Raw genomic sequence first — 56,219 nt, forward strand, 5'->3', positions numbered from 1 at the left:
CTTTGCCGCCTTTCAGCCAGCGAGCTGAATATCATGATGAAAAGAGATCGGGAATGCAGATGAGTATACATAATCAGGTTCGCCGCAGTTTGCAGGCGATTGAACAATCCATGCGCGATTTGGCCTTGTGGCAGGCCGCGCCGCCCGAGCCTGAGGCTTTCTCCAGCACCGAGCCGTTCTGCATCGACAGCATGTCGGCCGAGGCTTGGCTGCAGTGGGTGTTTCTGCCGCGCATGTATGCGCTGTTGGACGCCGAAGCGCCGCTGCCGACGCGTTTTGCCATCACGCCTTACTTCGAGGAGGCGTTGAAGGAGCGTGAGCCGAGCAGTCTGCCGCTGTTGGTGCTGCTGCAGCAGTTGGATTTGATGTTGAATAAAGAGCCGTAATTCGCCGGCGGCGCGCAGATTTTTGCCGCCCGGCAGTGTAGAGTACTCGCGCGGATGCCGGGCAGGAGAGCCGACGGCGTCTTTCGGCTCGGTTAAACCGCGGCGGTTGACCGGGGGCTGCATTAGGATGATGAGGTGCTGCAATAATGGATTTATTAAGGTTTATCCTTCGTTTGCCTTTTACCCTGGTTAAGGGCGTTTGTCGCCTGTTGGGTGGGGTCTTGTCGCTGTTGGGGCGGTTGCTGAGACCGCTGGTCGGCAACCTCAGCTGGCGCGCGCCGGCCTGGTGGGCTGCGCTGCCGCGCGGTTTTCTGCGGCTGGAAAGCGGCGTGGATAAACATCCGAAAGCGATCGGTCTGGGCCTGCTGCTGCTGGCAGGCGCCGCGGGCGGCGCGTTTTACGGTTGGCACTGGTGGCAAAATCGGCCTCAGCCGATCGAACCGGCGCCGATGGTGGTTCAGGAGATCAGCGCATCGCTGGCTAACCCCGCGCCGATAGATTACACCGCCGCCCGGCAAGCGCCACAAACGGTGAGTCTGGCCTTCAGCGGCTCGGTCGCGTCGATCGCCGCAGTGGGCAAAACCGTGAGCGCCGGCATCACCCTCAAACCGACGGCGGAAGGACAGTGGGCGTGGAACAATGAATCGACGCTGGTGTTCACGCCGAAAAAGCCGCTGCCGATGGGCGCGAAATATGACGTGACCCTCGAGCCCGCCGCCTTGCTGGCGCCGCAGGTCAAACTCGCCAAAACCCACTATGCCTTCACCGTGCCTGCGTTCGACTACCGTCTGGGGCAGGCCGAGTACTACCGCGATCCGCAGAATGCGCAGAAACGCAGCGCGATTTTCAATCTGCAGTTCAACGCGCCGGTCGACGTCGCCAGCTTTGAAAAACAGATTTCGCTGGGATTGAAAGAAGGCAACGCCACTTCCGAGAAGAAGCTGAATTTCTCTCTGGTCTATGACGAGAAAAAACTGAACGCCTGGGTGCATTCCGAGCCGCTGCAGGCGCTGGATCAGGGCGGCGCGGTACATCTGACCGTCGGCAAGGGCGTTAAATCGACGGCGGCCGGCAACGCGGTCGAAGAGGCGAAAAGCAACTGGGTCAAGGTTCCCACCCTGTACAGCCTGGCGCTGAGCGACGCCAGCGCCCAGGTGGTGGACACCGACGGCGGCAAAGGGCAGCGTGCGCTGGTGGTTGGTTTCAGCGATGCGGTGAAGGATAAAGAGCTGGCGCGGGCCGCGAAAGCCTGGCTGCTGCCGCAGCACGATCCGAGCGATGCTGAGGCCGCCAATGATGCTGAAGACTTTTACCCATGGACGGTAGACAGCGTCGGCAAGAACGTGCTGGCGCAGGCGACGCCGCTGCCGTTGACGCTTAACGAGGCGGAAGAGGCCTATCAGCCGCAGTTCAGCTTCCGTTTTGACGCCCCGGCGCACCGCTTTATGCTGCTCGAGATCGATAACCAGCTGGTCTCCGCCGGCGGTTACAAAATGCCGAAGAAGGTTTATCGGGTGGTCGAAGTCCCGGAGTTCCCGAAATCGCTGCAGTTCATGTCGCAGGGCTCGCTGCTGTCGGTCAACGGCGACAAGCAGATCAGCGTGGCGGCGCGCAACGTGGCGGGCCTGCGGCTGGACATCAAGCGGGTGATCCCGAGCCAGTTGCAGCACATTGTCTCCTTCAAAAGCCGGGAATACTCGTCCACGGAATTCAACCGGCTCAACGATGAGTATTTCACCGAGCATTTCAAATACCAGACGTCACTCAACAACGAGCGGCCGGGGGAAGTGAACTATCAGGGCATCGATCTTTCCCGCTATCTCTCCACCAACGCCAGTTCCCATCGCGGGGTGTTTCTGTTGACGCTGTCGGAATGGCAGCCGAATCGCAAACCGGCGGCGGAAGAGGCGGGTGCCGAGCAGGAGCAGGAACAGGACGAGAGCGCAGGGGAAGAACAGCCCGACGTAGGCGATTCGCGTTTTGTGGTGGTGACCGATCTGGGCATCGTCGCCAAGAGCTCGCAGGATAAGACGCGCGACGTCTTCGTGCAGTCGATCCAAAGCGGTGCGCCGGTCAGCGGCGCCAACGTATCGGTGGTGGCCAAAAACGGCGTGACGCTGCTCAGCCAAACCACCGGCGCCGACGGCCACGTGCGTTTCCCGGCGCTGGATGTGTACACCAACGAGCGCCAGCCGGTGATGTTCCTGGTGGAGAAAGAAGGGGATGTCTCCTTCCTGCCGACCGGCAGCTATAACGATCGCGGGCTGGATTTCTCGCGCTTCGACGTTGCCGGTGAACAAACGCCGACCGATCCGCGCACGCTCAGCAGCTACCTGTTCTCCGACCGCGGCGTGTATCGGCCGGGAGACACCTTCAATATCGGCCTGATCACTCGCGCCGCTGACTGGCGCGTTGGCCTCGCCGGCGTGCCGGTGCGCGCCGAAATTCGCGATCCGCGCGACAAGCTGATGTCCACCGTGCCGCTGACGCTGGGCGCCAGCGGTTTCAACGAACTGAGCTATACCACCGATGAAAACTCGCCCACCGGCGAGTGGAACGTTTATCTGTATCTGATCGGCAAAAACAACGACACCTCCACGCTGCTCGGCCATACCGCAGTCAATGTGAAGGAGTTCGAGCCGGATCAACTGAAAGTGAAGCTGGCGTTGACGCCGGACCGCCAGCAAGGCTGGGTCAAACCGTCTGAGCTGAAGGCCAGCATCGATGTGCAGAACCTGTTCGGCACCCCGGCGCAAGATCGCCGTGTGACCACCAGGCTGACGCTGCGACCAATGTATCCGAGCTTCGATCGCTTCCCGGATTATGCGTTCTACGAAAACCGGCAAAACAGCGACGGGTTCGAAACCGAGCTGGAAGATCGCACCACCGATGAGCACGGCACGGCCGAAATCCCGCTCGATCTGAAATCCTACGCCGACGCCACCTATCAGCTGCAGCTGCTGTCGGAGGCGTTCGTCGCCGGCGGCGGGCGCTCGGTGGCGGCTACCGCCCGCACGCTGGTTTCGCCTTACGATTACCTGATTGGGGTGAAGGCCGACGGCGATCTGGGCTATATCAATCGCGACGCGGAGCGGCATCTGAACGTGATCGCCATCGATCCGGCCTTGAAACAGATCGCCATGCCGAACCTGAAGCAGGTGCTGATCGAACAGAAATACATTTCGGTGCTGACCAAACAGGATTCGGGCGTTTACAAATACCAGTCGAAGATGAAGGAAGTGCAGCTCTCGGAACAGCCGCTGGCGCTGGGCGATCAGGGCGCGGATCTGCGGCTGGCGACCGATAAGCCGGGCGACTTCGTGCTGGTGATCGAAGATGCCCAGGGCAAGACGCTCAACCGCGTCGCCTACAGCGTGGCCGGCAACGCCAACCTGAGCCGTTCGCTGGATCGCAACGCCGAACTGAAGCTGAAACTCAACCAGGCGGAATACCAGCCCGGCGAAGAGATCGAGGTGGCGATTAACGCGCCCTATACCGGCAGCGGCTTGATCACCATCGAGAAGGACAAGGTTTACGCCTGGCAGTGGTTCCACACCGACACCACCAGCTCGGTGCAGACGATCCGCGTGCCGGCCGGCATGGAGGGCAACGGCTACATCAACGTGCAGTTCGTGCGCGACATCAACTCCAGCGAGATCTTCATGAGCCCGCTGAGCTACGGCGTGATGCCGTTCAAGATCAGCACCAAGGCGCGCCAAAACAGCCTCGAGGTGACGGCGCCGCAGGTCATCAAGCCGGGTGAAAACCTGACGATGACGGTCAAGACCGATGCGCCGCAGCAGGTGGCGCTGTTCGCCGTCGATGAGGGCATTCTGCAGGTGGCGCGTTATCGCCTGAAGGATCCGCTGGAGTTCTTCTTCAGCAAGCGCGAACTGAACGTGAGCAGCTCGCAGATCCTCGATCTGATCCTGCCGGAATTCAGCAAGCTGATGGCGCTGACCGCGGCACCGGGCGGCGATGCGGGCGAAGGGCTGGATCTCAACCTCAACCCGTTCAAGCGCAAGCGCGATAAGCCGGTGGCCTATTGGTCCGGCATAAGCGAAGTCAGCGGCGAGAAGCAGTTCGTCTACCCGGTGCCGGATTACTTCAACGGCAAGATCCGCGTCATGGCGATTTCGGTGACGCCGGAGAAAATCGGTAAGGCGCAAACCGCCGCTACGGTGCGCGACAGCTTCATCATGACGCCGAACGTACCGGCGATGGTGGCGCCGGGCGATGAGTTCGACGTCAGCGTGGGCGTCAGCAACAACCTCGAAGGGCTGAACGGCCAGTCGGCAGCCATCAACGTCCTGCTGACGCCGCCGCCGCAATTGGAGGTGGTGGGCAACGCGACGCAAAGCCTGACGCTGGCGGAAAAACGCGAGGGCGTGATTGCCTTCCGTCTGCGCGCCAAAGCCGTTTTGGGCGATGCGCCGCTGGTGTTCGACGCCCGTTACGGCGACCAGGCCAGCCGTCGTACCGTCAGCACCTCGGTGCGGCCGGCGGCGCCGTACCGTGCTCAATCGGTGATGGGGCGCATGAGCGGCGGCAGCCAGAACGTCGATGGCCTGCGCCAGATGTTCGACGCCTTCGCGCAGCGCCGGGCGGCGGTGTCGAATTCGCCGCTGGTGCTGACCAGCGGGTTGGCGCAATACCTGGCGGATTATCCGTATTACTGTTCCGAGCAGATCGTCAGCCGTTCCATTCCGCTGATGTTGCAGAGCCGCCATCCAGAGATGAAAAGCAGCCTGAGCCAGGCGGAAGTCAGTAAGCAGCTGCGCAACCTGCTGGGCGTGCTGCGCGCCCGTCAGAACGACAGCGGGGCGATCGGCGCCTGGCGTTCGTCGCCGGATGCCGATCCTTTCGTCACGCCTTATGTGGTGCAATATCTGCTCGAAGCCAAAGCGGCGGGTTACGCCCTGCCGGAAGGCATGCTGGACGAAGCCAACGGCGCGCTGCGCGAGCTGGCGGCCAGCGGTTTCGACGATCTGTATCTGCTGCGCCTGCGCAGTTGGGCGGTCTACCTGCTGACGCTGCAGGGCGAAGTGACCACCAACTCGCTGGCGGCGGTGCAGGATACGCTGCAAAAACGCTATGGCGAAGGGTGGAAAACCGATCTGAGCGCGCTGTATTTGGCTTCTTCCTATCGCTTGTTGAAGATGGACGACGAAGCCGCCGCGCTGTTGCAACCCAGCTGGCAGCAACTGAGCAAAGCCTATGACAGCGCCTGGTGGACGCAGAACTATTTCGATCCGCTGGTGCAGGATGCGACGCGGCTGTATTTGATTACCCGTCACTTCCCTGAGAAGGTGGCGTCGATTCCGCCGCAGGTGCTGGAGAATATGGTCAAGGCACTGAAAGAAGAGCGTTACACCACCTACTCCTCTGCAATGAGCATCCTGGCGCTGGAAAGCTACTCGGCCCAGGTGGCGGCGCAATCCGCCAATGCGGACGCGTTAGGCATCGTGCAGGTGGGCAAAAGCGGCGGCGACCCGCAGCGCATCAGTGAACTGCAGGGGCTGTTCGTTCAGGGGCAGTTCAACGCCGATGCCACCGCCGTGCGCTTCACCAACGGCGGCAGCGCGCCGGCCTGGTATGTGGTGACGCAGGCCGGTTACGATCTGAACGCGCCGCAAAAAGCGCTGTCGCGCGGGATTGAGATCGTCCGCGAGTACACCGACGAACAGGGCAAACCGGTGACGCAGGTGACGCTGGGGCAGAAGATCAACGTCCATCTGAAGGTGCGCGCCAACTCGAAAGAGGGGCAGAGCAACCTGGCGATTGTCGATCTGCTGCCGGGCGGGTTCGAAGTGGTGCAGCAGACGCCGCCGGAACCGGCCGATGCCGGTGAGGAGAGCGACGATCGCGGCGGCTGGCAGTCGCCGCTGGCCGCCACCGGCTCCACCTGGGCGCCGGATTACAGCGATATCCGTGAAGATCGGGTGATTATCTACGGCAGCGCCGGCACCGAGGTGCAGGAGTTCGTCTATCAGATCAAGGCCACCAATACCGGCAGCTTTATTATTCCACCGGCCTACGGCGAAGCCATGTATGACCGAGAAGTGCAGGCCATGTCGGCCGGCGGCGGCAAGCTGGTGGTGGTGCCGGCGGGCAACGACTAGGCCGTATCCGGCGCCAGGCCAGCGTCTGGCGCCGGAATGCTGAGAACGTATGAAGATCCTGACCGGGCGCGTGCTGCAAAACGGCTTGATGGCGGTGTTTTTACTGGCGCTGCTGTTGACCGCAATTCGGCTGTGGCCGCATCCGCCCCTGTGGCAGGGGCTGCCGCAGTCTTCCGTTTATTACGACAGGCACGGGGCGCTGCTGCGCATTACGCTGGCCAACGACGATCGCTACCGGCTGTGGACCCCGCTGGAGCAAGTGTCGCCGCTGGCGGTGCGCGGGTTGCTGCTGCACGAAGATCGTTGGTTCTACTATAACCCCGGCTTTAACCCTGTCAGCCTGATGCGCGGTTTCTGGCGCAGCTATGTCGCCGGCGGCAAAATGCAGGGCGGTTCGACCATCAGCATGCAGCTGGCGCGGATGCGCTGGCATCTCAATACCCGTACGCCGGGCGGCAAGCTGCTGCAGGTGCTGCGTGCGGTGCAGCTGGAACTGAGCTACTCCAAGCGCGATATCCTGGAAGCCTATTTGAATTACGCGCCCTACGGTCGCAACATTGAAAGCATCGGCGCCGCCAGCCTGATCTATTTCGCCAAGCCGCCGCGGGAGTTGACTCTGCCGGAGGCGCTGACGCTGGCGGTCTTGCCGCAGTCACCCAGCTACCGTCTGGAGCCGAAAACCGGCGTGCTCGGCGCGGCGTTGACGCAGGCGCGCAATCGTCTGTTCCAGCGTTGGCAGCGGGTTTACTCCACCGACGCCAGCCAGCAAACGCTGTTCCGCCTGCCGTTGGCGCTGCGGCAGCCTGAACAAGTGCCTTATATCGCACCGCACTTTATCGAACAGCTGCGCCTGCAGACGCAGCAACTGGTGCAGCGCGATACCCGCGTAGACACGACGCTGGACGCCGGGCTGCAGCGGCTGGTCGAACGGCAGGTCAACGCTTTTATCGCCCGCAACCGCAGCCGCGGCATCCAAAACGCAGCGGTGCTGCTGGTGGACAGCCGCGATATGGGGGTGCGCGCGCTGGTGGGCTCGGCGGACTATTACAATCGTCCGATCCAGGGGCAGGTGAACGGCACCAACGCCAAGCGTTCGCCGGGATCGACGCTGAAGCCGTTCATCTACGCGCTGGGCATGGAGCAGGGCGTGCTGCATCCAATGACCATTCTGAAAGACGTGCCTTCGTCGTTCGGCGCTTATGCGCCGGAAAATTTCGACCGGCGTTTTCTCGGCCCGGTGACCGCCACCGACGCGCTGAATTTCAGCCGTAACATCCCGGCGGTCTATGTCGCCTCACAGCTGCGTCAGCCGACCTTTTATCAGTTTTTGCGCCTGACCGGCGTCGCCAATATGGCCAATGAGAGCCACTACGGACTGTCGCTGGTGCTGGGCGGCGGCGAGGTGACGGCGCAGGAGCTGGCGAAGCTGTACGCGTTGCTGGCGAACCGCGGCGAGCTGCGGCCGCTGCGATTGCGGCTGAACGAGGGTGAACCGAGGCCGGTGCGGCTGTTGAGCGAGGAGGCCAGTTTCATCACGCTGGATATGCTGCGCCAGCACCGGCGGCCGGGTGATACGCTGGCGCAGCGTTCTTCGTCGTTGCCGGTGTACTGGAAGACCGGCACTTCATGGGGCTTTCGCGACGCCTGGAGCGTCGGGATTTTCGGCCCTTACGTGCTGGTGGTGTGGGAAGGCAACTTCGATGGGCGCGGCAACAATGCGTTGGTCGGCGCCGAGGCGGCCGCGCCGCTGTTTTTCAATATCATCGACAGCGTCAACGCCAGCTATCCCGCCCTGCGGGAACCGAAACATCCGTTCCCCCAACGGCTGCGGCGGGTAGACATCTGTCTCGCCAGCGGCGATCTGCCGACGCCGTGGTGCCAGCAAAAGGGCAAGACCTGGTTCATTCCCGGCAAGTCGCCGATCAAGGTAGACAGCGTCTACCGGCCGGTGGTGCTGGATATTCACAGCGGCGAGGTTGTTTGCCCGCCGTATGACGCGGCGCAGACCCGCACCGAAATTTTTGAATTCTGGCCTTCCGATTTGGCCAACGTGTTCGCCCAGGCCGGGCTGCCGAAGCGGGCGCCGCCGGTCAATCGCTGTAAGGACAACGGCATCGCCGTCGGCGGCAACGCGCCGCGCATCACCTCGCCGTTGAAAAACACCACTTATACCCTGCGCCAGTCGCAGCAGGGACGGGACAACATCGCCTTCAATGCGGTGACGGACGCCGACAGCAAGACGGTGTACTGGTTCGTCGACGATATCTATCTCGGCAGCAGCGCCAGCAAAAAACCGATCGACTGGCGGCCGATCAATAACGGGCGCTACCGCATTCGGGCGGTGGACGATCGCGGCCGCGCCGATACGCGCCTGGTGACCATCGAATGGGTGAACTAGCGTTGCGTCTCATGCCTGTTATACTCGCGCCCGAAACGGCTATTGACCTGGGAATGCGATGTGATTGAGATTTTGTATCAGGATGAACACCTGGTGGCGGTGAACAAACCGTCGGGCTGGTTGGTGCACCGCAGTTGGCTGGACCGTCATGAAACTCGCTTTATGATGCAGACGGTGCGCGATCAGCTCGGGAAGCACGTCTTTACCGTGCACCGTCTCGATCGTCCGACGTCCGGCGTGCTGCTGATGGCGCTCTCCAGCGAGGTGGCGCACCTGCTGTCGCAGCAGTTCGAGCAGCATCAGGTGCAGAAAACCTACCATGCGGTGGTGCGCGGTTACGTGCAGGAGGGGGCGACCCTCGACTACCCGCTGACGGCGGAGCTGGATAAAATCGCCGATAAACATGCCGATGCCGACAAGGGGCCGCAGCCGGCCGTGACGCACTACCGGCCGTTGGCGCAGGTAGAGATGCCGGTGGCCGTCGGCCGCTACGACAGCGCGCGTTACAGTCTGGTGGAACTGCAGCCGGAAACCGGCCGCAAACATCAGCTGCGGCGCCATATGGCGCACCTGCGCCACCCGATCATCGGCGACAGCAAGCACGGCGATCTGCGGCAGAATCGCGGGATGGCGCAGCATTTCGGTTGCCCGCGCCTGATGCTGCACGCCAGCCATCTGCAGCTGACGCACCCGGTGACCGGCGAGCCGCTGCAGGTAACGGCGCGCTGGGACGAGGCCTGGCAAGGGGTGATGGCGCAGTTCGGCTGGGCAGGGGTATTCCCTGAACTTGCCGGGGTTGAGTTTAACGCGGCTAACGGTCAGGATAGCTGACAATTTTTAAAGGTAATGAAGGGAGTAGGAGCCATGGCTCAGGTTGGTATCTTCGTGGGAACGGTCTACGGCAATTCGCTGCTGGTGGCGGAAGAGGCGCAAAACATCCTCAGCGAGCAGGGCCATGAGGTCAAACTGTTCGAAGAGGGCACGCTGGAGGCCTGGCAGTTTTATCGTCAGCACTACGCGCTGGTGATCACCTCCACCACCGGGCAGGGCGATCTGCCGGACAGCATCGCGCCGCTGTTCCACGCTATCCGCGATCAGGTTGGCTATCAGCCGGAGCTGCGCTATGGGCTGATCGCCCTCGGCGACAGCAGCTATGACCACTTCTGCGGCGCCGGGCGCACGTTCGATGCGCTGCTGCAGGAACAGGGCGCCACCCGCGTTGGCGAAGTGCTGGAAATCGATGCGATGGAACAGCCGGAGCCGGAAGTGGCCGCCTGCCCGTGGGTCGAGCAGTGGGGCACGCTGCTACAGTCATAACGTAAAAAGGCGCCGCAAAAGGGCGCCTTAACGATGATGCGGGTCAACCGATCCGCATTATTTGCCGCGGGTGAGTTTTTCCAGATCGGCTTCGATCTCGGCAATCTTGTGCGACACCACGCCTTCGAGATGGCGCAGGTCGTCGAGGATTTTACGCTTCAGATCCACTTCCACCTGATCGCGCTGGCACAGCTGATCCAGCTCGTCGATCACGTAACGCAGGTTCGGGTTAATCTCGTGAATTTCCTTGTAGCCCTGGCCGGCGTTGTCCGCCACCACGGTTTTACGCTGGCGCGGATACTTGAACTTCACGCTCTTGGCGAAGAACTCGCCCTTGTCCTTGCGGAAATAGATCTTGAGGATGTCGTTGTTGGCCTCTTGACGCAGGCTATAGCGATCGACGTCTTCCGGTTGATTGATGCCCAAACTCTTCAAGTTATCGTACATACTGCGCCCTCTTTAGATGTGATCGTTATATTCCACGACTGCGATTATGGCGGAAAGCGAGATCTGCGACTGTGACTGCCAGCGAAACGCAGACAAAAAAATAGCGGGTGAATCACCCGCTATTTCAATTTAGTCGATAGTACGCAATAACTCATTAATGCCGACTTTACCGCGCGTTTTGGCGTCGACTTTCTTGACGATCACCGCGCAGTACAGGCTGTAAGAACCGTCTTTCGACGGCAGGTTGCCGGAAACCACCACCGAGCCCGCCGGCACGCGGCCGTAATGGATTTCGCCGGTCTCGCGGTCATAGATGCGGGTGCTCTGGCCGAGGTAGACGCCCATCGAAATCACCGAGCCTTCTTCCACGATCACGCCTTCCACCACTTCGGAACGCGCGCCGATGAAGCAGTTGTCTTCGATGATGGTCGGATTGGCCTGTAGTGGCTCGAGCACGCCGCCGATGCCGACGCCGCCGGACAGGTGAACGTTTTTGCCGATCTGCGCGCAAGAACCGACGGTGGCCCAGGTGTCGACCATGGTGCCTTCGTCGACGTAGGCGCCGATGTTAACGTAAGACGGCATCAGCACGGTGTTGCGAGCGATGAACGCGCCCTGGCGCACGGTGGCCGGCGGCACGACGCGGAAGCCTTCCTTCTGGAAGCGCGCTTCGTCGTAGTCGGCGAATTTCATCGGCACTTTGTCGTAGTAGCGGGTTTCCGCGCCGTCCATCACCTTGTTGTCGTTGATGCGGAAAGAGAGCAGCACGGCTTTCTTCAGCCACTGGTGGGTGACCCATTGACCGTCGATCTTCTCGGCGACGCGCAGGGCGCCGCTGTCCAGCAGGCCGATCACCTGGTTTACCGCTTCGCGCGTTACGGTGTCTACGTTCGCCGGGGTGATGTCCGCACGGCGTTCGAAGGCGCTTTCAATAACGTTCTGTAATTGCTGCATGCTGTTCTCTTTCCTGATGTTGTCGGTAAAAAGTTACTTGTATCACATTTTATCGTTTGGGGTGAGGGCCTCTGTCAACCGTTGCTCCAACTTTCTGCGCGTTTCTTGGTCGAGCGCGCGCCGCTCGCCGTCGGCCAGGATAAACAAATCCTCGACCCGCTCGCCGATGGTGGAAATGCGCGCGCCGTGCAGCGACAGCCCCAGATCGGCGAACACTTCGCCCACCCGCGCCAGCAGGCCGGGTTGGTCGAGCGCGGTCAGCTCCAGGTAGCTGCGGCGATCGGTGTGGGTCGGCAGGAAGGTGACCTCGGTCGGCACGCTGAAGTGGCGCAGCTTGGAAGAGGGGCGGCGCACGCGCGGCGGCTGGTACTCACGCTGGGTGATGGCCTGCAGCAGCGCCTGGCGGATCGCCGCGTGGCGATCCTGCGCCAGCGGGCTGCCGTCCGGCTCCAGCACGATAAAGGTGTCCATCGCCATACCGTCGCGGTTGGTGAAGATCTGGGCGTCGTGCACGCTCAGGTTGCGGCGATCCATCTCCCCGGCGACGGCGGCGAACAGATAAGGACGATCCGGGCTCCAGATGAAGATCTCGGTGCCGCCGCGCGTCGCCTGGCGGCTGACCAGCACCAGCGGCTGGGTGGAATCGTGGGCCAGCAGATGGCGGGCGTGCCAGGCCAGCTGATTCGGCGAGTGGCGCAGGAAATAGTCGGCGCGGCAGCGGCTCCAGATGCGGTGCAGCGCCTCTTCGTCGATGTTGTCCATGCGCAGCAGCGCCAGCGCCTGCAGCCGGTGGTGACGCACGCGTTCGCGCAGATCCGGGCTGTTTTGCATGCCGCGGCGCAGCTGTTTCTCGGTGGCGAAATACAGCTCGCGCAACAGGCTCTGCTTCCAGCTGTTCCACAGGGTTTCGTTGGTGGCGCAGATATCCGCCACCGTCAGGCATACCAGGTAGCGCAGGCGAGTTTCGCTCTGCACTTCGCTGCTGAACTGCTGGATCACTGTCGGATCCTGGATATCGCGGCGCTGCGCGGTGACCGACATCAGCAGGTGGCAGCGCACCAGCCAGGCCACCAGTTGGGTTTCTCGCGAATTGAGGCCGTGCAGCTCGGCGAACTCCACCACGTCCTCCGCGCCGAGGATCGAGTGATCGCCGCCGCGCCCTTTGGCGATATCGTGGAACAAGGCCGCCAGCAGCAGCAGTTCCGGGTGCGGCAGGCGCGGATACAGCTCCACGCACAGCGGATGGCGAGGCCGGGTTTGCGGATCGGCGAAGCTCTCCAGCTTCTGCAGCACCCGGATAGTGTGTTCGTCGACGGTATAGGCGTGGAACAGATCGAACTGCATCTGCCCGACGATCTTGCCCCACTGCGGCATGTAGGCCCACAGCACGCTGTGACGGTGCATCGGCACCAGCGCGCGCGACACCGCGCCGGGATGGCGCAGGATGGCCATGAACAGATCGCGCGCTTCCGGGATGGTGCACAGCGGCTGTTTCAGGTGGCGGCGCGCGTGGCGCAGCTGGCGCACGGTGGTGGAGTAAATGCCTTTGATCTCGCGGTTGCGCACCATCAGGTAGAACATGCGCATGATGGCTTGCGGCTCGCGGATGAACAGCGTTTCGTCACGCAGATCGATCAGATCGCCGCGCAGTTGGAAATCGTCGTTCAGCGGACGCGGTTTTTCGGTGGCGTCCAGCGCCAGGATGGCTTCGTCGAACAGCTGCAGCAGCATGTGGTTCAGCTCGCTGACGCGCCGCGTCATGCGGTAGAAGTCTTTCATCATGCGCTCGACCGGCTCGTTGCCTTCGCCTTCATAGCGCAGCAGCTGCGCGACGCTGAGCTGGCGATCGAACAGCAGACGGTTGTCGTAACGCGGCAGCACCAGGTGCAGCGCAAAGCGGATGCGCCACAGGAAGCTCTGGCATTCGTTCAGCTCGTTGCGTTCGGCCTGGGTGAGAAAGCCGAAGCCGACCATTTCGTCCAGCGAGGTGGCGCCGAAGTGGCGGCGCGCCACCCACAGCAGCGTGTGGATGTCGCGCAGGCCGCCGGGGCTGCTTTTGATATCCGGCTCCAGGTTATAGCTGGTGCCGTGGTAGCGCTGATGACGTTCTTGCTGCTCGTTGATCTTGGCGTGGAAAAACTGCGGCGAAGGCCAAAAGCCGTCGCTGAAGATATGTTTTTGCATCTGCAGGAACAGCGCGACGTCGCCGCAGATCATGCGCGATTCGATCAGGTTGGTGGCCACGGTCAGATCCGCCAGCCCTTCCAGCAGACACTCTTCCAGGGTGCGCACGCTGTGGCCCACTTCCAGCTTGAGATCCCACAGCAGGGTGATGAATTCGCCGACCCGCTGCGACTGTTGCTCCGTCAGCCGGCGCTGGCTGAGCACCAGCACGTCGATATCCGACAGCGGATGCAGCTCGCCGCGGCCGTAGCCGCCGACCGCCACCAGCGCGGTTTCCGGGATATCTTCAAAGCCGTAGAACGTCCACAGCCGGCGCAGCAGGCGATCGATGAAGTCGCTGCGCGCCGCCACCAGGCTTTCTGCGCTGGAGCCGGCGTCGAACGCCGCCGCCAGCCACAGCTGAAACTGTTCCAGCCGCTGTTTCAGCACCGGGCAGGTGAGCTCGTCGTCGCCGTAGGCGCTGGGGGAGGCGGGCGGCATCGGCACGGCCGGGGCCGCCTGTTGAAGAAGATTGTCAGACATAGTGCGCAGCCCATAAAAAAGGCCGGCATAAGCCGGCCTGGTGATATTCTGCACGCGGCGTTCGCCGCGGTGCTTACATCTCGTGCGTAATGATGTTGGGGATGGTGTCATCCTTGCGCAACGTCATTATCTCGCAGCCGTTATCAGTCACCACAATAGTATGCTCATACTGCGCCGACAAGCTGCGATCTTTGGTTTTTACCGTCCAGCCGTCTTTCATGGTGCGGATGCGGTAGTCGCCGGCGTTGACCATCGGTTCGATGGTGAAGGCCATGCCCGGCTGCAGCACCACGCCGCCGTCGTCCGCGTCATAGTGCAGCACCTGCGGCTCTTCGTGGAACACTTCGCCGATGCCGTGGCCGCAGTACTCGCGCACCACGGAGAACTTCTCGGCTTCGACGAATTGCTGGATAGCCTTGCCCAGGGTGCGCAGACGGATGCCCGGTTTGACCATCTTCAGCGCCAGATACAGGCTTTCCTGAGTGACGCGGCACAGGCGCTCGCCCAGAATGGTCGGTTTGCCGACGATGAACATCTTCGAGGTGTCGCCGTGGAAACCGTCTTTAATCACGGTCACGTCGATGTTGACGATGTCGCCGTCTTTCAGCGTTTTGTCGTCGCTCGGGATGCCGTGGCACACCACTTCGTTCACCGAAATGCACACGGATTTCGGGAAGCCGTGATAGCCGAGGCAGGCGGAAATGGCCTGCTGCTCGTTGGTGATGTACTCGTGACAGATACGGTCCAGCTCGCCGGTGGTCACGCCAGGTTTGACGTGCGGCTCGATGATCTCCAGCACTTCGGCGGCCAGGCGGCCGGCCACGCGCATTTTTTGGATGTCATCAGGTGTTTTAATTGAGATTGCCATGAAATTCGTCCGCAGGTGTCGTTATCGTCGACAATAAGAAGCAGTGACTTATGGTATCAGCCCGGCCGGGGGCTGCCAAATTTCATTTCCTGACGCCCGGCGAAACGCAACAAAAGTTGGTGTCGGCGGCGGGTTTATGGTATAAAGCGCGCCGGCGATCCGTGTCTTGGTTCTTGTGACCTGGCGGGAATGAGCCGAAAATACTTTAACTGCACTCATTTTGTGTAAATAACACACACGTATCGGCACATCCGCCGGGGTGCCCTGAGGTGACTTGTCGCCGCCAGGGTCGGCGTTATGGGATACGTGGAGGCATAACCCCAATTAATCTATAGAGGTTTAATCATGGCAACTGTTTCCATGCGCGACATGCTCAAGGCTGGTGTTCACTTTGGTCACCAGACCCGTTACTGGAACCCGAAAATGAAGCCTTTCATCTTCGGCGCTCGTAACAAGGTTCACATCATCAACCTGGAGCAGACTGTACCAATGTTCAACGCCGCTCTGGCTGAACTGAGCAAGATCTCTTCCCGTAAAGGCAAGATCCTGTTCGTTGGTACCAAACGCGCAGCAAGCGAAGCGGTAAAAGACGCTGCGAACAGCTGTGACCAGTTCTTCGTGAACCACCGCTGGTTGGGTGGCATGCTGACTAACTGGAAAACCGTTCGTCAGTCCATCAAGCGTTTGAAAGATCTGGAAATCCAGTCTCAAGACGGCACCCTGGACAAGCTGACCAAGAAAGAAGCGCTGATGCGCACTCGTGAACTGGCCAAGCTGGAAAACTCCCTGGGCGGTATCAAAGATATGGGCGGTCTGCCAGACGCACTGTTCGTTATCGATGCCGATCACGAGCACATCGCGATCAAAGAAGCCAACAACCTGGGTATCCCGGTATTCTCTATCGTTGATACCAACTCCAACCCAGACGGCGTTGACTTCATCATCCCTGGTAACGACGACGCAATCCGTGCAGTAAACCTGTACCTGACTGCTGTTGCTGCCGCTGTGCGTGAAGGTCGTTCTCAAGATCTGGCCGTTCAGGCGGAAGAAGGCTTCGTAGAAGCTGAATAATAAGGCAAGCTCGTCACTGAGCCCTTATTAACCAGGTATTGACATATGTTGGTTAGGGGGGCCTGTAAAGGCCCCCTTTGCTTATCTGAATGAGAACTGTCTCCACGCGAGATAACCGAGGAAAAATAAATGGCTGATATTACCGCTGCCCTGGTAAAAGAACTGCGCGAGCGTACCGGCGCTGGCATGATGGATTGCAAGAAGGCGCTGGTTGAATCCAACGGCGACATCGAACTGGCAATCGAAAACATGCGTAAGTCCGGTGCGATCAAAGCCGCTAAAAAAGCAGGCAACGTAGCTGCTGACGGCGTGATCAAAACCAAGATCGAAGGCAACTACGGCATCATTCTGGAAGTTAACTGCCAGACTGACTTCGTTGCGAAAGACGCCGGTTTCCAGGCGTTCGCCGACAAAGTGCTGGATGCCGCTATGGCCGGCAAAATCACTGACGTTGACGTGCTGAAAGCACAGTTCGAAGAAGAGCGCGTAGCGCTGGTGGCAAAAATCGGCGAAAACATCAACATTCGTCGCGTTGCTTCCCTGGAAGGCGACGTGCTGGGCAGCTACCTGCACGGCGCGCGCATCGGCGTTCTGGTTGCGGCTAAAGGCGCTGACGAAGAGCTGGTTAAGCAAATCGCAATGCACATTGCGGCGAGCAAGCCAGAGTTCGTGAAGCCAGAAGACGTGTCTGCTGAAGTGGTAGAAAAAGAGTACCAGGTTCAGCTGGACATCGCCATGCAGTCCGGCAAGCCGAAAGAAATCGCAGAGAAAATGGTTGAAGGCCGCATGAAGAAATTCACCGGCGAAGTTTCTCTGACCGGTCAGCCTTTCGTTATGGATCCGAGCAAATCCGTTGCTCAGGTGCTGAAAGAGCACAACGCTGACGTGACCAACTTCATTCGCTTCGAAGTGGGCGAAGGCATCGAGAAAGTCGAAACCGACTTCGCTGCTGAAGTTGCCGCGATGAGCAAACAGTCTTAATGACTGTCGATGGAACCGCCGTCTGGCGGTTCCATACTACCCAGCCAGAATTACACCGGTGGCAGGCCCTGCAGCGTGATGCTCACCTCAGGCGCGTTTCATCGGCTGAAATCCCCAATACTAATACTGCTTCTTAGGACAGAACACCATGGCAACCAATGCAAAACCCGTATATCAGCGTATTCTGCTTAAACTGAGTGGCGAAGCCCTGCAAGGTGCAGAAGGTTTTGGTATCGACGCCAGCGTTTTGGATCGCATGGCTCAGGAAGTGAAAGAGCTGGTCGAACTGGGAATTCAGGTCGGTGTAGTTATTGGCGGCGGGAACTTGTTCCGCGGCGCGGGGCTGGCGCAAGCCGGCATGAACCGCGTAGTGGGCGACCACATGGGAATGCTGGCTACCGTGATGAACGGCCTGGCTATGCGTGATGCACTGCACCGTGCCTATGTGAACGCCCGCCTGATGTCGGCGATCCCGCTGAACGGCGTATGTGATAATTACAGCTGGGCAGAGGCTATCAGCCTGCTGCGCAACAACCGCGTGGTGATCTTCTCCGCCGGTACCGGCAACCCGTTCTTTACCACCGATTCCGCCGCTTGCCTGCGCGGCATCGAGATCGAAGCGGACGTGGTGCTGAAAGCCACCAAAGTGGATGGCGTATACTCCGCCGATCCGGTGAAAAACCCGGATGCGACGCTGTATGAACAATTAACCTATCAGGACGTGCTGGAGCGCGAGCTGAAAGTGATGGATCTGGCGGCATTTACGCTGGCCCGCGATCACGGTCTGCCGATCCGCGTGTTCAACATGAACAAGCCTGGTGCGCTGCGCCGCGTGGTGATGGGTGAGAACGAAGGTACGTTGATCAGCAAATAAGGCTGTTCACACCTCTTTTTCGGAGCGCGTGACGCCAGGCGCCGCGCGCTCTTCGAGTACGATTACGGGCTATACTTGAGTATCGCCTGCCAAGTAACCAGCTTCCAAGGGTTTGCAACGTGACTAATGAAATCAGAAAAGATGCTGATTCACGCATGGAAAAAAGCGTAGAAGCATTCAAAAACCAAATCAGCAAGATCCGTACCGGCCGCGCTTCTCCAAGCATTCTGGATGGCATCATGGTGGAATACTACGGCGCCGCTACGCCGCTGCGTCAGCTGGCCAACGTGACCGTGGAAGACTCCCGCACGCTGAAAATCAACGTATTCGACCGCAGCCTGAGCCAGGCCGTTGAGAAAGCGATCATGAGCTCTGATCTGGGCCTCAACCCGTCTTCCGCCGGTTCTGACATTCGCGTTCCGCTGCCTCCGCTGACTGAAGAACGTCGTAAGGATCTGATCAAGATCGTGCGCGGCGAAGCCGAGCAGGGCCGCGTAGCGGTGCGTAACGTGCGTCGCGACGCCAACGACAAGGTCAAGGCGCTGCTGAAAGATAAAGAGATCAGCGAAGACGAAGAGCGTCGTTCACAAGACGAGATTCAGAAAATGACCGACGCTTACATCAAGCTGGTCGACGCCGCGCTGGCGGAGAAAGAAAAAGAGCTGATGGAATTCTAATCAGCATCGCGCAGAAAAAAAGCGTCGCCTGGGCGGCGCTTTGTTTTTTGTGGCGCAGATCCCGTTTCATCGTACTGAAAGATCATGGACAAGCGGTGTCCAAGGTTCCACACTGGAGCACCTCCGATCTCATCAGACAGTTATTCAGAGTGAACTCATGAAGCAACTGACCATTCTTGGCTCGACCGGCTCGGTAGGGACCAGCACCCTGGCCGTGGTCAGGGCGAATCTCGACCGTTTTGCGATCAAAGCGCTGGTTGCCGGCCGCAACGTTGCGGTCATGGCGCAGCAATGCATGGAATTTCGGCCCGCGTTTGCCGCGATGGCGGATGAAAGCGCCGCGCGCGAGCTGCGCGCTATCCTGGCGGAGAACGGTGTCGCTACCGAAGTGTTGGCTGGGGAACAAGCGGCCTGTGAATTGGCCGCTTTGGATGACGTCGATCAAGTGACGGCGGCCATCGTCGGCGCCGCGGGGCTGTTGCCGACGCTGGCGGCGATCCGCGCGGGCAAGCAGGTGCTGCTGGCCAACAAAGAGTCGCTGGTCACCTGCGGCCGTCTGTTTATGGACGCGGTGCGGCAAAGCCAGGCGCAACTGCTGCCGCTCGACAGCGAGCACAACGCGATTTTTCAGAGTTTGCCTGAGAGCATTCAGCGCCAGTTGGGATACTCTTCACTGGACAGTCATGGTGTTTCGCGCATCGTGCTTACCGGTTCCGGCGGCCCGTTCCGCACCACGCCGTTGGAACAGTTCGCCGCGATGACGCCGGATCAAGCCTGCGCCCACCCAAACTGGTCGATGGGCCGCAAGATCTCGGTGGATTCCGCCACCATGATGAACAAAGGTCTGGAATACATTGAGGCCCGCTGGCTGTTTAACGCCTCGGCCGAGCAAATGGAAGTGATCCTGCACCCGCAGTCGGTGATTCACTCGATGGTGCGCTATGCAGACGGCAGTGTGCTGGCGCAGTTGGGGACGCCGGATATGCGCACGCCAATCGCTCACGCGATGGCGTATCCGCAGCGCGTGAATTCCGGTGTGGAAGCGCTGGACTTCTGCCGTATCGGTTCGCTGACCTTCGCCGAACCGGAGCGTGAGCGTTATCCTTGCCTGTATTTGGCGATCGAAGCGTTCGATGCCGGCCAGGCGGCCACCACCGCGCTGAACGCGGCCAACGAAATCGCCGTGGCGGCATTTTTGCAGCAGCAGATTCGCTTTACCGATATCGCGGCGGTCAATCGCCAGGTGGTGGAACGTCTCGCGCTGCAGGAACCGACGAGCATCGAAGCGGTCTTAGACATTGACCGTCAGGCCCGCGCCGCCGCTGAGGAGCGGGTTCGCGCGTTGTGCGGCCGATCACGGTGATTATCCGATTTTGCTCGTAATTCGCGTGCGCCGCAGCGGGGCCGTTTGTTCATGCCCCGCTGAGGTGGTATAGTCTGCGCCACCTGTCAGCGGTTATACCGTTGAATTATGGCCCGATTGGCGCCTTGTGCGTCAATGGCGGCCCGGCTGCGCCGGGTATCGCAAGGGCAGGCTGAAAGCCGTGTCGGGCACACGGCTTTTTTTGCGCGTAAGGGCCTGATGTTCCGGAAAGGCAGTTATATTTCTATTGAGGAAATAAGTACGAGTTATGTCGTCCGCAAACCAACAAGAGGCTAATCCATCTTCCCCGGGGCCGCGCCATGTCGCCATTATCATGGACGGTAACGGACGCTGGGCCAAACGTCAGGGCAAGTTACGTGTCTTCGGTCATAAAGCGGGGGTGAAATCGGTTCGCCGCGCGGTCAGCTTTGCCGCCAGCCACCATTTAGATGCGCTCACGCTTTATGCCTTCAGCAGCGAAAACTGGAACCGTCCGGTGCAGGAAGTCTCTGCCCTGATGGAGCTTTTTGTCCGCGCTTTGGATAGTGAAGTAAAAAGCCTGCATAAACATAACGTCAGGCTGCGAGTGATCGGCGATATCAGCCGATTCAGCGCGCGTTTGCAGGAGCGGATCCGCCGCTCTGAAGCTCTGACGGAAAATAACGATGGCCTGACGCTCAATATCGCTGCCAACTACGGCGGCCGTTGGGATATCATTCAGGGAGTAAGGGAACTGGCCGAACAGGTACGGGTAGGCGAGTTGCACCCGGATCAGATCAGCGAGGAATTATTGAACGAGCGGGTTTGCATGAGCGACCTGGCGCCGGTGGATCTGGTTATCCGCACCGGTGGCGAGCATCGCATCAGTAATTTCCTGCTGTGGCAAATCGCCTATGCTGAACTTTACTTTACTGATGTGCTCTGGCCTGATTTCGATGAACTTGTCTTTGAAGGTGCGCTGAATGCATTTGCACAACGTGAGCGCCGCTTCGGGGGAACAACACCTAACGGCGCCGATGCGTCCTAGGGAGAACTTTTGCTGAAGTATCGCCTCATAACTGCTCTGATTTTAATCCCGATCGTTATCGCGGCGCTGTTCCTGTTGCCGCCGTTGGCCTTTGCTCTGGTAACGCTCGTCGTGTGCATGTTAGCTGCCTGGGAGTGGGGCCAACTGGCCGGTTTTACCTCCCGTTCGCAGCGCATCTGGTTGGCGATACTGTGCGGTTTTCTGCTTGCGCTGATGATGCTCAGCGTCCCCGCTTACCATCAATCCGTGCCGCAGATAAGCGGCTCGCTGTGGCTGTCGTTGGCCTGGTGGCTGGCGGCGTTGCTGTTGGTGCTGTTCTATCCCGGCTCGGCCGCTATCTGGCGCAATTCGCGCCCGCTGCGCCTGCTGTTTGGCCTGCTGACCATCGTGCCGTTTTTCTGGGGCATGCTGGCGCTGCGCCAGTTCGGCTACGAGCAAAACCCGTTTACCGGCGCCTGGTGGCTGCTGTACGTGATGTTGCTGGTGTGGGGCGCAGATTCCGGTGCCTACATGTTCGGCAAGCTGTTCGGCAAGCATAAGCTGGCGCCGAAGGTCTCGCCGGGTAAAACCTGGGAAGGGTTGATCGGCGGGTTGCTGACGTCGGCGGTGATCTCGTGGCTGTTCGGCCGCTACGCGCCGCTGAACGTGGTGCCGACCACGCTGCTGGCCTGTTCGGTGATCGCCGCGCTGGCTTCGGTGCTGGGCGATTTGACCGAAAGCATGTTCAAACGCGAAGCGGGCATCAAGGACAGCGGGCATTTGATTCCCGGTCATGGCGGCATACTGGATCGTATCGACAGCCTGACCGCGGCGGTGCCGGTGTTTGCCTGCCTGATGCTGTTGGTGTTTTAATCCGTCGATGACGGAAAGTGAGGGATGATGGTCAGCGTGCTTTGGAACCTGGTGGCGTTTCTGATTGCGCTCGGTATCTTGATTACCGTGCATGAGTTCGGACACTTTTGGGTTGCCCGTCGTTGCGGCGTGCGCGTTGAACGCTTCTCCATCGGCTTCGGCCGGGCGCTGTGGCGCCGAACCGATCGCCAGGGCACCGAGTACGTTATCGCTCTGATCCCGCTCGGCGGCTACGTGAAGATGCTGGACGAGCGCGTGGAGTCGGTGGCACCGGAGATGCGCCACCAGGCCTTCAACAATAAAACCGTCTGGCAGCGCGCGGCCATCATCAGCGCCGGCCCCATCGCCAACTTCCTGTTTGCTATCCTTGCCTACTGGCTGGTGTTCATCATCGGCGTGCCGAGTTTCCGTCCGGTGATCGGCGAAATCGCGCCGCAATCGATCGCCGCCAAGGCTGAAATTTCGTCTGGCATGGAACTAAAGTCGGTTGACGGCATCGAAACGCCTGATTGGGAGTCAGTTCGTCTGGCGCTGGTGGCGAAGATTGGCGATGCGCAAACCGAAGTCGGCGTAGCGCCGTTCGGCTCTTCGCAGGTGGTGACCAAAACCCTGGACTTGCGCCAGTGGAACTTTGAACCGGACAAGCAGGATCCCGTTGTCGCGCTGGGGATTATGCCGCGCGGCCCGCAGATCGAATCCGTGTTGGCGGAAGTGCAGCCGAACTCGGCGGCGCAAAAGGCGGGTTTACAAGCGGGGGACAGGATCGTTAAAGTCGATGGTCAGCCGTTGGGTCGTTGGCAGACGCTGGTGAAGCGTATCCACGATGGCCCGGGGCAACCGCTGGCTTTGGAGATTGAAAGAAACGGCGCCCCCTTGTCTTTGACGCTGATACCGGATACAAAGCCGGTGGGAAAAGACAAATCGGTGGGGTTTGCAGGCATCATTCCAAAGGTGCTGCCGCTGCCGGAAGAGTATAAGACGATTCGCCAGTATGGACCGTTCCCGGCGCTGTATCAGGCCGGCGACAAGACCTGGCAGCTGATGCGGCTGACGGTCAACATGCTGGGCAAATTAATAACCGGTGATGTAAAGCTGAACAACCTGAGTGGCCCGATTTCGATTGCACAGGGAGCTGGGGCGTCAGCCGGAGTCGGATTCGTGTATTATCTGATGTTCCTGGCGTTGATTAGCGTCAACCTGGGGATCATCAACCTGTTCCCATTACCGGTGTTAGATGGTGGGCATCTCCTCTTCCTGGCGATAGAAAAGCTGAAGGGTGGGCCGGTTTCCGAGCGAGTACAGGACTACAGCTACCGCATAGGTTCGATCGTGTTGGTGTTGTTGATGGGTCTTGCACTTTTCAATGATTTTTCCCGCCTTTAGGGGCGGGGATAGGTTAGGAAGAACGCATAACAACGATGGCGATGAAAAAGTTGCTCATAGCGTCGCTGCTGTTTGGCAGCGCCACCGTATACGGTGCAGACGGGTTCGTAGTGAAAGACATTCATTTCGAAGGCCTGCAGCGAGTTGCCGTCGGTGCGGCGTTACTCAACATGCCGGTTCGCGTCGGCGATACCGTCACTGACGATGACATCAGTAATACCATTCGTGCCTTGTTTGCCACCGGCAACTTCGAGGACGTGCGCGTACTGCGCGATGGTAATACCTTGATCGTGCAGGTGAAGGAACGTCCTACCATCGCCAGCATCACTTTCTCCGGCAACAAGTCGGTGAAGGATGACATGCTCAAGCAAAACCTGGAAGCCTCCGGCGTCCGGGTGGGCGAGGCGCTCGACCGCACCACGATTTCCAGCATTGAAAAAGGGCTGGAAGACTTCTATTACAGCGTTGGTAAATACAGCGCCTCGGTGAAAGCCGTGGTCACGCCGTTGCCGCGCAACCGTGTCGACCTGAAACTGGTGTTCACGGAAGGGGTCTCCGCCAAGATTCAACAAATCAACATCGTCGGCAACCACGCCTTCACCAACGACGAACTGATCTCGCGCTTCCAACTGCGTGACGAAGTGCCGTGGTGGAACCTGGTCGGCGATCGCAAATACCAGAAGCAAAAACTGGCGGGCGATCTCGAAACCCTGCGCAGCTTCTATCTGGATCGCGGCTATGCCCGCTTTAACATCGATTCTACCCAGGTGAGCCTGACGCCGGATAAAAAAGGCATCTACATCACCATCAACATCACCGAAGGCGATCAGTACAAGCTTTCTGATGTTGTCGTGAACGGCAACCTGGCCGGCCACTCGGCGGAAGTCGCTCAGATCACCAAAATCGAGCCGGGCGAGCTGTATAACGGCAGCAAAGTGACCAAAATGGAAGACAACATCAAAACGATGTTGGGCCGTTATGGTTACGCCTACCCGCGCGTCGGCACCCAGCCGGAGATCAATGACGCGGATAAAACCGTCAAGCTGCACGTCAACGTTGACGCGGGCAACCGTTTCTACGTGCGCCGCATCAAGTTCGAAGGCAACGACACCAGCAAGGATTCCGTACTGCGTCGCGAAATGCGCCAGATGGAAGGCGCCTGGCTCGGCAACGAGCAGGTCGAGCAGGGCAAGGAGCGTCTGAACCGCCTGGGCTACTTCGAAACGGTCGACGTGGAAACCCAGCGCGTGCCGGGCACTGCCGATCAGGTCGACGTGACCTACAAGGTGAAAGAACGCAACACCGGTACCTTTAACTTCGGCGTCGGTTACGGCACCGAGAGCGGCGTCAGCTTCCAGGCCGGCGTGCAGCAGGATAACTGGTTGGGTACCGGCTACTCGGTCGGCATCAGCGGCACCAAGAACGATTACCAGACGTACACCGAATTCTCGGTCACCAACCCGTACTTCACCGTTGACGGTGTGAGCCTGGGCGGCCGCGTCTTCTACAACGACTTTAAAGCGGATAACGCGGACCTGTCCGACTACACCAACAAGAGTTACGGTGTTGACGGCACGCTGGGCTTCCCGATCAATGAAAACAACTCGTTGCGCACCGGCCTGGGCTATGTCCACAACGGCCTGTCGAACATGCAGCCGCAGATCGCCATGTGGCGTTACCTCGACTCGATGGGCGTGGATGCGAACAAGACCGACCGCGCCAGCTACTCGACGGACGACTTTACCCTGAACCTGGGCTGGACCTACAACAACCTGGACCGCGGCTACTTCCCGACTTCGGGTAACCGCACCACGTTGAACGGCAAGGTCACCATTCCGGGCTCGGACAACGAATACTACAAGGTGACGCTGGACAGCGTACAGTACGTGCCGATCAACGACGACCGCACCTGGGTGCTGTTGGGTCGCGGCCGTCTGGGTTACGCGGATGGGCTGGGCGGCAAGGAAATGCCGTTCTACGAGAACTTCTACGCCGGTGGTTCGAGCACCGTGCGTGGCTTCCAGTCCAACACCATTGGTCCGAAGGCGGTGTACTACAACTCCAATTCGTACCAGTGCCAGTTCAACGCCGGCAGCACCACCGATCGTCAGAGCATCTGTGGTTCGGATGACGCGGTGGGCGGTAACGCCATGGCGGTCGCCAGCCTGGAGCTGATCACCCCAACGCCGTTCATCAGCGACAAATACGCTAACTCTGTGCGCACGTCGCTGTTCATCGATGCGGGTACCGTGTGGGATACCAAGTGGAAGAATACCAACGATACGCTGATGTACGGCGTGCCGGACTACAGCAAGGCCAGCAATATTCGTTCTTCCGCCGGTATTGCGCTGCAGTGGATGTCGCCATTGGGGCCATTGGTGTTCTCTTACGCCAACCCGATCAAGAAATACGAAGGCGACAAGTCCGAACAGTTCCAGTTTAACATCGGTAAGACCTGGTAACGGGTCTCGCCTCTGGGCATAACAGTTATTAAGAATCGCAATGGCCAGGCGCCCGCCGGCAGAGGGAGATGATTCTCATTGTTTGGTGGGATAAGTCTGGCAAATTGTGTACTTCAGTGTCATATGACACAAATGGGTGATGGTAAGGAGTTTATAGTGAAAAAGTGGTTGTGTGCCGCAGGCCTCGGTTTAGCAATGGCTGCTTCAGCTGGCGTTCAGGCAGCAGATAAGATCGCTGTCGTTAACGTCTCCAGCATTTTCCAACAGCTGCCGGCCCGCGAAGCGGTCGCTAAACAGCTGGAAAACGAGTTTAAAGGCCGTGCAAGCGAACTCCAGAACATGGAACGTAGCCTGCAGACCAAAATGCAACGTCTGCAGCGTGACGGCGCTACCATGAAAGCCAGCGACCGCAGCAAGTTGGAAAAAGACGTGATGGCGCAGCGCGAGCAGTTCTCTCAGAAAGCCCAGGCTTTCGAGCAGGACAACCGTCGTCGCCAGATGGAAGAGCGTAACAAGATCCTGAGCCGCATTCAGGACGCGGTGAAATCTGTCGCGAGCAAAGGCGGTTATGACGTGGTGATCGACGCCAACGCCGTTGCCTATGCAGACTCTTCCAAAGATATCACTGCTGACGTGCTGAAACAGGTTAAATAACACATGCTTTCAATTCGACTGGCTGATTTAGCGCAGCAGTTGGATGCACAATTGCACGGTGATGGCGATCTCGTCATCACCGGCATTGCTTCTATGCATTCGGCACAGCCTGGCCAAATCACGTTTTTGTCAAACAGCCGCTATCAAGAGCAGCTGTCTTCCTGCCAGGCAAGCGCCGTGGTGCTTACCGAAGCGGATTTACCACACTGCCGTGCTGCGGCGCTGGTGGTTAAGAACCCTTACCTGACCTATGCGCGCATGGCGCAGCTGATGGACACCACGCCGTCGCCGGCTCAGGATATCGCGCCAAGCGCGGTGATCTCGCCTGAAGCGCAGCTGGGGCAGAACGTCGCCATTGGGGCGAACGCGGTGATCGAGTCGGGTGCGGTGCTTGGCGATAACGTGGTTATCGGCCCGGGCTGCTTCATCGGCAAACACGCACGCATCGGCGCGGGAACGCGTCTGTGGGCGAACGTAACGATTTATCATGCGGTCGAAATCGGCCAGCGCTGCCTGATTCAGTCGGGCACCGTGATCGGCGCAGACGGTTTCGGCTATGCGAATGAGCGCGGCGAGTGGATCAAGATCCCTCAGTTGGGCACGGTGATTATCGGCGATCGCGTCGAAATCGGCGCTTGCACCACCATTGACCGCGGCGCTTTGGATAACACCCAAATCGGGAATGGTGTTATCATCGACAACCAATGCCAGATTGCACATAACGTCGTGATTGGCGACAATACCGCCGTCGCCGGCGGTGTGATCATGGCCGGCAGCCTGAAAATCGGCCGCTACTGCCAGATTGGCGGCGCCAGCGTGATCAACGGTCACATGGAAATTGCCGACAAGGTTGTTGTTACCGGAATGGGAATGGTTATGCGACCAATCACCGAACCTGGGGTATACTCTTCGGGCATTCCGTTGCAGCCTAACAAGGTTTGGCGTAAAACCGCTGCGTTGGTAATGAATATCGATGAGATCAGCAAGCGCTTGAAAGCTGTCGAACGTAAAGTCGGAAAAGACTAGTCATTGCCGCCCGCCCTGGCGGGTACAAAACGAAACGCGTTGGTCGTGAGACCAAAAGCGCAAAGAGATGTTAATTTGCGGCCTGCATGATGATCTCCTTTTGGGGTCAGCGCAGGCCGTGTTGTTGATGCCATCAGTTTTTAGAGACAGGAAGAGTATTTTGACTACTGACACTCATACTCTGGATATTGCAGAAATTTTGGATCTGCTTCCTCACCGTTACCCGTTCTTGCTGGTCGACCGCGTCCTCGAGTTTGAAGAGCACAAATATCTGCGTGCGGTGAAGAACGTATCGGTGAATGAACCGTTTTTCCAGGGCCACTTCCCTGGCAAACCGATTTTCCCAGGCGTATTGATCCTGGAAGCCATGGCGCAGGCCACAGGCATCCTGGCGTTTAAAAGCGTCGGCAAACTGGAACCGGGCGAGCTGTATTACTTCGCTGGTATCGATGAAGCTCGCTTCAAGCGCCCTGTGGTGCCAGGCGATCAGATGGTCATGGAAGTCACCTTCGAGAAAACTCGCCGCGGTCTGACTCGCTTCAAAGGCGTGGCGACCGTTGACGGTAAAATTGTCTGCGAAGCAACCATGATGTGTGCCCGCAGCCGGGAGGCTTAATCCGTGATTGACCAAACCGCCTTTATCCATCCTAGCGCGATAGTCGAAGAAGGCGCCGTGATTGGCGCCGGCGTGCATATCGGCCCTTTCTGCTACGTCGGCTCCCAGGTGGAAATCGGCGCCGGCACGGTGCTGAAATCCCACGTGGTGGTAAACGGCATTACCAAGATTGGCCGCGATAACCAGATTTATCAGTTCGCCTCTATCGGCGAAGTGAATCAGGATCTGAAATACGCGGGCGAGCCGACGCGTGTGGAAGTGGGCGATCGCAATCGCATCCGCGAAAGCGTCACCATCCACCGCGGCACCGCGCAGGGCACCGGCCTGACCAAAGTGGGCAACGATAACCTGCTGATGGTCAACGTGCACGTCGCCCACGACTGCGTAGTCGGCAATGCTTGCGTGCTGGCCAACAACGCCACGCTGGCGGGGCACGTGGAAATCGACGATCACGCCATCATTGGCGGCATGACCGCGATCCATCAGTTCTGCATTATCGGCGCGCATGTGATGGTAGGCGGTTGTTCCGGTGTCGCTCAGGACGTGCCTCCTTTCGTCATCGCTCAGGGCAACCACGCTACGCCGTTCGGCGTCAACGCGGTCGGCCTCAAGCGCCGCGGTTTTGACAAGGATGAAATGCAGGCGATCCGCAACGCCTACAAGATCCTGTATCGCAGCGAAAAAACGCTGGATGAAGCGAAAGCGGAAATCGAAGCCCTGGCCAAAGAGCAGCCGGTGGTGCAGCAGTACCTCGATTTCTTCACCCGTTCCACCCGTGGCATCATTCGCTGAGTTATGTCGAATCGTCCATTGACTATCGGATTGGTCGCCGGAGAAACCTCCGGTGACATTCTCGGCGCCGGTTTGATCCGTGCGCTCAAGGCGCAGATCCCCGACGCGCGTTTCGTTGGCGTCGCCGGCCCGCTGATGCAGGCCGAAGGGTGCGAGGCCTGGTACGAAATGGAAGAGCTGGCGGTAATGGGCGTGGTGGAAGTGCTCGAGCGCTTGCCACGCCTGTTGAAGATCCGCAAGGATCTCACCCGCCGCTTCGGTGAGCTGCGGCCGGACGTGTTTGTCGGCATCGACGCGCCGGACTTCAACATCACGCTGGAAGGCCGCCTCAAGCAGCGCGGCATTCGCACCATCCACTATGTCAGCCCTTCCGTGTGGGCCTGGCGACAAAAGCGCGTTTTCAAAATAGGCAAAGCCACCGATTTGGTGTTGGCCTTTCTCCCTTTCGAAAAAGCGTTTTACGATCGTTTCAACGTCCCCTGCCGGTTTATCGGTCACACCATGGCGGACGCCATGCCGCTGCAGCCCGATCGGTTAGCGGCGCGCGCTCAGCTTGGCATCGCTCCGCAGGCGCGCTGTTTGGCCTTGTTGCCGGGCAGCCGTGGCGCCGAAGTCGAGATGCTGAGCGCCGACTTCCTCAAAACCGCGCAGCTGCTGCGTACGCGTTATCCCGAGCTGGAAGTGGTGGTGCCGCTGGTCAACGCCAAACGGCGTGAGCAGTTTGAGCGCATCAAGGCCGAAGTGGCGCCGGATCTGACCGTACACCTGCTGAATGGGCAGGGGCGTGAAGCGATGATCGCCAGCGACGCGGCGCTGCTGGCATCCGGCACGGCGGCGCTGGAATGCATGCTGGCCAAGTGCCCGATGGTCGTGGGCTATCGCATGAAGCCGTTCACTTTCTGGTTGGCGCAGAAGCTGGTGAAAACGCCTTATGTCTCGCTGCCGAATCTGCTGGCGGGGCGGGAGATCGTCACCGAACTGCTGCAGCATGACTGCGTCCCGGACAAACTGGCCGCCGCCGTGATGCCGCTGCTGGAAGAGAGCCCGGAAACCGACGCGTTGAAACAGACTTTCCTTACCTTGCACCAAAGCATCCGTTGCGGTGCGGACGAACAGGCCGCTCAGGCTGTGTTGGAGCTGGCGAAAGCATGATTGAACCCTTTATCTATCCCGCTGCCACGCTGATTGCCGGTGTGGACGAAGTGGGCCGCGGCCCGTTGGTCGGCGCAGTGGTCACCGCCGCCGTGATCCTCGATCCGGCGCAGCCGATCGTCGGGCTGGCAGACTCCAAAAAGCTCAGTGAAAAACGCCGGCTGGCGCTGTATGACGAAATCGTCGCCAAAGCGCTCTCCTGGAGCCTGGGGCGCGCCGAACCGGCGGAAATCGACCAGCTGAACATTTTGCACGCCACCATGTTGGCGATGCAGCGCGCGGTGGCCGGGTTGCATATCGCGCCGGACATGGTTTTAATCGACGGTAACCGTTGCCCGAGCTTGCCGATGCGTTCGCAGGCGGTGGTGAAGGGCGACAGCCGCGTGGCGGAGATCAGCGCGGCGTCCATTCTGGCGAAGGTCACGCGCGATCGCGAAATGGCCGAGCTGGACAGCGAGTTCCCGGACTACGGTTTCGCGCAGCATAAAGGCTACCCGACCGCCTTCCACCTGGAGCGGCTGGCCGCGCTGGGCGCCACCGAGCATCATCGCCGCAGTTTCGCGCCGGTGAAAAGGGCGCTCGCGCTGTAGCCTGCGAGCCTGACCGGCTCGACGATAGCATTAACCCGGGCTCAGCACGCTGAGCCCCTTCAATCAGGTATCTGGAGATGGCCGAACCTCGTTTTATTCACCTGCGCGTCCACAGTGACTACTCCATGATTGATGGATTGGCCAAGACGGCGCCGCTGGTGAAAAGAGCCGCCGCGTTAGCCATGCCTGCTCTGGCAATCACCGATTTCACCAACCTGTGCGGGCTGGTGAAGTTCTACGGCAGCGCGCACGGCGCCGGGATCAAACCGATCATCGGCGCGGATTTCCATGTGCAAAGCGAAGTCTTGGGCGACGAACTCGCTCAACTGACGGTGCTGGCCAGCAACAACGAAGGCTACCAGAACTTAACGCTGCTGATTTCCCGCGCCTATCAGCGCGGCTACGGCGCCGCCGGCCCGATCATCGATCGCGACTGGCTGATTGAACATCGCGAAGGGCTGATCCTGCTCTCCGGCGCGCGTCAGGGCGACGTCGGCAAGTTCCTGCTGCGCGGCAACCAGGCGCAGGTGGATCAGTGTCTGGATTTCTACCAGCAATATTTCCCCGACTGCTACTACCTGGAGTTGATCCGCACCGGCCGCCCGGATGAAGAGAACTATCTGCATGCGGCGGTGGCGCTGGCCACCGAGCGCGGTTTGCCGGTGGTGGCCACCAACGACGTGCGTTTCCTGGTGGAAGATGACTTCGACGCCCATGAGATCCGCGTCGCCATCCACGACGGCTTTACGCTGGACGATCCCAAGCGGCCGCGCAACTACAGCCCGCAACAATACATGCGCAGCGAAGACGAGATGTGCGAGCTGTTCGCCGACATCCCGGAAGCGCTGCTGAACAGCGTCGAAATCGCCAAACGCTGTAACGTCACCATTCGCCTCGGCGAATATTTCCTGCCGCAGTTCCCGACCGGCGATATGAGCACCGAGGACTTCCTGGTACTCAAATCGAAAGAGGGGCTGGAAGAGCGACTCGAGTTCCTGTTCCCCGATCCTGAAGTGCGCGCGCAGCGCCGCCCGGAATACGACGAGCGTCTGGACGTCGAGCTGAAAGTGATCAACCAGATGGGGTTCCCCGGCTACTTCCTGATCGTGATGGAATTTATCCAGTGGTCGAAGGACAACAACGTGCCGGTGGGCCCAGGGCGAGGCTCCGGCGCCGGTTCGCTGGTGGCCTATGCGTTGAAAATCACCGACCTCGATCCGCTGGAATTCGACCTGCTGTTCGAACGCTTCCTGAACCCGGAACGTGTCTCGATGCCCGACTTCGACGTCGACTTCTGCATGGAGAAGCGCGATCAGGTAATCGAGCACGTGGCGGAGATGTACGGCCGCGAAGCGGTATCGCAGATCATCACCTTCGGCACCATGGCGGCGAAAGCGGTTATCCGCGACGTAGGCCGCGTGTTGGGGCACCCGTACGGGTTCGTCGATCGCATCTCCAAACTTGTGCCGCCGGATCCGGGCATGACGCTGGAGAAAGCCTTCGCCGCCGAACCGCAGCTGCCGGAGATTTACGAGGCCGACGAAGAGGTCAAAGCGCTGATCGACATGGCGCGCAAGCTGGAAGGGGTGACGCGCAACGCTGGTAAACACGCCGGTGGCGTGGTGATTGCGCCGACCAAGATCACCGACTTCGCGCCGCTGTACTGCGATGCCGAAGGGAACCACCCGGTGACCCAGTTCGACAAGAACGACGTGGAATACGCCGGGCTGGTGAAGTTCGACTTCCTCGGTCTGCGCACCCTGACCATCATCGACTGGGCGCTGGAGATGATCAACGCCCGGCGCGCCAAGACCGGGCTGGAACCGATCGACATCGCCGCCATCCCGCTCGACGACAAGAAAAGCTTCGACATGCTGCAGCGTTCGGAAACCACGGCGGTGTTCCAGCTTGAATCGCGCGGCATGAAAGATTTGATCAAACGTCTGAAGCCCGACTGCTTCGAAGACATGATCGCACTGGTGGCGCTGTTCCGTCCGGGGCCGCTGCAGTCGGGCATGGTGGATAACTTCATCGACCGCAAACATGGCCGCGAAGAGATCTCCTACCCGGACATTCAGTGGCAGCACGAGTCGCTCAAGCCGGTGCTGGAGCCGACCTACGGCATCATCCTGTATCAGGAACAGGTGATGCAGATTGCCCAGGTGCTGGCCGGCTATACGCTGGGCGGCGCGGACATGCTGCGCCGTGCGATGGGTAAAAAGAACCCGGTCGAAATGGCCAAGCAGCGCGGCGGCTTTGAAGACGGCGCCAAAGCGCGCGGCATCGACGGTGAACTGTCGGTGAAAATCTTCGACCTGGTGGAGAAATTCGCCGGTTATGGCTTCAACAAATCGCACTCCGCCGCCTATGCGCTGGTGTCGTACCAGACGCTGTGGCTGAAGGCCCACTACCCGGCCGAGTTTATGGCGGCGGTGATGACCGCCGATATGGACAACACCGACAAAGTGGTGGGGCTGGTGGACGAATGCTGGCGCATGGGGCTGAAGATCCTGCCGCCGGACATCAACAGCGGCCTGTATCACTTCCACGTCAACGACGACGGCGAGATCGTGTACGGCATCGGCGCCATCAAGGGCGTAGGGGAAGGGCCAATCGAGGCGATTATCGAGGCGCGCAACAGCGGCGAACAAGGTTACTTCAAAGACCTGTTCGATCTCTGCGCGCGCTCCGACATCAAGAAACTGAACCGCCGCATTCTGGAAAAACTGATCATGTCCGGGGCGTTCGATCGCCTTGGGCCGCATCGCGCCGCGCTGATGAATTCGCTCGGCGACGCGTTGAAAGCGGCGGATCAGCATGCGAAAGCCGAAGCTATCGGCCAGGTGGATATGTTTGGCGTGCTGGCGGAAGCGCCGGAGCAGGTGGAGCAATCCTACGCCAACATCGCGCCCTGGCCGGAGCAGGTGGTGTTGGACGGTGAACGGGAAACGCTGGGGCTGTACCTGACCGGCCACCCGATCACCCAATACCTCAAGGAGATCGAACGTTACGCCGGTGGCCAGCGTTTGAAAGACATGCACCCGACGGATCGGGGCAAAATGACCACCGCCGTCGGGTTGGTGGTCGCCGCGCGGGTGATGGTGACCAAGCGCGGCAACCGCATCGGCATCTGTACGCTGGATGACCGTTCGGGCCGTCTGGAAGTGATGCTATTCACCGAAGCGTTAGAAAAATACCAGCATTTGTTGGAAAAAGACCGTATCCTTATCGCCAGTGGACAGGTCAGCTTTGATGACTTTAGCGGCGGGCTTAAAATGATGGCCCGCGAGGTAATGGACATCAGTGAAGCCCGGGAAAAATACGCTCGCGGGCTTGCTATCTCGCTGACTGACAGGCAAATTGATGACCAGCTTTTGAACCGTCTCCGTCAGTCGTTGGAACCCCATCGATCGGGGACGATTCCAGTGCATCTCTACTATCAACGGGAAGATGCGCGAGCCAAGCTGCGTTTTGGCGCAACCTGGCGCGTGACGCCCACCGACCGCTTGTTGATAGACTTGCGGACGTTGGTAGGCAATGAGCAGGTGGACTTGGAATTTGACTAAAATAGGAATGCTATGAGTCTGAATTTTCTTGATTTTGAACAGCCGATTGCAGAGCTGGAAGCGAAAATTGACTCGCTGACTGCAGTCAGCCGTCAAGACGAAAAATTAGATATTAATCTGGACGAAGAGGTTCAGCGCCTGCGTGAAAAGAGCGTTGAGCTGACGCGCAAGATTTTTGCCGATCTTGGGGCCTGGCAAATTGCCCAATTGGCACGCCACCCGCGCCGTCCTTATACCCTGGATTATATCAAACACATCTTTACCGACTTCGAAGAGTTGGCGGGCGATCGCGCTTACGCTGACGACAAAGCGATCGTCGGTGGCATTGCGCGCCTGGATGGCCGCCCGGTGATGATCATCGGGCATCAGAAAGGCCGTGAAACCAAAGAGAAGATCCGCCGCAACTTCGGCATGCCGGCGCCGGAAGGCTACCGCAAGGCGCTGCGCCTGATGGAAATGGCCGCACGCTTCAAGATGCCGATCATCACCTTTATTGATACCCCGGGCGCTTATCCGGGCGTGGGCGCGGAAGAACGCGGCCAGTCGGAAGCTATCGCGCGCAACCTGCGTGAGATGTCGCGTCTGAACGTGCCGGTCATCTGCACCGTCATCGGCGAAGGCGGCTCCGGCGGCGCGCTGGCGATCGGCGTGGGCGACAAGGTGAACATGCTGCAGTACAGCACCTACTCGGTGATTTCGCCGGAAGGCTGTGCTTCCATCCTGTGGAAGAGCGCCGATAAGGCCCCGCTGGCGGCAGAAGCGATGGGCATCACCGCGCCGCGTCTGAAAGAGCTGAAGCTGATCGACTCGGTGATCCCGGAGCCGCTGGGTTCCGCGCACCGCGACGTGCCGGCGATGGCCGCCGCGCTGAAAGCGCAGCTGCTGGCCGATCTGAAAGATCTGGATGGCCTGAACGACGAAGAGTTGCTCAACCGCCGTTACCAGCGTCTGATGAACTACGGCTACTGCTGAGTTGCGATCTTCACGGTAATAAACCGCCTTCGGGCGGTTTTTTTTTGGCTACACACCGCCGGATTTTCGTGGTGTTATAGAGACTTGGCCGTTAACTGACAGGAGCTGCCGATGAATATCATCGCCATCATGGGCCCGACGGGCGTCTACTACAAAGATGAGCCGATCCGCGAGCTCCACGCGGCGCTGGGCGCGATGGGATTCCAGCTGGTATACCCCAAAAACAGCGGTGACCTGCTGAAGCTGATCGAAGCCAATGCCCGCATCTGCGGCGTGATCTTCGACTGGGACGATTACAGCCTGGAGCTGTGCAGCGAGATCAACGAGCTGAACGAATACCTGCCGCTGTACGCCTTTATCAATACCCACTCCACCTTCGACGTCAGCCTGCATGAAATGCGCATGGTGCTCTATTTCTTCGAGTATGGCCTGAATGCGGCGGACGATATCGCGCAGCGCATCCAGCAATACACGGCGGAATACATCGACACCATTACGCCGCCGCTGACCAAGGCGCTGTTCAACTACGTGCGCGAAGGAAAGTACACCTTTTGCACGCCGGGCCACATGGCCGGCACCGCGTTCCAGAAAAGCCCGGTGGGCTGCCTGTTCTATGACTTCTTCGGCGCCAATACCCTGAAGGCCGACATCTCGATTTCGGTCACCGAGCTCGGGTCGCTGCTGGATCACACCGGCCCGCATCTGGAGGCCGAAGAGTACATCGCGCGCACCTTCAATGCCGAGCAGAGCTATCTGGTCACCAACGGCACCTCCACCGCCAACAAGATCGTCGGCATGTATTCAGCGCCAGCGGGCAGCACGGTGCTGATCGACCGCAATTGCCACAAATCGCTGTGCCACCTGCTGATGATGAGCGATATCGTGCCGATCTATCTGCGCCCGCTGCGCAACGCCTACGGCATCCTCGGCGGCATTCCGCAGCGCGAGTTTACCCGCGCCAGCATCGCCGCCCGGGTGCAGGAGACCCCGAACGCCACCTGGCCGGTGCATGCGGTGATCACCAATTCCACCTATGACGGCCTGCTGTACAACACCGACTACATCAAGCAGACGCTGGAGGTGCCGTCGATCCACTTCGACTCCGCCTGGGTGCCTTACACCAACTTCCACCCGATTTACGACGGCAAGAGCGGCATGAGCGGCGATCGGGTGCCCGGCAAGGTTTTCTACGAAACCCAATCCACCCACAAGCTGCTGGCGGCCTTCTCGCAAGCCTCGATGATTCATATCAAGGGCGACTACGACGAGAGCACCTTCAACGAAGCCTACATGATGCACACCACCACTTCGCCGCACTACGGCATCGTGGCGTCGATGGAAACCGCCGCCGCCATGCTGCGCGGCAATCCGGGGCGCCGCTTGATCAACCGTTCGGTGGAGCGCGCGCTGCATTTTCGCCGTGAAGTGCAGCGGCTGCGCGAGGAAAGCGACAGCTGGTTCTTCGATATCTGGCAGCCGGAAGAGATCGATGAAGCGCAGTGCTGGCCGCTGGATCCGGACGATAACTGGCACGGTTTCGGCCAGACCGATCGCGATCATATGTATCTCGATCCGATCAAGGTGACGATCCTGACGCCGGGCATGAATGAGCTGGGGGCGCTGGAGGAAGAGGGGATCCCGGCGGCGCTGGTGGCGAAGTACCTCGACGAGCGCGGCATCGTGGTGGAGAAGACCGGGCCGTACAACCTGCTGTTCCTGTTCAGCATCGGCATCGATAAAACCAAGGCGATGAGCCTGCTGCGCGGCCTGACCGACTTCAAGCGCGCCTACGATCTCAACCTGCGGGTGAAGAACATGCTGCCGGATCTGTACGCCGAGGATCCGGATTTCTATCGCCATATGCGCATCCAGGAGCTGGCCGCCGGTATTCATCGCCTGATCTGCCAACACGATCTGCCGCGCCTGATGCAGCGGGCGTTTGACGTGCTGCCGGAAATGAAGCTGACGCCGCACCAGATGTTCCAGGAGCAGGTGCGCGGCAATGTGGAAACCTGCGAGCTGGATCAGTTGGTGGGCAAAGTGGCGGCCAATATGATACTGCCTTATCCGCCGGGCGTGCCGCTGGTGATGCCAGGGGAAATGATCACCGAAGAGAGCCGGGCGGTGCTCGATTTCCTGCTGATGCTGTGCTCGATCGGCGAGCGCTATCCCGGTTTTGAAACCGATATCCACGGCGCCAAGCTGACGGAAGACGGACGCTATCTGGTGAAGGTGCTGAAAGCCCCGCAGCCATAAGGCCATAATGCGCCCGGCGGTTTGGAAAGATGCGCCGGGCTTCCTTATTGACGGTCTCATCGCCGCCGGATACCGTGCACCATCAGAATGAACAGGAGAGGTTTCTATGCTGGCATTACGTCAGGTGCATCACATCGCGATCATTGGCGCGGACTACGCCGCCAGTAAGCATTTCTATTGCGACATTCTCGGCTTTACCCTGCTGAGTGAAGTTTACCGCGAGGAGCGTGACTCCTGGAAAGCGGATCTGGCGCTCAACGGGCAATACACCCTCGAGCTGTTTTCTTTCCCTTCGCCGCCGGCCCGCGTCAGCCGCCCGGAGGCTTGCGGCCTGCGCCATCTGGCGTTCAGCGTTGACGATATAGACCAAGCCATCGCCCATCTGCAGGCGGCCGGCGTCGCCTGCGAATCGGTACGCGTCGATCCTTATACTCAATCTCGTTTTACCTTTTTCAGCGATCCCGATGGTTTACCGTTAGAATTATACGAGAGTTAACGGCTTAATCGCCTCCCGGCGGCCACAGCCGGGGGCGATTATGCTATGATCGCGCCCTTGCCCCACATGCCTACAGAGTTATTTCCGCCATGCAAGAGCCTGCTTTTCGCGTCGGGGAGTGGCTGGTTACCCCTGCCGACAATACCATCAGCCGTGACGGCCGCCAGAAAACGCTGGAACCGCGCCTGATCGACATGCTGTGCTATTTCGCCCGGCACCCCGATGTGGTGCTGAGCCGCGACGAGCTGATCGATAGCGTTTGGAAGCGCAATATCGTCACTAATCACGTGGTGACCCAATGCATTTCAGAACTGCGCAAATACCTGAAAGACGGCGACAGCGACAGTCCGGAATACATTATCACCGTGCCTAAGCGCGGGTATAAGTTGGCGGCTTCGGTGATCTGGTGTGAAGACGGGGAGTCGCAGCCCGCCCCTGCGCCGGCGCCGCAGATTGCGGTGATCATGCATGAGCCGGAAGACGGCAGCGATGATGAAGACGATACGCCGTACGTGCCGCCGAGCCGGACCCGAACGCCGGTTGCCGCGCCCGGCGAAAAGCAGCCGCGCTTTTATCGCCGCTCGACGTTCTGGGTGTGGCTGGCGTTTCTGGCGGCGCTCAGCGTCTGCGTGGCGTTTGTCGGCATCGCCACGCTGTCGCAACGCGTGCCGGTATCGACCATGCCGGTGCTGCTCAATCCGCGCGATATCGATATCCGCATCCAGGGCGGCGAGAGCTGCAGCAACTGGATGCCGCAGCTCTCCTATGTGGTGGGCGTCAGCGAGCTGATCACCGATTCGCTCAACACCTACTCGACCTTCCTGGTGCACGACCAAACCAATTACAACTATTCCGGCCCCAGCAACTCGGGCAAGTCGCTGTATATCGAGTTCGTCAATCAGCGCCACTACCGCGCCCAGCAGTGTTTCCTGTCCGTACGGCTGGTGGATAACGCCGACAGCTCAATCATGTTGGACAAGCGTTACTTCATTACCGCCGATAACCAGCTGAAGATCCAAAGCGACTTCCTCGCCAGCCTGTCCGCCGCGCTTAAACAGCCCTGGCCGCCGCAGCTGGAACAGCGTCTGGCGCAGCTGCTGCCGGATAACGGGCCGCTGCTGCAGCGCTTCTACCAGGCGCATCAATTGTTGATCCACGGCGACGCCGATTCGTTGACTCGCGCCAGCGCGCAGCTGAGCGAGCTGATTAAAAGCGCGCCGAATTTCCACTACCTGCTGGCGGAAAAAGCGCTGGTGGATGTGCTGCGCAACTCTTATCAACCGTTCGACAGCCAGGGGCTGGCGCAATTGCGCGCCGATATCAGCCATCTGGCGACGATCCCCGAATTGAAAAATACGCCGATCGTGCAGCAAGTTCTGGCGGTTGATGCGCTGGCGCAGGGACGCATTGACGATGCGCACCGGGCGATCGAGTTGGGGATTGAGTTGCAAATGTCGTGGCTGAATTATGTGCTGCTGGGCAAAGTGTATGAAATGCAGGGGCAGAATCATTTGGCGGCGGATTCTTATATTACCGCGTTCAACCTGCGCCCCGGTGAAGATACCTTGCATTGGATCACCAATGGCGTATTCCAGACGTCATTGACCAATGTGGTGCCTTATTTAAATAACTATCAGCGCCAATAATTCACCAGGACCACGCCGCCATTATTTTCAGGGAATTCCGGCGGCGTTATCTATTGGTGAAGATATGTTGCGCCATTGTGTTATTTTGCTGCGCAATATCGTTCCTTTTCTGCCGTTTGTTATTCGTGATTAACCTGGTTATTATCCTGTTTTTAAACGATGTTTATCTTTTCTTTAGCTTACCTTTTTATCTTGATGTGTTAATCAAAAACCTCAGATTATCATTTGTATGATCATGAGCGTAATCTCACTTTATCTTTAGGACTTTATTTCTGCCGATGGTTAGCATCCTGACTATCAAGCCGGCTCATTAAAATCTTTTATTTATGGGTGTGGCTTATAAGAAACGTAAATCAGGAGAAACTGACCATGGCTTCACCCAAGAAAATAGGGCTTATTGCCTGCACCGGCGTAGTCGCCGGTAATATGATGGGGAGCGGGATTGCCTTATTGCCCGCCAACCTGGCGAGTCTCGGATCCATCGCCATTTGGGGATGGGTGATCTCGATTATCGGGGCGATGTCGCTGGCCTACGTATACGCCCGCCTCGCGACCAAAAACCCGCAGCAGGGCGGCCCTATCGCCTACGCCGGTGAAATCTCCCCGGCGTTCGGCTTCCAGACCGGCGTGCTTTATTACCATGCCAACTGGATCGGCAACCTGGCCATCGGCATTACCGCCGTTTCTTATCTCTCCACCTTCTTCCCGGCGTTGAACAACCCGGTGCCTGCCGGCATCGCCTGTATCGCCATCGTGTGGATCTTCACCTTCGTCAACATGCTGGGCGGGACCTGGGTCAGCCGCTTGACCACCCTGGGCCTGGTGCTGGTGCTGATCCCGGTGATCGTAACCGCCACCCTCGGCTGGCACTGGTTTGACGCCGCCACCTACCAGGCTAACTGGAATACCTCCGGCACCACCGACAGCCATGCGGTCATCAAAAGTATTCTGCTGTGCCTGTGGGCGTTCATCGGCGTGGAATCCGCGGCGGTCAGCACCGGCATGGTGAAAAACCCGAAACGCACCGTGCCGCTGGCGACCATGCTTGGCACCGGTTTGGCGGGCATCATCTACATCGCCGCCACCCAGGTAATCAGCGGCATGTTCCCGGCATCTGAAATGGCCGCCAGCGGCGCGCCGTTCGCCATCAGCGCCTCGGCGATTATGGGCAACTGGGCGGCACCGATGGTTTCCGCGTTCACCGCCTTTGCCTGCCTGACCTCGCTCGGGTCATGGATGATGCTGGTCGGCCAGGCCGGGGTGCGCGCCGCCAACGACGGCAACTTCCCGAAAGTGTACGGCGAGCTGGATAAAAACGGCATTCCGAAAAAAGGCCTGCTGCTCGCGAGCTGCAAAATGACCGCGCTGATGGTGCTGATCACCCTGATGAGCTCCGCCGGCGGCAAGGCTTCCGATCTGTTCGGCGAGCTGACCGGCATCGCGGTGCTGCTGACCATGCTGCCTTACTTCTACTCTTGCGTAGACCTGATTCGCTTCGAAGGGGTCAACGTGCGCAACCTGCTGAGCCTGATCGCTTCGGTGTGCGGCTGCGGCTTCTGCTTTATCGCGCTGATGGGCGCCAACTCTTTCGAACTGTCCGGCACCTTTATCATCAGCCTGATTATCCTGATGTTCTACGCCCGGAAAATGAATACCCGCCAGGCTGCCAATGCAGCGGCGGTCGATGAAAACACCACGGCCAAAGCGCACTGATTCGCGTCCGCTGACCGACTGAATTTACCCAGCCCCTTTCTTTCCGACCTGTCAGCCGCGACGGGAAGGGGCTTGCTTTGCCAGGAGAAATGCATATGAACGTTATCGCCATCATGAATCACATGGGTGTCTACTTCAAAGAAGAGCCTATCCGTGAACTGCATCAGGCGCTGGAAAGTCTGGATTTCCGCATCGTTTACCCTAACGATCGCGAAGACCTGCTGAAACTGATCGAGAACAACGCCCGTCTGTGCGGGGTGATCTTCGACTGGGACAAATACAATCTGGAGCTGTGCGAAGAGATCAGCCAACTGAACGAATACATGCCGCTGTACGCATTCGCCAACACCTATTCCACGTTGGACGTCAGCCTGAACGATCTGCGCATGCAGGTGCGCTTCTTCGAGTATGCGCTCGGCGCGGCAACCGACATCGCCGCCAAGATCAAACAGAACACCGACGAGTATATCGACACCATCCTGCCGCCGTTGACCAAGGCGCTGTTCAAATACGTGCGCGAAGGCAAATACACCTTCTGTACACCGGGCCATATGGGCGGCACCGCCTTCCAGAAAAGCCCGGTGGGCAGCCTGTTCTACGATTTCTTCGGCCCGAACACCATGAAGTCGGATATTTCGATTTCGGTGTCCGAACTGGGATCGTTGCTAGATCACTCCGGCCCACACAAAGAGGCGGAAGAGTACATTTCCCGCGTGTTCAACGCCGAGCGCAGCTACATGGTGACCAACGGCACCTCCACCGCCAACAAGATCGTCGGCATGTATTCGGCGCCGGCGGGCAGCACGGTGCTGATTGACCGTAACTGCCACAAGTCGCTGACTCACCTGATGATGATGAGCGACATCACGCCGATCTACTTCCGCCCGACCCGCAATGCCTACGGCATCCTCGGCGGCATTCCGCAGAGCGAGTTCCAGCGCGCCACCATCGCCAAACGCGTGAAGGAGACCCCGAACGCCACCTGGCCGGTGCATGCGGTGATCACCAACTCCACCTATGACGGCCTGCTGTACAACACCGACTTTATCAAGAACACCCTGGACGTGAAGTCGATCCATTTCGACTCCGCCTGGGTGCCTTACACCAACTTCCATCCGATCTATAAAGGCAAGTGTGGCATGAGCGGCGGCCGCGTGGAGGGCAAGGTGATCTACGAAACCCAGTCCACCCACAAACTGCTGGCGGCCTTCTCGCAGGCTTCGATGATTCATGTGAAGGGCGATATCAACGAAGAAACCTTCAACGAAGCCTACATGATGCACACCACCACTTCGCCGCACTACGGCATCGTGGCGTCGACCGAAACCGCCGCGGCGATGATGAAAGGCAACGCCGGCAAGCGCCTGATCAACGGCTCTATCGAGCGCGCGATCAAGTTCCGCAAAGAGATCAAACGCCTGAAAGTCGAGTCCGACGGCTGGTTCTTCGACGTCTGGCAGCCGGAGCATATCGATGAGCCGGAATGCTGGCCGCTGCGCTCCGACAGCGCCTGGCACGGTTTCAAGAACATCGACAACGAACACATGTATCTGGACCCGATCAAGGTCACCATCCTGACCCCGGGGATGAGCAAGGAAGGCGAGATGCAGCCGTTCGGCATCCCGGCCAGCATCGTGGCGAAATACCTCGACGAGCGCGGCATCATCGTCGAGAAAACCGGGCCTTACAACCTGCTGTTCCTGTTCAGCATCGGCATCGATAAAACCAAGGCGCTCAGCCTGCTGCGCGCGATGACCGACTTCAAACGCTCGTTCGATCTGAACCTGCGGGTGAAAAACATGCTGCCTTCGCTGTATCAGGAAGCGCCTGATTTCTATGAAAACATGCGTATTCAGGATCTGGCGCAGAACATTCACCGCCTGGTGGAGCAACACAACCTGCCGGACCTGATGTACCGCGCGTTCGAAGTGCTGCCAACCATGGTGATGAATCCGTACCAGGCGTTCCAGAAAGAGCTGCACGGCGAAGTGGAAGAGGTCTATCTGGAAGAGATGGTCGGTAAGGTCAACGCCAACATGATCCTCCCATACCCGCCGGGCGTGCCGCTGGTGATGCCGGGCGAGATGCTGACCGAAGAGAGCCGGCCGGTGCTGGAGTTCCTGCAGATGCTGTGCGAAATCGGCGCGCATTATCCAGGCTTTGAAACCGACATTCACGGCGCCTATCGCCAGGCGGACGGACGTTATCGGGTGAAAGTGCTGAAGGCGAAATAACCGCAGCCAATAAGAGGGGAGGCGCTCGCGCTTCCCCTTTGTCGTTCACCGACTGATGGGAGACCACCATGAAAACACCCTCACAGCCGCGCGCAATCTACTATGTCGTAGCGATACAAATTTGGGAATATTTCAGCTTTTACGGCATGCGTGCGTTATTGATCCTCTATCTGACCCACCAACTCGGCTATACCGACAGCCACGCCATCGATCTCTACAGCGCTTACGCTTCGTTAGTTTACGTCACTCCTATTCTTGGCGGCTGGCTCGCCGACCGCCTGCTGGGCAACCGCGTCGCGGTGATCGCCGGCGCGGCGCTGATGACCCTGGGACATATCGTGCTTGGCCTGAGCGCGGTCTCCGCCCAGTCGCTCTATCTGGCGCTGGCGATCATCATCTGCGGCTACGGCCTGTTCAAATCCAATATCAGCTGCCTGCTGGGCGAGCTGTATCCGGCGCAGGACTCGCGCCGCGAAGGGGGTTTCTCGCTGCTGTACGCCGCCGGCAATGTCGGATCTATTCTGGCGCCGATCGCCTGCGGGCTGGCGGCCGAGCGCTATGGCTGGCACGTCGGCTTTGCGTTGGCCGGGATCGGCATGTTCGCCGGTCTGGTGATTTTTCTGCTGGGCGGACGCCATTTCCGCCACACGCGCGGCGTGAATGCACCGCTGATGCGCGCCAGGAGCCTGGGCCTGCCGCACTGGGGATGGCTGCTGGCGGCGCTGCTGGCGTCGCCGCTGTTCTTCACGCTGCTGTTTGAACGCGGCTGGGCCGGCTATTTGCTCGGGTTGGTGTGTGTGGCGGCGGTAGCGCTGGTGGCGCGCATTATGCTGCGCGCGGACGCCGGCCAGCGGCGGGGGCTGTGGCAGATCATCGTACTGATGCTGCTGGGCACGCTGTTCTGGGCTTTTGCCCAGCAGGGCGGCAGCTCCATCAGCCTGTTTATCGATCATTTCGTTGATCGGCGCTGGTTCGGCTGGACGGTGCCGACCGCGCTGTTCCAGTCGGTTAACGCCTGCGCGGTGATGCTGGGCGGCGTGGCGCTGGCCTGGCTGGCGAGCGGCGATGGCGATCGCACGCTGCGCATCTGGTGCAAGTTCGCCTTCGGTCTGCTGTTGATCGGCGTCGGCTTTACGCTGATGGCGCTCAATACGCGGCTGCACGGGCCGGGATCGATGGGGCTGATGATCGCCGGTTTGGCGGTGATGGGCTTTGCCGAACTGTTTATCGATCCGGTGGCGATGGCGCAGATCACCCGGCTGAATATCCCTGGCGCAACCGGCGTGTTGACCGGCATCTATATGTTGGCGACCGGTTCGATCGCCAACTATCTGGCGGGCATTATCGCCAATCAGACCGCCGAGGACCACATCGAAGGGGCGGCGATGCAGGCGTATGGCCGCATTTTCGCCCAGATCGGCTGGGGAGCGGCCGGATGTGCGCTGGCGGTGATCGCGGTGCTGGGCGGCTGGTGGCTGCTGACGCGACGCCAGGCCCGGACGGTTAATGCTTGATTGATGGCGGTAGGCGGGGTTAACGTGCAGCTATGTAGAAGTGACAAAGCCTACCGATGGATACTGATCAATTAACGACGCAGGTGGCGGACCAGCTGGGCGCGCAGCAGCGGCTGCTGGTGGCGTTTAGCGGCGGCCTGGATTCCAGCGTGCTGCTGCATCTGCTGGCGGCGTTGCGCCGCCAACGTCCGGCGCTGCAGCTACGTGCGCTGCACGTGCATCATGGCCTGAGCGCCTTTGCCGACCGTTGGGTTGAGCATTGCCGCAGCCGGTGCGCCGAGTGGCGGATCCCGCTGACGGTGACGCACGTGCAGGTGGATGCCCGCCAGGGCGGCATCGAAGCGGCGGCGCGGGCGGCGCGCTATGCCGCTTTCAGCACAGCATTGGCGGAGGGCGAAGCGCTGCTCACCGCCCAACACCTTGACGATCAAAGCGAAACCTTCCTGTTGGCGCTCAAGCGCGGCAGCGGGCCGGCGGGGTTGTCGGCGATGGCGGCGCGCGCCACGCTGGGCGAGCACCTGCTGTTGCGGCCGCTGCTGGGCTGCTCGCGTCAAACGCTGGAAAATTACGCGCAACGCCACGGCTTGGCCTGGATAGACGACGACAGCAATCAGGACACGCGCTTCGATCGCAATTTCCTGCGGTTGCAGGTGTTGCCGCAGCTCAATCAACGTTGGCCGCACTTCGCCTCGGCGGTGGCGCGCAGCGCCAGCCTGTGCGCCGAACAGGAACAATTGTTGGACGAGCTGCTGGCGGAACCGCTGCAAAGCCTGTTGGCGGCGGATCGCTCATTGGCGATCGACGGTTTGACGGCCTGTTCGCCGGTGCGGCGCTTCGCTCTGTTGCGGCGCTGGATCGCATTGTTCAACGTTACCATGCCGGCGCGTGAGCAGTTGCAGCGTCTGTGGGAGGAGGTGGCGCTCAGCCGGGAAGATGCCGAACCGCAGCTGCAGCTCGGCGCCTATCAGATCCGCCGTTTCCGAGGCCGATTGCACCTGTTGCCGCCGCTGGCGGCGCTGCGCGATGTGCATCTGCCCTGGCAGCCTGACCAGCCGCTGACGTTGCCGGACGGGCTGGGGCAGTTGGTTGCCGGTGAGGGCGATCTGGCGCTGCGCGCGCCGCTGCCATCGCAGCAGATTAGCATTCGTTTCGGCGGTGTACAGGGCGCGGTGCGCATCGTGGGGCGCGCCCATTCGCGGCCGATAAAAAAACTGTGGCAGGAGCTGGGTATTCCTCCCTGGCAGCGTGAACGCATCCCGTTGATTTATTATGATGAGCAGCTGATCGCCGCGCTGGGCGTATTCGTCTGTGAGGCGGGGCAGGTGCCGGAAGGCGAACGCCCGTGGCGGCTGCGCTGGGAAAAAAATCATAATCGTGAGGAGCAATGATGAAGTTTGTGGAAATCGCGCTGTTGGCCGCCGGCCTGTTCAGCCTGCCGGCGTTGGCGGCGGGGGATGCGGCCGCCGGTCAGGCCAAAGCCGCCGCGTGCGCGGCCTGCCACGGCGCGCAGGGCAAGGTGACGGTGCCGATGTACCCGAATCTGGCCGGGCAGAACGCCATGTACCTGCAGCACGCGTTGCAGGCGTACAAGAAAGGGGAACGCAACGGCGGCCAGGCCGAGGTGATGAAAGCCTATGTGTCGGGATTGTCGGATGACGATATCGCCGATCTGGCGGCTTATTACGCCAGCCTGAAGCCCTAAATGACGAGGGCAGCCGTTGGGCTGCCCTGTTGGGATGGGGTTACCGCTGCTCAGTCCGACAGACTGACGACCACGGTACCGATTTCCGGATGACTGAAACTGCTGATATGGTCCAGACGCAGGTCGCGCTGCTGGCCGTTCTGTTCGATGGTCAGATACTCAACGCGTTTCTTTTGCAGCAGGTCGATCGCCTTGGCCTCGATCACTTCTCCGTCGCGTAACTCCAGCTTCAGAATAAGTTTATGCTGACAGGCGAGTTCCAGGTTGTCGTAGTCATCGCAATTGATGGGTTGGTACTCATCATTCATCAACATAGTCGCTCACCAATAAGTTAGCGGCGGCAAAGGCCGCCTGTTCCCTAACGGAGGACGGTAGCGCGTGGTTCGCTGCGACATCGTCCAATGCCTTTAACGCACAAGCCAGCGCATCAGGCACGTAGCCAAGATCTCCACTGCCAATCTCGGCGTAAGTACGGCGTACTAACTCACAGTATTGTTGCACAGTTTCCTCCCTTAAGAACCTCTGCATCATCAAGACTACTATCGCGATGAGGCGCAGACTCTCGGAGTTTTATCCTATCCTAGACGACTATAGCACAGCTGTTATGGAGTTATCAGCACCCCGGCACGCCTTTCGCACTGCCGCAGCCTGGCCGCGCTGGCGGGGTTTGGCCCTGATCAAGTACACTGTCGCCGGATAATAACGAGGTCACCCATGGCGCTGAAAGCAACCATTTATAAAGCCGCGGTCAATATTGCTGATATGGATCGTCACTTCTACCACGACGCCACGCTGACGCTGGCGCAACACCCGTCCGAAAATGAGCAACGCATGATGCTGCGCCTGTTGGCCTGGATCTGCCACGCCGACGAGCGGCTGGTGTTCACCAAAGGGCTGAGCGCCGACGACGAGCCGGAGATCTGGCAGCGCAACGACCACAACGGGCTGGAAATGTGGATCGAGATGGGATTGCCCGACGAGAAACGCATCCGCAAGGCCTGCAACCAGTCGCCGCGCGTGCTCTTGTACGCTTACGGCGAGCGCGCCGCGCACGTTTGGTGGCAGGCGATGCAGGGAAAAGTGTCCGGCTACAAGAACCTGAGCGTGCGCTTCCTCGATGACGAACAGCTGGCGCGCCTGACGGCGCTGGCCAGCCGCACCATGACGCTGCAGGCAACGCTGCAGGAGGGAACTATTTGGCTGTCTGATGCTCAGAATAGTCTGGAAATCCAGTTTGCCGAGTGGCAGCAGGCACAGGTGTGACCGGTGCTGGAACTGTCAAGAAACGTAGCCATACCGGATAATGAGCTGGAATTGACGGCGATCCGCGCGCAGGGCGCGGGTGGCCAGCACGTGAACAAAACCTCAACGGCGATCCATTTGCGCTTTGACATCCGGGCATCCAGCCTGCCAGAGTATTATAAGGAAAGGCTGCTGGCGCTGAATCATCATCTCATTACCGCTGATGGCGTAGTGATTATCAAGGCGCAAGAGTATCGCAGTCAGGAATTGAATCGCGAAGCGGCGTTGGCCAGATTGGTCGCGCTGATTCAGCAGGCGATGGTGGTGGAAAAAATGCGCAAGGCGACCAAGCCGACCAAAGGGGCAAAATTGCGCCGTTTGGAAGGCAAGGCGCGTAAGGGCGCCACCAAGGCGCTGCGTGGCAAGGTTCGCACTTAGGAATACATGAACACAGTAGGAGAATAACTGTGAAGAAAATTACGGTAGCCCTGTTCTTGGCGGCAGGCGCACTCTCGTTGTTGGGATGCAACAATCATTATCAACCGAAGGAACAACCGCTGCAGGCGATGCCGCAGAGTTATCAAGGGCTGTTGCCTTGCGCCGATTGCGGCGGGCTGGATACGGCGCTGTTCCTGGATGAGGACGGCACCTTTGTGCTGCAGGAAACTTATCGCGGCACCAAAGACGGCGATCAGACCTTCGCCGACTACGGCAAATGGGCGCGCACCGCGGATAAGCTGGTGCTGACTGACAGCACCGGGGAAAAACGCTACTTCCGCCCGGTGGGCAAGAGTCTTGAGATGCTGGATCGCAGCGGCGCGCCGATCGCCTCCAAGCTGAATTATCGTCTGGAGCCGGTCGAGAAGCCATTGCCTAAAACGCCGATGGTGATGAAAGGCAGCTACACCTATATGGCCGACGCGGCGGTGTTCAAAGATTGCGCCACCGGCATCACGTTCCCGGTGGATAACAACATCGCGCTGGAGCAAGGTTACGCCAAAGCCAATAAGAATGCCGGTGAGCCGGTGTTTCTGACTTTCAACGCGCACTTCAGCGTGCAGCCGTCGATGGAAGAGGGGCAGATAGAGAAGGCGGTGGTGCCGGACGGTAAAATCGCGTTCGACCGCAGTAAAAGCTGCAGCAACAACTAACCTCCCCTGTCCCCATGGACATAAAAAAACCCGCCTAGGCGGGTTTTTTATTCGCTGACGCGCGGTGTTTAGCGTTTGATCTGGCCCAGCAGGAAATCAACGATTTCACCGGTTTTGATCATTTGCTTCTCGCCGACGCGGCGGTTTTTGTACTCGATCTCTTCGTTGTCGAGGTTACGGTCGCCGATAACGATAGAGTGCGGCACGCCGATCAGCTCCATATCCGCGAACATCACGCCCGGGCGCTCTTTGCGGTCATCGAGGATCACGTCGATGCCGTGGGAGCGCAGGGTGTTGTACAGCTCTTCGGCCAGCGCCTGCACGCGGAACGACTTGTGCATGTTCATCGGCAGAATAGCGACCTGGAACGGCGCGATGGCGTCTGGCCAGATAATGCCGCGTTCGTCGTGGTTCTGCTCGATGGCAGCGGCCACGACGCGCGTCACCCCGATGCCGTAGCAACCCATGGTCAGCACCTGGTTGCGGCCGTCTTCACCCTGTACGGTCGCTTTCATCGCTTCCGAATACTTGGTGCCGAGCTGGAAGATATGGCCCACTTCGATGCCGCGTTTGATCAGCAGCGTGCCCTGACCGTCCGGGCTGGCGTCGCCTTCCACCACGTTACGGATGTCGGCCACCTGCGGCAGCGGCAGATCCCGCTCCCAGTTGATGCCGAAGTAGTGTTTGCCGTCAACGTTGGCGCCGGCGCCAAAGTCGCTCATCGCCGCTACGCTGCGGTCGGCAACCACCGGCATCTGCAGCTTGACCGGGCCGAGGGAACCCGGGCCGGCGCCGACGATGGCGCGGATCTCTTCTTCAGTGGCGAAGGTCAGCGGCGCGGCAACCTGCGCCAGCTTCTCGGCCTTGATTTCGTTCAGCTCGTGATCGCCGCGCACCAGCAGGGCGACCAGTTTATGGCCGCTCTCTTCGGTGGCGCGCACCATCAGCGTCTTCACGGTTTTTTCCACCGGCAGCTGGAATTGCTCGACCAGCTCGGCGATGGTTTTGGCGTTTGGCGTATCCACCAGGCGCAGCTCTTCGCTGGCCGCCGCGCGCGGCGCTGCCGGAGCGACCGCTTCCGCCAGCTCGATGTTGGCGGCGAAGTCGGAACCGGTGGAGAACACGATATCGTCTTCACCGCTGTCTGCCAGCACCTGGAATTCGTGCGACGCACTGCCGCCGATCGAGCCGGTATCGGCCTGCACCGGGCGGAAATCCAGGCCCATGCGGCTGAAGATTTTGCTGTACGCTTCGTACATCGCGTCGTAAGTCTCCTGCAGAGACTCCTGCGAGGTATGGAAGGAGTAGGCATCCTTCATCAGGAACTCACGGGAACGCATCACGCCGAAACGTGGGCGCACTTCATCACGGAACTTGGTCTGGATCTGGAAGAAGTTCAGCGGCAACTGCTTGTACGAGCTGATCTCGTTGCGGATCAGATCGGTGATCACTTCTTCATGCGTCGGGCCCAGCACGAAAGGACGGTCGCCGCGGTCGACGAAGCGCAGCAGCTCGGGGCCGTATTGCTCCCAACGGCCGCTTTCCTGCCACAGGTCGGCAGGCTGAACCACCGGCATGGACACTTCGATCGCGTTAGCATTGTTCATTTCTTCGCGAACGATGTTTTCAACCTTTTTCAGAACGCGCAGGCCGGTCGGCAGCCAGGTGTAAAGACCGGAGGCCAGCTTGCGGATCATCCCGGCGCGCAGCATCAGTTGGTGGCTGATCACTTCGGCGTCGGCAGGTGTCTCCTTCAGAGTGGAGAGCAGATATTGGCTAGTACGCATGGTGTTTTGGTTCCGTTAGAACTGCAAATTGCATCGGGCTGCCAGAGTGGCGGCCAAAAAGTGATTTAGTTTACCAGCGCGAGCGGGTCGCCAAAAGAGAGGCGGCGGAATTTTAACGCTGGTCGAGCGCCAGTACTTCGGTGTGGCCGTCCACGACGCGCCAGCGCACGTTGAAATCCAGCAGCCAGACGGCGTAATTCCGTTCGACGTCCTCTCCTTTACGATAGGCGGGACGGGGGTCCTGTGCCAGCACCTGGCTGATAAAACGCCTTAATTGCGGGTAGCGCGCCTGATGTTGCTGCAGCTGCTGTTCCGCCTGCGGCGCGAAACGCACCGGCATATCGCCGGCGGGCGCGGCCTGGGCAAAGCCGGCGCGGGCCTGCGGTTGGCTCTCGGCAAACGGCAGATAAGGCTTGATGTCCACCACCGGGGTACCGTCGACCAGATCGAGGCTGCCCAGCTCCAGTGCCACTTCCCCGTTTTTCACCCGTACGCCTTTGAGCTCAATGAGCGACATGCCGAGCGGGTTGGGGCGGAAGGTGGAGCGGGTGGCGAACACGCCCATGCGGGCATTGCCGCCTAAACGCGGCGGGCGTACCGTCGGGCGCCAGCCGCCTTCCATGGTTTGATGGAAAATGAACATCACCCACAGATGGCTGAAATCGCTGAGACCACGAACCGCTTCCGCCTGGTTGTAGGGCGGCAGCAGCAGCAGTTCGCCGCCACCGTCTTCGACCAGCCCCGGTTGGCGGGGCACGGCGAATTTCTCTTTATACGGCGAGCGGATCACGCCGATCTGCTCGAAAACGAATTCGGTCATTTAGACGAGACGTTAAGCGCCGAGCCCTGGCAAACGGCCTGCTGGTAACAACCGGCGACGCCGCTGACAATCTGGCAGTCGTGCAGCAGCACGGCGTTGGCCTTCATGTAAGACGCACGGATTTGCATGCGTTTACGGGCGGTAGCCAGATTCGGTGGGGAGTCTTGTACGGTGGTTTGGCACGATTCGCCGGACACTTCACCCAGATCGCGGAATGGTTTACCCACGAGTTCTTCTGCACTTTTATACAGTTTTACCGGAGCGGGGCGGGCGGCCGGCGTGGTCTTGGCCGGGGCGGTCGTGGTCGGCTTGCTGGTGCTGTTTGTTGAGGATGGCGCGATACGTTGCGATGAACATCCGGCCAGCGCGAGCGCTAACAAACAGAGAGGTAAAACACGCATTGAGATTCCTCTGCCTTAATGAAAGTGGCGCTATTGAAGCAATCTATGGCGGAAATAACAAGACGGGCCTTGGCCCGTCTTGCAATTATAGGAATAAAATTGGTGAATAAGCGCTTACCAGCCTTTCACGGCACCGCCGTTGAAGATTTTGTTGGCGGCGGCGTCAACTTCGTCAGACTGGTAGGCCTGAACGAATTTCTTCACGTTTTCCGCGTCTTTATTATCTTCGCGCGCAACCAGCAGGTTGACGTAAGGCGAGTCTTTATCTTCCACAAACAGACCGTCTTTCGCCGGCGTCAGGCCGATCTGGCTGGCATAGGTGGTGTTGATCACCGCCAGCGCGATCTGCTGATCGTCCAGAGAGCGCGGCAACTGAGGGGCTTCCAGCTCAACCAGCTTCAGGTTTTTCGGATTCTCGGTCACGTCCAGTACGGTCGGCAGCAGGCCAACGCCGTCTTTCAGTTTGATCAGACCGACTTTCTGCAGCAGCAGCAGCGAACGGCCCAGGTTGGTCGGATCGTTCGGCAGTGCGATCTGAGAACCCTCTTTCAGCTCGTCCAGCGATTTGATTTTCTTGGAGTAACCGGCGATCGGGTAAACAAAGGTGTTGCCGACCGGCACCAACTTGTAGCCGCGATCTTTGATCTGCTGATCCAGATAAGGTTTGTGCTGGAAGGCGTTCAGGTCGATATCGCCTTTGCTCAGCGCTTCGTTAGGCAGCACGTAGTCGTTGAAGGTGACCAGCTCAACGTCCAGACCGTATTTCTCTTTCGCCACTTTCTGCGCCACTTCGGCCACTTGCTGTTCAGCGCCGACGATCACGCCGACCTTGATGTGGTTTGGATTCTTTTCATCCTGGCCGCAGCCCGCCAGAGCCAGAGTGCCGATCAGTGCGCCAATTGTCGCGATGGATTTAAATGTTAACGACATATCCCTTCCTCATTAGACTCGCATTAATATGCTGTGAAACTATTTATGGGTAACGGCTTTGACGATGCGATCGCCGCAGAATTGGATCAGATAAACCAAAACTACCAGTAATACTAATACGGTATTCATAACTGTGGCGTTATAACCGATATAACCGTATTGGTAACCGATTTGGCCCAGGCCGCCGGCGCCGACCGCGCCGCCCATGGCGGAGTAGCCCACCAGGGTGATCAGGGTGATGGTCGCGGCGTTGACCAGGCCAGGCAGGGCTTCCGGCAGCAGCACTTTCTTGATGATCTGCATCGGCGTGGCGCCCATGGCGCGCGCCGCTTCCACCAGACCGGACGGGATCTCCAGCAGGGCGTTTTCCACCATGCGCGCGATGAACGGCGCGGCGCCGACGGTCAGCGGCACGATCGCCGCTTGCAGACCGATCGAGGTGCCGACGATCATGCGGGTAAACGGAATCATCCAAACCAACAGGATAATGAACGGGATGGAACGGAAGATGTTCACCAGCCCGGACAGGATCTTATACAGCGAATTGTTGGCGATGATCTGCCCCGGGCGGGTGACATACAGCAGCACGCCGACCGGCAGGCCGAGCACGAAACCGAAAAAGCCGGAGACAAAGGTCATCATGACGGTTTCCCACACGCCACGTGCCATCAACCACATCATTGCCTCAGACATAACCCAGAACCTCTACTTTTACCTGATTTTCTTGCAGGAACTTAATCGTTGCCAGCGCGTCTTCGTCGCTGCCGTGCAGCTCCGCCAGCATCACGCCGAATTTCACGCCGCCGGCATAATCCATCTGGGCGCTGATAATGTTGTTGTTCACGTTGAAGCGGCGAGCGGCTTCAGACAGCAGCGGCGCATCGACCGACTGACCGGTGAACTCCAGGCGCAGCAGCGGCTGACGGCCGCCCTGACGCTCCGGCGACAGGCGCGCGGCGTAGTCGTCCGGGATATCCAGATGCAGCGTGGACTGAATGAACTGTTGGGCCAGCGGCGTTTTCGGGTGCGAGAACACTTCGCTGACGCTGTCTTTTTCGATCAGCTGCCCCTGGCTGATGACCGCGACCTGGTCGCAGATGCGTTTCACCACGTCCATTTCATGGGTGATGAGCAGAATGGTCAGGCCCAGACGGCGGTTGATGTCTTTCAGCAGTTCCAGGATGGAACGGGTGGTGGCCGGATCCAGCGCACTGGTGGCCTCGTCGCACAGCAGCACTTTAGGGTTGCTGGCCAGCGCACGCGCGATCGCCACACGCTGTTTCTGGCCGCCGGACAGGTTGGCCGGGTAGGCGTCGTGCTTGTCCGCCAGGCCGACCAGTTCCAGCAGTTCGGTCACGCGCTTTTTGATCTCGGCGCGCGGCGTATTGTCCAGCTCCAGCGGCAACGCCACGTTGCCGAACACCGTACGGGAAGAGAGCAGGTTAAAGTGCTGGAAGATCATGCCGATTTGGCGACGGGCGCGCGTCAGTTCGCTTTCCGACAGAGACGTCAGATCCTGGCCATCGACCAGCACCTGGCCGGAGGTGGGGCGCTCAAGCATGTTGGCGCAGCGGATCAGCGTGCTTTTACCGGCGCCGGAGGAACCGATGACGCCATAGATTTGCCCGGCAGGAACGTGAAGGGTCACGTCAGAGAGCGCGGTAATGGTGCGCGAACCCTGCTGGAACACTTTAGTGATGTTAGAAAGTTTAATCATATTCTTCTTATTTTAGCGTGGTTGCCCGTGGCTAGATAAAAGTAAACCTCGGCGTGGAACCAAGGTATGGATCAGATGCTAAGGCGTCTAGACGTCTAAGTCAACGGCCAACGACGTTCTCCGGCGTTCTCAGTACGGGGTAAAACATGCGATACTGTCAGCGTATACAGGCCCTCAGGAGCAAAGCGGTGACACAAAGCGTTCCAGCAATTTTTCTCGATCGTGACGGCACGATTAATGTTGACCATGGCTATGTCCATGAAATCGACAACTTCCACTTTATCGACGGCGTGATCGACGCCTGTCGCGAGCTCAAAAAGATGGGCTTCGCGCTGGTGATGGTGACCAACCAGTCCGGCATTGCGCGCGGCAAGTTCAGCGAAGACCAGTTTATGTACCTGACCGAGTGGATGGACTGGTCGCTGGCCGATCGCGACGTCGACTTCGACGGCATCTATTTCTGCCCGCATCATCCGGAGGCGGCAGTAGAAGAGTATCGCCAGGTGTGCGACTGCCGTAAGCCGCAGCCGGGCATGTTGCTGCAAGCGCAGCAGGAATTGAACATCGATATGGCCGCTTCTTATATGGTGGGTGATAAACCGGAAGACATGCAGGCGGCGATCGCGGCCGGCGTCGGCACCAAGGTGCTGGTGCGTACCGGCAAGCCGGTGACGGAGCAGGGCGAAAAACTGGCCGATTGGGTGCTAAACAGCCTGGCGGACCTGCCGGCAGCCATCAAAAAGCGGGTTTAATAGGCGTTACGAATGAATAGTGAGCGGTCAGATAAAAAATGCATATTAACGCTTGTCATTCTGAACCGGCTCCCTATAATGCGCCTCCATCGACACGGAACATGCGAACAACTTCACAGAGTATCCGGGGTCGCAGAGAAAAAACCTGAAAATTAGGGTTGACTCTGAAAGAGGAAAGCGTAATATACGCCACCTCGAGTTAGCAAGCGAAAGCGCCTAACTCACTGCTCTTTAACAATTTATCAGACAATCTGTGTGGGCACTCCACAAGACAATATCCAGCATCTTCGGATGCAAAAAAATATCAAGTCTTGAAGAGTGACTAACTGAAGTAAAATTCATGCAGTAAATCTTTGAGCATCGCTTCTCGAGTGGAAGCAAATCAAGCTTTTAATTGAAGAGTTTGATCATGGCTCAGATTGAACGCTGGCGGCAGGCTTAACACATGCAAGTCGAGCGGTAGCACAGGGGAGCTTGCTCCCTGGGTGACGAGCGGCGGACGGGTGAGTAATGTCTGGGAAACTGCCTGATGGAGGGGGATAACTACTGGAAACGGTAGCTAATACCGCATAACGTCGCAAGACCAAAGAGGGGGACCTTCG

At 59.4% G+C, this 56,219-nt stretch carries 46 protein-coding genes and 1 rRNA gene; 35 read left to right on the top strand and 12 right to left on the bottom strand.

The window, feature by feature from the left end:
* The first annotated feature begins 59 nt into the window (after window positions 1–59).
* From ACJ8PE_RS17235 to ACJ8PE_RS17255, 5 genes are all read left to right on the top strand, one after another.
* Window positions 60–386, top strand: a complete 327-nt coding sequence (locus tag ACJ8PE_RS17235) for a YqcC family protein (protein ID WP_033644943.1) — start codon at window positions 60–62, stop codon at window positions 384–386.
* 146 nt (window positions 387–532) lie between these two features.
* Window positions 533–6,508, top strand: a complete 5,976-nt coding sequence (locus tag ACJ8PE_RS17240; RefSeq protein WP_404769127.1) for an alpha-2-macroglobulin — start codon at window positions 533–535, stop codon at window positions 6,506–6,508.
* 49 nt (window positions 6,509–6,557) lie between these two features.
* Window positions 6,558–8,906, top strand: coding sequence for a penicillin-binding protein 1C (pbpC, locus tag ACJ8PE_RS17245; protein ID WP_197760430.1), 2,349 nt, complete (start codon window positions 6,558–6,560; stop codon window positions 8,904–8,906).
* 60 nt (window positions 8,907–8,966) lie between these two features.
* The gene (truC, locus tag ACJ8PE_RS17250; RefSeq protein WP_197760429.1) at window positions 8,967–9,737 is read left to right on the top strand and encodes a tRNA pseudouridine(65) synthase TruC; all 771 of its coding nucleotides are present in this window, start codon (window positions 8,967–8,969) and stop codon (window positions 9,735–9,737) included.
* 33 nt (window positions 9,738–9,770) lie between these two features.
* On the top strand, window positions 9,771–10,223 hold the full coding sequence (locus ACJ8PE_RS17255) for a flavodoxin (RefSeq protein WP_033644870.1): 453 nt from the start codon (window positions 9,771–9,773) through the stop codon (window positions 10,221–10,223).
* Between the two features lie 57 nt (window positions 10,224–10,280).
* Here the strand turns inward: ACJ8PE_RS17255 and ACJ8PE_RS17260 are convergent, their stop codons facing one another.
* The 4 genes from ACJ8PE_RS17260 to map all read right to left on the bottom strand — a co-directional run bounded on the left by ACJ8PE_RS17260 (window position 10,281) and on the right by map (window position 15,198).
* Entirely contained in the window at window positions 10,281–10,670 is a 390-nt protein-coding gene (locus ACJ8PE_RS17260; RefSeq protein WP_004931929.1) for a DUF3461 family protein, read from the bottom strand.
* 129 nt (window positions 10,671–10,799) lie between these two features.
* Window positions 10,800–11,624, bottom strand: coding sequence for a 2,3,4,5-tetrahydropyridine-2,6-dicarboxylate N-succinyltransferase (gene dapD, locus ACJ8PE_RS17265; protein WP_004931932.1), 825 nt, complete (start codon window positions 11,622–11,624; stop codon window positions 10,800–10,802).
* 42 nt (window positions 11,625–11,666) lie between these two features.
* The gene (gene glnD / locus ACJ8PE_RS17270; RefSeq protein ID WP_033652507.1) at window positions 11,667–14,330 is read right to left on the bottom strand and encodes a bifunctional uridylyltransferase/uridylyl-removing protein GlnD; all 2,664 of its coding nucleotides are present in this window, start codon (window positions 14,328–14,330) and stop codon (window positions 11,667–11,669) included.
* A gap of 73 nt (window positions 14,331–14,403) precedes the next feature.
* Window positions 14,404–15,198 carry a type I methionyl aminopeptidase gene (gene map, locus ACJ8PE_RS17275; RefSeq protein ID WP_028127527.1) on the bottom strand — a complete coding sequence of 265 codons (795 nt, stop codon included), beginning with the start codon at window positions 15,196–15,198 and terminating at the stop codon, window positions 14,404–14,406.
* Between the two features lie 345 nt (window positions 15,199–15,543).
* Here map and rpsB point away from each other — a divergent pair, with 345 nt between their 5' ends.
* From rpsB to ACJ8PE_RS17400, 25 genes are all read left to right on the top strand, one after another.
* Window positions 15,544–16,269: a 30S ribosomal protein S2 gene (gene rpsB / locus ACJ8PE_RS17280; protein ID WP_016929891.1), complete on the top strand. Its 726-nt coding sequence runs from the start codon at window positions 15,544–15,546 to the stop codon at window positions 16,267–16,269.
* Window positions 16,270–16,398: 129 nt separating this feature from the next.
* Window positions 16,399–17,250 carry a translation elongation factor Ts gene (tsf, locus tag ACJ8PE_RS17285; protein ID WP_033644872.1) on the top strand — a complete coding sequence of 284 codons (852 nt, stop codon included), beginning with the start codon at window positions 16,399–16,401 and terminating at the stop codon, window positions 17,248–17,250.
* Window positions 17,251–17,398: 148 nt separating this feature from the next.
* Entirely contained in the window at window positions 17,399–18,124 is a 726-nt protein-coding gene (pyrH, locus tag ACJ8PE_RS17290) for a UMP kinase (protein ID WP_004931940.1), read from the top strand.
* A 119-nt stretch (window positions 18,125–18,243) separates the two neighbouring features.
* The gene (gene frr / locus ACJ8PE_RS17295) at window positions 18,244–18,801 is read left to right on the top strand and encodes a ribosome recycling factor (RefSeq protein WP_025160240.1); all 558 of its coding nucleotides are present in this window, start codon (window positions 18,244–18,246) and stop codon (window positions 18,799–18,801) included.
* A 157-nt stretch (window positions 18,802–18,958) separates the two neighbouring features.
* Window positions 18,959–20,164 (top strand): 1-deoxy-D-xylulose-5-phosphate reductoisomerase, encoded by a 1,206-nt coding sequence (gene ispC, locus ACJ8PE_RS17300; RefSeq protein ID WP_213588199.1) that lies wholly within the window; start codon window positions 18,959–18,961, stop codon window positions 20,162–20,164.
* Between the two features lie 268 nt (window positions 20,165–20,432).
* A complete protein-coding gene (gene ispU, locus ACJ8PE_RS17305) occupies window positions 20,433–21,191 on the top strand; it encodes a (2E,6E)-farnesyl-diphosphate-specific ditrans,polycis-undecaprenyl-diphosphate synthase (protein WP_033644874.1) in 759 nt (252 codons plus the stop codon).
* 9 nt (window positions 21,192–21,200) lie between these two features.
* The gene (gene cdsA, locus ACJ8PE_RS17310; RefSeq protein WP_033644875.1) at window positions 21,201–22,043 is read left to right on the top strand and encodes a phosphatidate cytidylyltransferase; all 843 of its coding nucleotides are present in this window, start codon (window positions 21,201–21,203) and stop codon (window positions 22,041–22,043) included.
* A gap of 27 nt (window positions 22,044–22,070) precedes the next feature.
* Window positions 22,071–23,426 carry a sigma E protease regulator RseP gene (rseP, locus tag ACJ8PE_RS17315; RefSeq protein ID WP_025304033.1) on the top strand — a complete coding sequence of 452 codons (1,356 nt, stop codon included), beginning with the start codon at window positions 22,071–22,073 and terminating at the stop codon, window positions 23,424–23,426.
* Between the two features lie 35 nt (window positions 23,427–23,461).
* Entirely contained in the window at window positions 23,462–25,888 is a 2,427-nt protein-coding gene (gene bamA / locus ACJ8PE_RS17320) for an outer membrane protein assembly factor BamA (RefSeq protein WP_149542254.1), read from the top strand.
* Between the two features lie 156 nt (window positions 25,889–26,044).
* Entirely contained in the window at window positions 26,045–26,542 is a 498-nt protein-coding gene (skp, locus tag ACJ8PE_RS17325; protein ID WP_004931958.1) for a molecular chaperone Skp, read from the top strand.
* Between the two features lie 3 nt (window positions 26,543–26,545).
* Window positions 26,546–27,568 (top strand): UDP-3-O-(3-hydroxymyristoyl)glucosamine N-acyltransferase, encoded by a 1,023-nt coding sequence (gene lpxD / locus ACJ8PE_RS17330; RefSeq protein ID WP_025304030.1) that lies wholly within the window; start codon window positions 26,546–26,548, stop codon window positions 27,566–27,568.
* 160 nt (window positions 27,569–27,728) lie between these two features.
* Window positions 27,729–28,184, top strand: a complete 456-nt coding sequence (gene fabZ, locus ACJ8PE_RS17335) for a 3-hydroxyacyl-ACP dehydratase FabZ (RefSeq protein WP_004931962.1) — start codon at window positions 27,729–27,731, stop codon at window positions 28,182–28,184.
* 3 nt (window positions 28,185–28,187) lie between these two features.
* Window positions 28,188–28,976, top strand: a complete 789-nt coding sequence (lpxA, locus tag ACJ8PE_RS17340; RefSeq protein WP_033644878.1) for an acyl-ACP--UDP-N-acetylglucosamine O-acyltransferase — start codon at window positions 28,188–28,190, stop codon at window positions 28,974–28,976.
* A 3-nt stretch (window positions 28,977–28,979) separates the two neighbouring features.
* Window positions 28,980–30,128 (top strand): lipid-A-disaccharide synthase, encoded by a 1,149-nt coding sequence (gene lpxB / locus ACJ8PE_RS17345; protein WP_004931967.1) that lies wholly within the window; start codon window positions 28,980–28,982, stop codon window positions 30,126–30,128.
* On the top strand, window positions 30,125–30,718 hold the full coding sequence (gene rnhB / locus ACJ8PE_RS17350) for a ribonuclease HII (protein ID WP_019455763.1): 594 nt from the start codon (window positions 30,125–30,127) through the stop codon (window positions 30,716–30,718). Before lpxB ends, rnhB begins: the two co-directional genes overlap by 4 nt.
* A gap of 77 nt (window positions 30,719–30,795) precedes the next feature.
* Window positions 30,796–34,284, top strand: a complete 3,489-nt coding sequence (gene dnaE / locus ACJ8PE_RS17355) for a DNA polymerase III subunit alpha (protein ID WP_033652500.1) — start codon at window positions 30,796–30,798, stop codon at window positions 34,282–34,284.
* A 12-nt stretch (window positions 34,285–34,296) separates the two neighbouring features.
* A complete protein-coding gene (accA, locus tag ACJ8PE_RS17360) occupies window positions 34,297–35,256 on the top strand; it encodes an acetyl-CoA carboxylase carboxyl transferase subunit alpha (RefSeq protein ID WP_004931972.1) in 960 nt (319 codons plus the stop codon).
* A gap of 111 nt (window positions 35,257–35,367) precedes the next feature.
* Window positions 35,368–37,512 carry a lysine decarboxylase LdcC gene (locus ACJ8PE_RS17365; RefSeq protein WP_033644883.1) on the top strand — a complete coding sequence of 715 codons (2,145 nt, stop codon included), beginning with the start codon at window positions 35,368–35,370 and terminating at the stop codon, window positions 37,510–37,512.
* A gap of 106 nt (window positions 37,513–37,618) precedes the next feature.
* The gene (locus ACJ8PE_RS17370; RefSeq protein WP_197760427.1) at window positions 37,619–38,008 is read left to right on the top strand and encodes a VOC family protein; all 390 of its coding nucleotides are present in this window, start codon (window positions 37,619–37,621) and stop codon (window positions 38,006–38,008) included.
* An 89-nt stretch (window positions 38,009–38,097) separates the two neighbouring features.
* A complete protein-coding gene (gene cadC / locus ACJ8PE_RS17375; RefSeq protein ID WP_033644885.1) occupies window positions 38,098–39,654 on the top strand; it encodes a lysine decarboxylation/transport transcriptional activator CadC in 1,557 nt (518 codons plus the stop codon).
* A gap of 369 nt (window positions 39,655–40,023) precedes the next feature.
* Entirely contained in the window at window positions 40,024–41,367 is a 1,344-nt protein-coding gene (gene cadB, locus ACJ8PE_RS17380) for a cadaverine/lysine antiporter (protein WP_033644886.1), read from the top strand.
* Between the two features lie 95 nt (window positions 41,368–41,462).
* On the top strand, window positions 41,463–43,601 hold the full coding sequence (gene cadA, locus ACJ8PE_RS17385) for a lysine decarboxylase CadA (RefSeq protein WP_033635725.1): 2,139 nt from the start codon (window positions 41,463–41,465) through the stop codon (window positions 43,599–43,601).
* Window positions 43,602–43,669: 68 nt separating this feature from the next.
* Window positions 43,670–45,115, top strand: coding sequence for a dipeptide permease DtpD (dtpD, locus tag ACJ8PE_RS17390; RefSeq protein WP_060660317.1), 1,446 nt, complete (start codon window positions 43,670–43,672; stop codon window positions 45,113–45,115).
* Between the two features lie 56 nt (window positions 45,116–45,171).
* Window positions 45,172–46,503, top strand: coding sequence for a tRNA lysidine(34) synthetase TilS (gene tilS, locus ACJ8PE_RS17395; RefSeq protein WP_193160485.1), 1,332 nt, complete (start codon window positions 45,172–45,174; stop codon window positions 46,501–46,503).
* Window positions 46,503–46,817, top strand: a complete 315-nt coding sequence (locus tag ACJ8PE_RS17400) for a c-type cytochrome (RefSeq protein WP_025304017.1) — start codon at window positions 46,503–46,505, stop codon at window positions 46,815–46,817. Before tilS ends, ACJ8PE_RS17400 begins: the two co-directional genes overlap by 1 nt.
* A gap of 50 nt (window positions 46,818–46,867) precedes the next feature.
* Here the strand turns inward: ACJ8PE_RS17400 and rof are convergent, their stop codons facing one another.
* Both rof and ACJ8PE_RS17410 read right to left on the bottom strand, forming a co-directional pair.
* A complete protein-coding gene (gene rof, locus ACJ8PE_RS17405) occupies window positions 46,868–47,131 on the bottom strand; it encodes a Rho-binding antiterminator (RefSeq protein ID WP_004931991.1) in 264 nt (87 codons plus the stop codon).
* Window positions 47,118–47,318, bottom strand: a complete 201-nt coding sequence (locus ACJ8PE_RS17410) for a YaeP family protein (RefSeq protein ID WP_033652508.1) — start codon at window positions 47,316–47,318, stop codon at window positions 47,118–47,120. The genes rof and ACJ8PE_RS17410 overlap by 14 nt, the downstream gene beginning before the upstream one ends.
* A gap of 213 nt (window positions 47,319–47,531) precedes the next feature.
* Here ACJ8PE_RS17410 and ACJ8PE_RS17415 point away from each other — a divergent pair, with 213 nt between their 5' ends.
* Genes ACJ8PE_RS17415 through nlpE form a run of 3 tightly spaced genes read left to right on the top strand, consistent with a single transcriptional unit; the run spans window position 47,532 to window position 49,210 of the window.
* Entirely contained in the window at window positions 47,532–48,080 is a 549-nt protein-coding gene (locus tag ACJ8PE_RS17415; RefSeq protein ID WP_197793056.1) for a YaeQ family protein, read from the top strand.
* A 3-nt stretch (window positions 48,081–48,083) separates the two neighbouring features.
* Window positions 48,084–48,497: an alternative ribosome rescue aminoacyl-tRNA hydrolase ArfB gene (arfB, locus tag ACJ8PE_RS17420; protein ID WP_033644893.1), complete on the top strand. Its 414-nt coding sequence runs from the start codon at window positions 48,084–48,086 to the stop codon at window positions 48,495–48,497.
* 29 nt (window positions 48,498–48,526) lie between these two features.
* Window positions 48,527–49,210: an envelope stress response activation lipoprotein NlpE gene (nlpE, locus tag ACJ8PE_RS17425; RefSeq protein WP_033644894.1), complete on the top strand. Its 684-nt coding sequence runs from the start codon at window positions 48,527–48,529 to the stop codon at window positions 49,208–49,210.
* A 68-nt stretch (window positions 49,211–49,278) separates the two neighbouring features.
* Here the strand turns inward: nlpE and proS are convergent, their stop codons facing one another.
* The 6 genes from proS to metN all read right to left on the bottom strand — a co-directional run bounded on the left by proS (window position 49,279) and on the right by metN (window position 54,865).
* Window positions 49,279–50,997, bottom strand: coding sequence for a proline--tRNA ligase (gene proS / locus ACJ8PE_RS17430; protein ID WP_033644896.1), 1,719 nt, complete (start codon window positions 50,995–50,997; stop codon window positions 49,279–49,281).
* A 112-nt stretch (window positions 50,998–51,109) separates the two neighbouring features.
* On the bottom strand, window positions 51,110–51,817 hold the full coding sequence (gene tsaA / locus ACJ8PE_RS17435) for a tRNA (N6-threonylcarbamoyladenosine(37)-N6)-methyltransferase TrmO (RefSeq protein ID WP_197793055.1): 708 nt from the start codon (window positions 51,815–51,817) through the stop codon (window positions 51,110–51,112).
* Window positions 51,814–52,218: an Rcs stress response system protein RcsF gene (gene rcsF, locus ACJ8PE_RS17440; protein ID WP_025304011.1), complete on the bottom strand. Its 405-nt coding sequence runs from the start codon at window positions 52,216–52,218 to the stop codon at window positions 51,814–51,816. Before rcsF ends, tsaA begins: the two co-directional genes overlap by 4 nt.
* Window positions 52,219–52,332: 114 nt before the next feature.
* Window positions 52,333–53,148: a MetQ/NlpA family lipoprotein gene (locus tag ACJ8PE_RS17445; protein ID WP_033644900.1), complete on the bottom strand. Its 816-nt coding sequence runs from the start codon at window positions 53,146–53,148 to the stop codon at window positions 52,333–52,335.
* A 39-nt stretch (window positions 53,149–53,187) separates the two neighbouring features.
* Window positions 53,188–53,841: a methionine ABC transporter permease MetI gene (locus ACJ8PE_RS17450; RefSeq protein ID WP_004932010.1), complete on the bottom strand. Its 654-nt coding sequence runs from the start codon at window positions 53,839–53,841 to the stop codon at window positions 53,188–53,190.
* On the bottom strand, window positions 53,834–54,865 hold the full coding sequence (gene metN, locus ACJ8PE_RS17455) for a methionine ABC transporter ATP-binding protein MetN (protein ID WP_019455782.1): 1,032 nt from the start codon (window positions 54,863–54,865) through the stop codon (window positions 53,834–53,836). Before metN ends, ACJ8PE_RS17450 begins: the two co-directional genes overlap by 8 nt.
* A gap of 188 nt (window positions 54,866–55,053) precedes the next feature.
* Here metN and gmhB point away from each other — a divergent pair, with 188 nt between their 5' ends.
* Both gmhB and ACJ8PE_RS17465 read left to right on the top strand, forming a co-directional pair.
* Window positions 55,054–55,617: a D-glycero-beta-D-manno-heptose 1,7-bisphosphate 7-phosphatase gene (gmhB, locus tag ACJ8PE_RS17460; protein WP_025304009.1), complete on the top strand. Its 564-nt coding sequence runs from the start codon at window positions 55,054–55,056 to the stop codon at window positions 55,615–55,617.
* A gap of 391 nt (window positions 55,618–56,008) precedes the next feature.
* Window positions 56,009–56,219, top strand: a 16S ribosomal RNA gene (locus tag ACJ8PE_RS17465); the annotation flags it as partial.

The organism is Serratia sp. CY74737, assembly GCF_052166775.1.
Classification (GTDB): domain Bacteria; phylum Pseudomonadota; class Gammaproteobacteria; order Enterobacterales; family Enterobacteriaceae; genus Serratia; species Serratia ureilytica.

Coding starts and splice junctions, on each gene's coding strand:
- ACJ8PE_RS17235 (WP_033644943.1), top strand. CDS start 60: ATGAGTATACATAATCAGGTTCGCCGCAGTTTGCAGGCGATTGAACAA.
- ACJ8PE_RS17240 (WP_404769127.1), top strand. CDS start 533: ATGGATTTATTAAGGTTTATCCTTCGTTTGCCTTTTACCCTGGTTAAG.
- pbpC (WP_197760430.1), top strand. CDS start 6,558: ATGAAGATCCTGACCGGGCGCGTGCTGCAAAACGGCTTGATGGCGGTG.
- ACJ8PE_RS17255 (WP_033644870.1), top strand. CDS start 9,771: ATGGCTCAGGTTGGTATCTTCGTGGGAACGGTCTACGGCAATTCGCTG.
- ACJ8PE_RS17260 (WP_004931929.1), bottom strand. CDS start 10,670: ATGTACGATAACTTGAAGAGTTTGGGCATCAATCAACCGGAAGACGTC.
- dapD (WP_004931932.1), bottom strand. CDS start 11,624: ATGCAGCAATTACAGAACGTTATTGAAAGCGCCTTCGAACGCCGTGCG.
- glnD (WP_033652507.1), bottom strand. CDS start 14,330: ATGTCTGACAATCTTCTTCAACAGGCGGCCCCGGCCGTGCCGATGCCG.
- map (WP_028127527.1), bottom strand. CDS start 15,198: ATGGCAATCTCAATTAAAACACCTGATGACATCCAAAAAATGCGCGTG.
- rpsB (WP_016929891.1), top strand. CDS start 15,544: ATGGCAACTGTTTCCATGCGCGACATGCTCAAGGCTGGTGTTCACTTT.
- tsf (WP_033644872.1), top strand. CDS start 16,399: ATGGCTGATATTACCGCTGCCCTGGTAAAAGAACTGCGCGAGCGTACC.
- pyrH (WP_004931940.1), top strand. CDS start 17,399: ATGGCAACCAATGCAAAACCCGTATATCAGCGTATTCTGCTTAAACTG.
- ispC (WP_213588199.1), top strand. CDS start 18,959: ATGAAGCAACTGACCATTCTTGGCTCGACCGGCTCGGTAGGGACCAGC.
- ispU (WP_033644874.1), top strand. CDS start 20,433: ATGTCGTCCGCAAACCAACAAGAGGCTAATCCATCTTCCCCGGGGCCG.
- rseP (WP_025304033.1), top strand. CDS start 22,071: ATGGTCAGCGTGCTTTGGAACCTGGTGGCGTTTCTGATTGCGCTCGGT.
- bamA (WP_149542254.1), top strand. CDS start 23,462: ATGGCGATGAAAAAGTTGCTCATAGCGTCGCTGCTGTTTGGCAGCGCC.
- lpxD (WP_025304030.1), top strand. CDS start 26,546: ATGCTTTCAATTCGACTGGCTGATTTAGCGCAGCAGTTGGATGCACAA.
- lpxB (WP_004931967.1), top strand. CDS start 28,980: ATGTCGAATCGTCCATTGACTATCGGATTGGTCGCCGGAGAAACCTCC.
- rnhB (WP_019455763.1), top strand. CDS start 30,125: ATGATTGAACCCTTTATCTATCCCGCTGCCACGCTGATTGCCGGTGTG.
- dnaE (WP_033652500.1), top strand. CDS start 30,796: ATGGCCGAACCTCGTTTTATTCACCTGCGCGTCCACAGTGACTACTCC.
- accA (WP_004931972.1), top strand. CDS start 34,297: ATGAGTCTGAATTTTCTTGATTTTGAACAGCCGATTGCAGAGCTGGAA.
- ACJ8PE_RS17365 (WP_033644883.1), top strand. CDS start 35,368: ATGAATATCATCGCCATCATGGGCCCGACGGGCGTCTACTACAAAGAT.
- ACJ8PE_RS17370 (WP_197760427.1), top strand. CDS start 37,619: ATGCTGGCATTACGTCAGGTGCATCACATCGCGATCATTGGCGCGGAC.
- cadC (WP_033644885.1), top strand. CDS start 38,098: ATGCAAGAGCCTGCTTTTCGCGTCGGGGAGTGGCTGGTTACCCCTGCC.
- cadB (WP_033644886.1), top strand. CDS start 40,024: ATGGCTTCACCCAAGAAAATAGGGCTTATTGCCTGCACCGGCGTAGTC.
- cadA (WP_033635725.1), top strand. CDS start 41,463: ATGAACGTTATCGCCATCATGAATCACATGGGTGTCTACTTCAAAGAA.
- dtpD (WP_060660317.1), top strand. CDS start 43,670: ATGAAAACACCCTCACAGCCGCGCGCAATCTACTATGTCGTAGCGATA.
- tilS (WP_193160485.1), top strand. CDS start 45,172: ATGGATACTGATCAATTAACGACGCAGGTGGCGGACCAGCTGGGCGCG.
- ACJ8PE_RS17400 (WP_025304017.1), top strand. CDS start 46,503: ATGAAGTTTGTGGAAATCGCGCTGTTGGCCGCCGGCCTGTTCAGCCTG.
- rof (WP_004931991.1), bottom strand. CDS start 47,131: ATGTTGATGAATGATGAGTACCAACCCATCAATTGCGATGACTACGAC.
- ACJ8PE_RS17415 (WP_197793056.1), top strand. CDS start 47,532: ATGGCGCTGAAAGCAACCATTTATAAAGCCGCGGTCAATATTGCTGAT.
- proS (WP_033644896.1), bottom strand. CDS start 50,997: ATGCGTACTAGCCAATATCTGCTCTCCACTCTGAAGGAGACACCTGCC.
- tsaA (WP_197793055.1), bottom strand. CDS start 51,817: ATGACCGAATTCGTTTTCGAGCAGATCGGCGTGATCCGCTCGCCGTAT.
- rcsF (WP_025304011.1), bottom strand. CDS start 52,218: ATGCGTGTTTTACCTCTCTGTTTGTTAGCGCTCGCGCTGGCCGGATGT.
- ACJ8PE_RS17445 (WP_033644900.1), bottom strand. CDS start 53,148: ATGTCGTTAACATTTAAATCCATCGCGACAATTGGCGCACTGATCGGC.
- ACJ8PE_RS17450 (WP_004932010.1), bottom strand. CDS start 53,841: ATGTCTGAGGCAATGATGTGGTTGATGGCACGTGGCGTGTGGGAAACC.
- metN (WP_019455782.1), bottom strand. CDS start 54,865: ATGATTAAACTTTCTAACATCACTAAAGTGTTCCAGCAGGGTTCGCGC.